Origin of the sequence: Candidatus Amarolinea dominans (assembly GCF_016704685.1) — a bacterium.
In the GTDB taxonomy this organism is placed as follows: Bacteria; Chloroflexota; Anaerolineae; order SSC4; family Amarolineaceae; genus Amarolinea; species Amarolinea dominans.
The window spans coordinates 1-56,824 of the sequence record NZ_JADIZS010000015.1; the positions used below are offsets into that span (position 1 = coordinate 1).

The window sequence follows — 56,824 nt, forward strand, 5'->3', positions numbered from 1 at the left end:
GCCACGAATTCTAATTGCAACGGGATCGCCCGCGCCATCGAGTCGCCCACAGGCGAGGATCGTTCGCAGCGCTGGCGCAAGTAGGCGATCTGTGCGGGCGTCGCGCCGGGGACGGAGATTCTCACCGTGTAGGAAATGCCGTCGTAGCCCGGACCCGGCGCGTCCTCCAGGCCGAGATACGAGCGGACGTTGAAATGGCCGGTCGCCTCCACCGCCAGGGATTCGATCTGCAAGCCGAGGAAGGAGGCGTGCATGGCCACCAGGTCCACGTCGCAGGCGGCGAGGGTGGCGAGGAACATCTGCATCGGGTTGAATTCGTCGTCGCCGCCGAGGTGGACGGTCATGCCTCTGAACTCGATCCGCGAACGCGAACCGCCCACCCAGTGCGCCACGAGGGTGGGGCTGCGGTCGGCCTTTTCGGGGTCTCGCGCGCACATGTTTCTGAACTCCACCAGTTCTCCGACCTGCACGCCGTTGATAGGGGTGTTTTCGTTCATAGTTCTTCTCCTTTCGTTGCTTGCAACCCATCTCGCAGTTGCCTTGACAGGTTGAACAAATCGTCCAACTCGGACTCATTCAAGCACGACCACGGCGCAAAGAAGAGACGTTCCGTCTCCGCTTCGACCTCCGCCCGAACCTGTTTGCCCGACGATGTAATTTGGATTACGCCCGAACTTTCCTCCGCCCACCCGCGCCCGACGAGTTCCCTCACATCCCCCGCGTGGACTTCCTCCGTCACGCCGCGACGGCTAAGTTTGCTATGCAGGTCGGCGAATGCCAGCGCGTCGTTCTGCGAAAGGACATCGAGTACTTCCCACGCGTGACCTTCCACGCCGTATGCGCTCCACGTGGCAAAATAACAATCGTCGCGGTGACCTTCCAACAGGAAGCAGTGGGCAATAAAACCTTCGAGCGTCGTGAACACCCCCGTCCGCTCGTAGAGGTCTCGTTTGGCTTTTATCAAAACATGCGGGGTGGTTCAGGCGAATGGAATGCAGCGCCTGAAATTTGGGCAAGCAGGTTGCCAAGCGTCCGCAACGACTCTTTTGGCATGGGAGTGAGAGCCGCCATCACTGCATTCCCCGCCTGGATGAGTCGAAGCGCAGTGGTTCTTCCCGACTCGGTGGCGCGATAATTCCCCTGACCATCCAAAGCCAAATATCCCTGCTGAACTGCAGAGGCAAGTCGCTCATCGTTCACCTGCGCAAGCCCGTATGGAAAGTATCGCATGAACTGGGCGATGGAAAACGGATTGGCGTCGAATGCCCAAATCGCCGTCACCCAATTGTAGAAATTAGGGGGCAGTGAAAGTTCCTCCGCAGCTTTGTCTGCGGCGGGGTAGGCATAATTATCGCCCAAAATTTCCGAACTTTCTTCAAGCACAGACCAGATGGATTTCAGGTTCATCACATGCTCCTTATTTGCCTTGTGGCAGTCACTCCACTCTATACCAGGGAACGGCAAACGATTTCGGGCGCGGGGGCGCTTTGTCTTCCACCAACGTGAAGGTCAATGTATTCCCATCGAGATTCCATCGGTACCTGCCCACCCCGTATTCAGGCACGGCATACGATCCTTCCACATCCTCTACTTCGAGGAGGTCGCCCGTCACCTGGTATTTGCTGATGACAATGATTTCGTTTTCAAGGGACAAGGTAATTTTCCCTCCCTCGTAAATGTCAACAACAGGCGAATACTCGCCAACGGTATAGGTGAACTTGCCAGTCGGAAAAACTTGATCGTTCATTGCATATCTCCTTTCGGTGTCACATCGCGTCGTGACAGAAAATCCGCTCGCCCAGCCCGTGCTCACGGCTGTTCTCGTTGGGATGCACCTCCTCTCACGCCCATAGCGATCTGAATTTCTCAATGACCGGTGCGCGCCAGCGGGAGAAATGCCCGGCCGGCGCGCCGTCGTTCAGCACTGAGGCCAATGTCACGCCCAATACCAGGGCGCCCTCGGCCATCACCATGCCGTCAACCACACGGGTCAGTGTAACTCGCACCGGGTGCGCAGGGGTCGTCCAGGGGCGCCACGCGGCCGGCGCCGGGCATAGCGAGGGACAGGAGAATGATACAAGTAACGAGCAGACTCGGTCGGCCATGAGTACCCCTTTCTTGCGCCTCTACGGTTTTTTTGCACTTCTGAACGGTGTTGCTGCGTGGTATCTGCCGCCCGCCGTCACTCCGGCCGCTGGCGGCCGCGCTGGTAATCCTGGTCCAGGCTTTTAGGTTGGCCATAACCCGCCGGATAAATGTAAGTGTCCGTGGTCTGATCCGGTTTGGCGACCTCGGTTCGATAACCGTGATCGCGCACCCAGGGGTCGTTGCGCACGGCCGTGACCTGCCACGAGACCTCCTGGTTGGGCCACCACCGGCGATCTGGAAGCGGTTGTCCTCGATCTTTTGGGCGACATGCGAATTGGGCATCGCTGCGCCAACGGAGGTCAACTGGTAGTTGAAATCGGTATTGATGGCCTCGAAGTAAGACGGCAGCGTCACCCAGGCTGCGCCGCTGCCGTCCAGCGTCGCCGTGCCGCGATAGAGGTTGAACGGCGCCGGCCCTTCCAGGCTGTAATGGTAGAGGTATTGATGGGCCGGGTCCAGGGGATGGTCAATCAGGAACGCCTTGGTACCACTGGCCGCAAGATCGCCTGCAAAATAACCAGCAAAACCGAGAGGGCTGTCGGCCCGACCGTACACCCCATAGGTGTACCAGCAATCGTCGCACGAGGCGTAACCATACACCCCGGTGCCATACTCACCAGCGGCGCGGCCGTACACCCCGTTCGTCCCAGCCCACGTCGCCGCGCTGGTAAACGTGGCGGAACCGTACACCCCGGTGCCATCGGGGCTGGCGGATGTCCCAACCACCCCGTTCGTGAAGCCGCTTTCGGCTGTCGCCTTACCGCCACACCGGTGCCGTCTGGTGCTGGCGGACTCACCTGCACACCCCAGGTCCAGCCGAATGTGGCGCTGGCAATGCCCTGTACACCGGTGCCGCTGGTGCTGAGTGCTTCGCCGACTACCCCGTAGGTTTCACTGCCCACGGCCGTGGCCACACCATACACCCCGCGGCCAGCGTAACTGGCGGACTGCCCAATCACGCCATAGGTTGTGCCGCTGGCGGCCGTGTGATCGAGGCGCAAGCCATGATCGCCCGTGGCGCCGGCCCACGTCTCGCCCCAGTGGGTGTGGCCGGAGGTGTAGACGCCGCTGGAACTCCAACGGCCGGCCGTGAGTTGAACATCGAAGATGTCAATATCGCTGTCCTGATCCACATCACAGCCCGGGGCATAGCCGACGCCTGCAGAACACGCGCCCACAGCGGGAGCATCCGGTATCTCCTGCGCGCTGGCAGAGCCAATCGCCAGCGCAACGACCAACAACACGACTGCCAGCGCAGTCACACGAAACACCGAAGCCATTTCCACACCTCCTACGCCAAACCCGGTGATGACTGCTCACCTTCTCGCAGGCGGGGTGTCTTCTCGGTCACAAACGGCAATGGTGAATGAGGAAGCGCTCCGTATCTCTGGCGGGCGATGTGAGATGGTTGTCTATGCCGAAATACAATGGCGCCGGAACGCAAAGGGATGATGTGGAGATTGACGTAGATTGCGGCCCTGGTGTGACGGCGCGCGTGGATGAATTCACAGGCCGGTGCAACAAACTCTACTCACCGCAAAGACGGGAAGAATCCGTGTCCATCCGCGTGAATCCGTGTACGAACAGTAACAGCCGCCAGGATCAGGCGCGGGTGGGACGGGGGCGCGGGGCCAGGTTTTCCTTGCCGTATTTGCGCACGAGGAAAATGGCAATGGCCCAGGGCAGGATGCCGTACAGCGTCTGCGCCGCGTAGTTGTTGGACGAAAGCACCAGGTAGGACTGCACCGCATTGCCCCAGCCGTGCAGCAGGATCATGATCCACACGCTCTCGGTGTTGTTGTAGAGCCAGGTGTTGACGATGGTCCAGCCGATGATGCCCATCGTCAGCCCCAGCAGCGAGGCGATCAGCGGCGCCGGGCCGGCGGCCAGGTTGTAGTGCCGGCGGGCGGGGGCGGGGGCGGCATGTGAATAAGAGTAGCAGCCTGCCGGAGTTCAGGCCAGCAGTCGAGGAATACTGAAAGTTGGTCTCATTGCTCAGGGACATCCCCTGGCCGGGCGCGAGGGCAATCGCGGCCAATTGCAGACTCCAGGTGATGGCGTAGGCCAGGACAAAGAACGACACGAGCGGGTGCTGCTTGATGAGTTTCACGGCAACTCTTTCGCGTTGGACACATTCTGGTCCTTCATAACCCAAGAACTGACGACTTCTGTGCCTATGACTGGGTTGAGATCGCATAACACCACATCTCCGCGCGTGATTGTCACCACTGGATCTCTCCGCGTGCCAGGCGACTCTCATAGTCTTCGAGATTGGACAAATAATCGGAAAGGCCTATCTCGGAGAGTTCAAGTGTCTCAGTGAACTGATTCCACAGCTGCCAGCGGGTGCTATCTTGTCTCATCAGCAAGAAGTCTATGAAATCGTTCACTTCTTGAACGAACGATTCGGGCAACTGAAGAACCTTAGTGATGGTCATGTCATAAACGCTCATTTTCTCGCTCGATTCTCAGCTAGACGATGCATCTACCGTCAACGCTGCTGAAACATCATTGTGCATCTACTTCTAAATCGTTTGGACAATCCCGCCAGGGGCGAAGCGTGCTACGGCTCTGTTATCGCTGGCAGTATACCCCTGCCCTCTACCCGTGTCAAACATCATTCGCCAGCCACCGGCGCTGTCTGTTGCGAATCTATTCGATCAAGGTACTCTGTTCGATATTGATCATGCGCGCATAGAGAATCTGCTCGTTCACCTCCAGATTGTTGATCAGGCTCAAACCGCGCACAATCCCGTGGCCAATCGCCTCTCCCACGATTTCGCCGTATTCCACCTCCATAATGACGTTGTCGGCGCGGGCGTCATTGGACACACTGTCGGGGTCCTGCCGGTACCGGCTGCGCTCATTTCCGTGGACGCTTTCATGAAATCCAGCGCCTCGGCCTTGAACGGGGGAGGGAGTGGGTCTGGGGCTCTCGACGGCGGCCCTCCGGCGGCTCTTCCCCGATCAATCGCCGCCCTGCCGGCGCGCCAGGAGACCCTGGGAGTTGGGCCCGTCTAGGGTCACGGCAGTCGGTGGCGGCCGCCTTGACCTCCTGTAGCTGCTTGCGATCCATCTCCTGCAAGCTGTGCGCGTCCAGGGCCAGGCGGATGATCTGGTCAATCACCCCTGTCCGGGGGGGCGGTCTTCCTCGAATGCGGCAAGGTCTTTGGCCGAGTTAGTGGTCATGGTGTCATACTCCTCATAATGGGTTTACCATGCGTTCGGCATCAGAAGACATAGCCGTGCATTGCGATCTCTGGCGCAAATGCCTTGTCTATGATCTCTCTCTGGCGGCTCGTGAAGACTTCCTGGTACGGCCTTCTGTCTGTGCGATGTTCTGATTTGGCCCTGACCCCCAGCGATCCCTCGAACGGGATGCCCAGTTGGCCGAACACCTGGGACAATTCCTGCATCAGTGATTCGTACTTGAGAACCCGATCCACCAGGATTGACCCACGCGAGTCGGTGTATTTCGGATAGTTGATGCAGAACCAGCGCCTGTCAAAATACTCGTCCAGCGTGAGGCCGCCGTCCTTGCGATCGTTGATCATGGCATAGTGAGACAGCGTCTTGTCCCATGGGTTTCTTTCCACGCAGAACTTGAAATAGGTTTCCCACACTTCCCGCGATGTTCTCGCCCGTATGATCGTTGCCGGGAGGTGACGAACGTATCTGTGCCTGCGCCAGAGGTGTCTCCATGTCATTTTTAGGGTCGTTTTCAGGTCGCGCCCTCTGCTTTCGATGATTTCCGGTAGGGGATTCCAAAGACCCTGGTAATTCCTGGCGCGATGCGGTTCCACATGCGGCCAGATGGGCGTGACCACATCATCCTCTCCACAAAACTGAGACAGATAGACCTCGATACTCGTGCCTGCCGTCTTCTTGGTCTTGATGAAGATGAATTTGTACTTGTGCGAGATGATCAAGATGCGCTCCGAACGACGATTGATGCCTGAACTGCAGCAGTATACATCCATCCCTTGACTGCGTCAAACGATATTTACTGCCTCCGGCAAATCCGAATTTTGCCCCCATTCGACATTCGCCCCCCTCCCCCCCAACTTCGGGGGAAGCCCAGTTCCCCTCAGGCTCCAGGTGCGTGAAAGAGGATCGCCCGGTACGGCTGCTCGATGCTGCCACCGGCCGCCTGAATCACGGCGTCAATCTCCCGGTTCAGCGCCAGCCGCAAACCCTCGTCCATGCCGTGCAGACCAGAACGAGTGCGCAGGAGCTTGACGTACCTGTCCGCGCCCAGGGTCTCCATCCAATCGTAGGTCTTGACCGCCACATTCTCGATGCCGCAATAGTCGCGAAAGTTGCCCTCGATGACGGCCCGCACCCAGGCGGCGTCCATCGGCTCGTTGGGCCGCTCGACCTGCGGCGCGCGCTGGCGAAACACTTCGTCAATGGCCCGCGACCAGTCGGTTTGCGGGTCAACCGTAAGTTGCCAGAAAAAGGCAAAGGAGCCTGTCGCCTTGAGCGCGGTCATTACTTTGGCGTAACCGGTTTCGGGGCGAATCCAGTGGAAGGCGTCCGCAGAAACGGCCAGGTCGAAGCCATACCTCGGCAGGTCGCAGGACTCGAACTCGGCCTGGACGATGGTCACGTTGGGGTAAGCCCGGCAGTTCTGGGCTGCGTACGCGGCCAGGCGCTCGCCCAGCTCGATTGCCAGCAGGCGATAGCCCCGCCGGGCGAACGAGACAGTCGCATTGCCCGGCCCGCAGCCGATCTCCAGGATGCGTCCGTCCGCGGGCAGCGCGGCCAGGCGGATGATGTCCTCGATCAGCGCATCGAGATAGCGGGTGCGCGTTTCATTATAGAGGTCCGCGATCTCTTCGAAAGTGATGCGGCGTGAACGGTCAATACTCATCGGCTAAACCAGGTTCGATCTCTGTGATCGTTCAGGGCGCCAGCTTCTTCCCAATCTGAACCACGAGGCCAAAGAACGTGGCGAGCCAGGCCGCGATGGCAAGATAGACGAAATAGCGAGGGATGGCAAGCAAAAAGTCAACCTCAAGCGCCCTGGCGAGTTGAAAGGTGCAGACGGTGTACATGCCGAGCGGGAAGACCAGGCCCCAATACAGCGGATGATAGGTCAGCATCTGGTGCTTGTAGAGGTGACGCCATCCGCCGAAGACGAGCAGGAGCGGAATCCACCACGTTCCTATCGCCCAGAAGAAGAGGGTGAAGCCCTCGATGAACGACATCATGTCAGCGAGGAAGGGATAGTTGCCGCTGAGGATGATGTTGGCGCCCGCCAGGGTGGTGATGGCGACGGCGCCCATGTTGATCCAATAGGGAGGCGTCAGCTCCTGCGGGTTGAGCTTGAAGAACATGAAGCGGTAGAAAATGAGCGAGATGACGAGGATGTAGAACATGCATCCGAGCAGGAAGAAGCAGAGCATGGCGAAGAGGAAAATCTCTTGCCAGGCGCCGAAGCGGGGGGCGATCAGCGTTCCCAGCACGGCGACGGACTGCGTGGAGACCACCGTCAACAGCCAGGCGCCGTTGATGCCCCCTTCCAGCGGCGGTTTCTGTTCTTTGATGGTCATCAGCGCGAAGAAGGCGTAGATCAAGACGATCCAGAGAACCAGGCCGACAATCCAAAGCGCCAGCGCCGTTGGCTGGTCCGCTTCCAGGATGACGAATTGACTGCCCAGCACGTTCGTCCCGGCGACGAGGGTGAGAAAGCCCGCGCTCAGGTTGTGGCTGGTGAGGTCGGCGAGGAGGCGCGGGAGATGACGAAAGAGCCGGCCCAACGTGAGCAGCCAGAGCGCGGCGTAGAAAAGCTGATTCAGGTAGAACAGGGGAAGGGCGAGGAGATCCATGCCCAAGAGATGGCAGGCAATGGAAACGATGCCCGTGGCCATGACGAGAGCGAAGTAGGCGGGATGCAGATCTGCGCTCTCACGATCGAGAATGGCCCAGAGAGAGGCCCTGGTTTCGTTGGCGGTTCGATTCATGGGTCTATCGCAGCGTCAGTTGTCGTTCCAGGTAGATTCCCAATGCTCAACCGGTGTCGGGAACCCCTCGTAGCTCTGAACCAGCTTCGATGTCCACGGCAAGGTGAGGGTTGTGACGCCGGCCAGGCGGGTTTCGACATAGTACGCCTGGCCGGCACAGGCGCGACAGAGAATTCTCGCGTCCCGTGTCACCTCGCGCTGGTTGATGATTTCCTCGCCGCAGGCCTCGCAGTTCACGCGCACACCCGCGTGTCCGATCAGGCCGGCGATGTTGATCCGCATCGTCACCCATCGGGAATCGAGCAGGTCATCGTCGGGCATGCGCTGGTAGCCGAGTAGTTGCGCTTCCCAACGGCTGCGCGCCTCAGGCGCAAAACGCCGCGCCAGCTCGCGCACGTCGAGCCGCGGCGCAATGCGAACGGCCCGCTGGCTGCGCGTGTCCACAAAGACGGCGGCAACTTTACCGAAATCTTCCACACGCAGCGTGCGCCGACCCACGTAGCAGCCCGTTGCTGCGCTGACGCCATCCACGAAGCAGCCGTCGGTCTCGGTGATGGCGAGCAGGCGCTTGTCCGTTTGCGGCAGGTCGAGGGCCAGGAGGGAGGCGGCCAACATGCCCACGCGTGCGCCCAGCACCTGCCGCGGGCACAGGCGGTGATGGTGCGTCACGCAGTCGCGTAAGAGTTCATCCAGGTGTTTCATGAGCATTCTTTGCCACGAATTTCACGAATTTCCACGAATGGGGTGCAGTTCCAGGCGCCGTTACTTTTGCACCGGCCTGGCGCGATTCCAGATGACCACCTGCAGCGGCCGCCAGAGGTAGGTAATCGGGTAGGTGACCACATGCACCAGCCGCGTGAAGGGGAAGATGCAGATGATGACGAAGCCCCACAGGTGATGCCATTTGACCACCAGGGGCAGCGCCGAGACATATTCGATATTCGGCTGGAAGACCACCAGGGAGAGCAGCCACGGCTGCGCGGTGCGCAGGAACCAGTCGGACCCCCAGCGGTAGAAGAAGGAGACCCAGAAGCCCAGGATGACCTGCACGAGCAGGGCAAGGATGAGCAGCCAGTCAGCCCAGGTGGTGACGACGCGCACGCGGTCATCGGACATGCGGCGCAGGACGAGCAGGCTGATCCCAACGATGGAGACCAGCGCCAGCGCCATGCCGGTCACCTCGATGATGTAGAGCCGCGTCGGGTTAGCGGTCAGCGCGGCCCATGCGCCCGGGAAGAAGAAGGCAAACAGGTGGACGCTCAGAATGGTGACAATGCCGTAGTGCCAGGGCACGGACCCCCAGAACAGGCGGCGGCTTTCCAGGAACTGCGAGGAGAAGCTGGAAAAGGAGAAGCGATCGGAATAGTAGCGGTAGATGCCGACTACTGTCGCCAAAATGACCGCGACGTAAGGAAAGGCAATGAAGAGAACGGTATCAAGCATGGTGTCCTCCAACAAGAACTTGAACTAATCCATTGCGTCGTATGCCAGGGGCATTTCGTCGAAGGCCTCGCATTGCGCCTGGGCGTGGTCTTCCTCCCAGGGCGCGGCCTTGATGAGCGGCTCGCCGACCGTAGTCACCAGCACATCGTACAGGGCTTGCAGCACGGCCAGGTAGAGCGGCAGCGCGGAATGATCGTTCTCGTCGCGCATGCGAGCCGCATGAAGCACCTTGTCCAGCGCCGGCAGGATGGCGTATTGGGTGAGCTCGCAAAACTCCTCCTCATCCTGCAGCACGTTCAAGTAGCGCAGGATGCAGACCAGGTGGTCCGAGAGTTCGCCTCCTTCGCTCAATCCATACGCATGGTAGCGGTTCTTCAGTTCGAGCATGAAGATGCTGCGCTTGTAGGTTTCACCGAGCAGTTGATAGCCGATGTAGGGATACGCGCCGCCCAGGTCGAAGGTGCTGGCGTAGGCCTCCTCCTGCAAGCCGTAGGCCATCGGCTCGACCTCGCGCGCAAACGCGGACAAGAGCGCGTCGGGCGACAGTTGGCGTGAATCTACCGCGAGGAACGGCAGCGCCATGCGGGCCACAGTCTGCGCGCACAGGCGAGATTTCTCGGCCAGGCCGGGCTGGGGATAGTCCAGCACGTCGGCGAATTGGGCCAGGGTGGTTGGGAGCATGGGATGAAGTGTCATGGCTAGAACCTGCGCCCGGGCTGCCGGCGGAAGCCGAAGCCTGTTTCTTGTTTGTTGGTGAGGGGCGGGATGTTTGCTTCGATGGCAACTTCGCGATTCATGGCCGGTACGACGAAGCGTTCATCGTAGGTCGGCAGCGCGGTCAGGCGGAAGATCGCGTCGGCTTCCTGCGGGTCGGTTCCACCGGTGGTGTAGGCCTTGTCGAGTTCCGCCGGCGACACATCCTTGACCGTTTCACTGCGGCGATGAATGCGGACAGCGATCAGTTTGCGATAGACCGCTTCGATCACGTCGGTGTTGCCCGCCGAGAACAGCCGCGCCATGAACTTGATGGGGACGCGCGCCTTTTCCAACGCGCTCAGCAGGGGAGAGAGACCGTCCGCGCCGCTTTGATCCACTTCGTAGTTGCCGTCTTTGGTCTTTGCCAGCACAGGCAACATGGGCGGGACGTAGAAGAGCATGGGCACGGTGCGGAATTCGGCATGAAGCGGCAGGGCGATACCCCACTGCTTGACGAACTTGTAGACGGGCGATTTCTGCGCCGAGTCAATCATGTTGTCGGGAATGCCGTTGGCTTTGGCCGCGGCGATCACGGTCGGATCGAACGGGTCCATGATCATGCTGCGCTGCGCGTCAACCAGGCTGGATTCTGCGGCCGAGGCAATTTTCTCGATCTGATCGGCGTCGTAAAGCAGAACGCCGAGATAGCGGATGCGTCCCACGCAGGAATGGAAGCAGGCGGGCGGTTGTCCGCTTTCGATGCGGGGATAGCACAGGATACATTTTTCGGATTTGCCCGTTGACCAGTTGAAGTAGGTCTTCTTGTAGGGGCAGCCGGAGATGCACATGCGCCAGGCGCGGCATTTTTCCTGCGAGAGGAGGACGATGCCGTCCTCGCCGCGTTTGTAGATGGCGCCCGCGGGGCAAGCCGCCACGCAGCCAGGGTTGAGGCAGTGGTTGCAGATGCGCGGCAGGTAGAAGAAGGTCATACGTTCGACTTCGTTGAGCTGCTCGCGCTCCTCTTGGGTCAGTTCATCGAGATTCTTGTCGTTCTCCGCGTAGACGGGCGAGCCGCCCAGGTCGTCATCCCAGTTCGGGCCGGCCTCGATCGTGTCAATCGGCTTGCCGGTGACGAGCGAGATGGCGCGGGCAGTGGGCTGGTCATCGCCATCGGGGGCGTCGAACAGATGCTGATAGTCGTACGTCCACGGCTCGTAGTAATCGTCCATGTTGGGCAGGTTGGGATTGAAGAAGATGTTGCCCAGCGCGCCCAACCGTCCCTGCAGCTTCAGCCTGAGTTTGCCATCCTTCTCCTCGAAGCCGCCTTTGTATCTCTCCTGGTCTTCCCAGCGCGTGGGGTAGCCCGTGCCAGGCTTGGTTTCCACGTTGTTCCACCACATGTACTCGGTGCCTTTGCGATCCGTCCAGATGTTCTTGCAGGCGATGCTGCACGTGTGGCAGCCGATACATTTGTCGAGATGGAAGACCATTGAAACTTGTGCGCGAATGTCCATGTTCTGCTCCTTGGTATCCCTCACCCCCGTCCCCTCTCCCAAAATGGGGAGAGGAGACGGGGGTGAGGGCTTCTTCTACCACTCCAACTTCTCCATCTTCCTGACCACGCAGTACGTGTCGCGGGTGAAGATGCCGATGGGGCCCCAGTAATTAAAGCCGTAGGTGAACTGGGCGTAGCCGCCCGCCAGCAGCAGCGGGTTGATGCGCGTGCGCGTCAGGCTGTTGTGACCGCCCGCGCGGCGCTTGCCGCGGATCTGCGACTTGGGGATGTAGATCGTGCGCTCGACCGCGTGATAGTACAGGCACATGCCAGGCTGCACGCGCGAACTGACATTGACGCGTGTCACGACCACGCCGTTGTCGTTGTACATCTCCACCCAGTCGTTGTCCACGAGACCAACTTTTTCCGCGTCCTTGTCGTTGATCCAGACGGGATCCATGCCGCGCGAGAGCGTCAACATGCGATGGTTGTCCTTGTACGTGGAGTGAATGTTCCACTTACCGTGCGGCGTGATGTAGTTCAGCACCAGGCACTTGTCGTCCACGGGGCTGTTGACGATGTCGCCTGTGGCGCGCGGGTTCAGTTTCGGCTTGAAGGTCGGCAGGTGTTCGCCGAAGTCCAGGTACCACGGATGGTCAACATAGAAGTGCTGACGTCCTGTCAACGTGCGCCAGGGGATGAGGCGCTCGACGTTGATACACCAGGCGGCGTAGGCGCGCCCATCGTTGACCATGCCCGTCCAGCAGGGGCTGATGAGCGTGCGGCGCACTTGCCGCGTCAGGTCGTGGAAGGTCATGTTGACGCCGCGCACACCTTCGGCGAGGTCCGCCAGCGGGAGTCCGACGCGTTCCTCTTCGTGCTTGAACGCCGCGTACGAAACTTCGCCGTTGGTTTCGGGCGCGAGATAGAGCAACACGTTGGCGGTATCCAGCGCGTCTTCGAGGCTGGGATATTTCTTTCCGCCCCACTCCACACAGCGCGTGCGGCGCGAGTCGGGCGTGCCGCCGACAGGCTGTTCCATCAAATCATCGTAAAACTTCTCGATGGGAATCTGCACGCCGTTGCCGTTGATGCCGTCCGCGCGGATGTTCGGTCCGAGCGAGATGAAGCGGTTGTACAGATTGATGTAATCGCGCTCGACCACGCGCAGGTGCGGCATGGTCTTGCCAGGGATGGCTTCGCACTCGCCCGCGCGCCAATCCTTCACGTCGGTCTGACCGAGTTCGTCGGGCGTGTCGTGCATGAGCGGGAACGCCACGATGTCGCGCACGGGTTCGGGGAAGACCTCGGGCGCCATCTCGCTGACTCGGAGCGCCAGCAGTTTGAAGATTTCCCAGTCGGTCTTGGATTCCCAAACAGGGGGAACCGCCTGTCCGAGCGGATGCACGTACGAGTGCAGGTCGGTGGTGTTGAGATCGTTCTTTTCGTACCAGAACGCGGAGGGCAGGACGATGTCGGAATACAGCGCCGAAGAGTCCATGCGGAAGTTCAGGTCAACCACCAGGTCCATCTTGCCGCGCGGCACAGGCTCGCGGAAGGTGACGGTCTTGACCTTACCTTTGGCGTGCTCCTCGGCCGCGATGTTGTCGTGGGTGCCCAGGTAGTGGCGCTGGAAGAACTCGGCGCCCTTGGCGCTGGAGGCCAGCGCGTTGCCGCGCCACATTATCCAGATGCGCGGCCAGTTCTGCTCCGCGTCCGGGTCGTCAATGGCGAATCTGGTCGTTCCATCTTTGAGTTGATCCACCACCCGTTTGATGACATCATCGTTGGACTTTGCGCCTGCCGCGTCCGCGTTCTTGACGACATCAAAAGGATTCTCGTCGAACTGCGGATACGAAGGCATCCAGCCCATGCGAACCGCCATCGTCGCCAGGTCGGCGGCGTGGCCCTTAGCCCATTTGGTCTTCTCAGGGATGGGCGCATAGTCGGTGAAATCGCCCTCGTAGCGCCACTGGTCGCTGTTGATGTAATGCCAGGTGGGAGTCTGCTGGCGGCGCGGAGGTTTGACCCAGTCCAGCGCGAACGCCATCGCCGACCACGGCGCGACCAGCGTCAGTTTTTCCTGTCCCACGTAGTGGTTCATGCCGCCGCCGTTGACTCCGCAGCAGCCGCACAACATCAACGCGGTAATCGGCGCGCGGTACATCAGGCTGTTGTTGTACCAGTGGTTGATGCTGGCGCCGACGATGACCATGGACTTGCCGTTGGTCACTTCCGCGTTGTGCGCAAACTCGCGCGCCAGGCGGGTGACGGTGTCGCGACCGATGCCCGTGTACTGTTCCTGCCAGGCGGGCGTGTACGGGCCGATTTCATCGTAGGATTTCGGGTAATCGCCAGGCAGTCCGCGGCTGACGCCAAATTGCGCCACTAGCAGATCGAAGGCGGTCGTCACGGGGACGCGTCCGCGATCGGTTTCCACGTAGCGGATGGGGATGCCGCGCAGGGCAACTTTCGCCTCGGCGAATTCGTGGTAGGCGACGTTCACAATTTCGTCGTGTTCGTCGAGGAAGGTCAGTTCGGGATCGAGCGGGGTGTCATCCTGCCCGTCCTCCATCTTGAGATTCCACTTGCCTTTTTCCTTGCTCCAGCGGTAGCCGACCGTGCCTTTGGGCATGCGCGGCTGATTGCTGGTTTTATCGAAGACCAGCAGTTTCCAGTCGCCGTTCTCCTCGTTCGTGTAACGCTTGACGCGGTTGGCGCGCAGGAGGCGTCCCGCCTTGTACGAGTCACCATCCTTTTCCAGTTCCACCAGGAACGTGCTGTCGGTGTATTGTTTGAGATAGTTGATGAAATACGGAACCTGGCGTTCTTCGAAGAATTCCTTCAAGATGACGTGATTGACCGCCATCCACAGCGCCGCGTCGGTGCCGGGCTTAACGGGGATCCACCAGTCGGAATACTTGGAGACCTGGCTGAAGTCGGGCGCGATCGAGACGTACTTGGTGCCGTTGTGCCGCGCCTCGGCGATGAAGTGTACATCGGGCGTGCGCGTCATGCTCATGTTCGCGCCGTACGAGACGATGTACTTGCTGTTGTACCAGTCGGCGGATTCGCACACGTCGGTCTGGTCGCCCCAGACTTCGGGGAAGGCGTTGGGCAGGTCCGCGTACCAGTCGTAGAAACTCATGTTGACGCCGCCGAACAATTGCAGGAAGCGCGAGCCGCCCGCGTACGAAAGGTACGACATGGCGGGGATGGGCGAAAAGCCGAAGATGCGGTCGGGTCCGTATTTCCTGGCGGTGTGGAGCATGCCCGCGACGACGATCTCCGTCACTTCGTCCCACGAGGTGCGGCGGAAACCGCCCTTGCCGCGCGCCTTCTGGATGCGCGTCCGCTTCGTCTCATCTCCCATGATGGAGGCGTACGCGTCCACGGGACTTTTGCCCGCCGACCGTTCTTCGCGCCAGAAATCCAGCAGGACGCCGCGCGCGTACGGATACTTGACGCGGATCGGGCTGTAGACGTACCACGACGCCGAGATGCCGCGCTGACAACCGCGCGGTTCGTAGGGCGGAAGATCCTTTTCGAGAAGCGGATAATCCGTCTGCTGCATTTCCCAGGTGATGATGCCGTCCTTGACGTACACCTGCCACGAACAGCCGCCTGTGCAGTTTACGCCGTGCGTACTGCGGACGATGTTATCGTGCTGCCAGCGGTTGCGGTAGAACTCCTCCCACTTGCGTGATTTCGGGTTGACCAAGTCTTGGATCCAAGCCATTGCTGCTCCTCCAAACAATCAGATTTCACCCTCACCCTAACCCTCTCCCGCAGGGGGGGGGGGGGGGGGGCCCCCCCTGGGGGGAGAGGGCTGGGGATGAGGGGGAATTGTTTTACTTCTTTGCGTTGGCGCGCGCGACCATGGGTCTGCGGACGCCCATCAGTCGTTTTCGCCACCAGACCTGCGCCGAGGCGAGCAAGACCACGCCGCCCGCGCCAGACAACCCCGCCAGCGTCCACAAGGTGGAAGCAGTCCGCAGCGGCGTGGTCGTTGTTTCGAAAAACGCCACCAGGTCTGCGCGCTCCTGGTCGGTCATGGGCTGGTTGGCCCAAATGGCGTTCATGGTGATGGTGGCCGGGCTGCCGAGGAAGGCGGTCAACCCTGCCTGGCCGCCGTAGCGGTTGAACACGTCAGTCAGGTCAGGCCCCAGCGCGCCGCCGCCCAACGCGCCAATGCCGGTCACGCTGTGACAGACCATGCAGGCCGGCCCGCCGTTGGCAAGTCGAGCCGTGCCCAGGAACAGCGCCTTGCCGCGCTCTAAGTCGCCGGCAGGGAGCGCAGGCGCGGCCGGAGCCGGCGCGGGCGCCCCACCCGTATCAATGCTCACAAGATAAGCGATCAGCGCGGCCACCTCGCCGTCGGTCAGCCCCAGGTTGGTCATGGGAATCTTGTTGTACTCTTCGTACAACTGCGTGGCGATCGCGTCACCCTCGGCCAGCACCTTGTCCGGCTCCTTGATCCAGCGCGTCAGCCAGGCCCTGTCGCGGCGCGTGGTCACGCCGAGCAGATCAGGCCCGACTAGTTTTCCGCCCCCGATCGTGTGGCAAGCCTTGCATCCTTTGCTGGTAAAGAGTTTTTCGCCTTCGGATGCATCCTGCGCGCCGGCGCGCGTCGGAATCGCAACCAGGGCCAGGATCAACAAACCAAGCGGGATCAGGCAGAAGGCCCGGCAGAGAGGCGCAGGTTTTCCGATCATTCGCATCATTGACTCATCCTCCTCAAGATTTAGGTTTAGGTTGGAAGCCGGGCTGCGCTGCCTCCCAGGGATTGCTGGGCGGCAGGTTCAGAATGGCTTCCACAAAGTCCGAGCTGCGTGCGGGGAGCGTGTGGGCAGAGAAAACACGAAAGATGTTCTGTTCCAGCCCTGCACTGATAACGGGCAGGCTGGGGAACTGCTGCAGGATGGCGGAGGTGAGCGAGGAGACGTTCATCCTATTCTCGCCTTCATCCACGACAATGACCGCGTCGGGGCGCAATTCGAACAGGCGCGCATGGATGTTCTCCTGCGAAAGCTCCATGGGGCCGAGCAACTCCATGTCGTCCACCCGACGCAGAATGGTCTCCAGGCTTTCGCCAAACAAGTGGTGTGAACAGATGAGCAGGACACGACGTTTTACACGTTGCATAAAGTTTGACTCGAACCGACTTCAACAGACAGATGCTTGTTCGCCCAGGAATGAGAATTAAATAAGTGCCCGCTTTGGTGCTGTCTGTATGCTCAAAATTTGCTCGGAACTGGACAGTTAAAAAACTCTCATTCCCCCTGCCCGCACCAGGAAGCAGTGGATGCTTTCGACGCGGGTCAAGATAGGTCAAAAGGGGAAATGAAAAAATCCTCCGTTCGCCCATTCAAGAATGAGAAAAGAAGGATATTTCGGTTGCGCTGAATGCGAAGAACTAGTTCTTGCCTACAGCAGGCCCTTGCTCTTGGCGACGCGTGCGGCCTGGCGTCGTGTGTTCACGTGCAGTTTGGACAAAATGGTGCGCATGTGACTCTTGACGGTGTGAATGCTGATGCACAGTTCTTCCGCAATTTCCTTGTCTGATACGCCCCGCGCCGCGATGGTCAGCGTTTCCAGTTCACGCCTGGTCAGTTCTACCAGTTCGTCGTCATCGGCCGCGGAAAATACGGGCACACGCGAACCGAGGCGGCGAAACTCCTTCAATACTCGCCCGGCCATGCGCGGGCTGAGCGCAGCTTCCCCGCGCAGTGCGCCGCGCAGCATGGCGAGCATATCCTTCGAATGGATGTCCTTGAGCAAATAGCCCTGGGCGCCGCTCTTCAGCGCCTCGAACAGCTTTTCATCATCATCGCGCACGGTCAGCATCACGATGGTAGCATGCGCCACCATTTCTTTGATCTGGCGCGCGGCCTCGATCCCGTCGAGCGTGGGCATCTGCACATCCATCAGCACCAGGTCTGGCTTGAGTTCCTGCGCCATGACTACCGCCTCCAGCCCATCGCTGGCTTCGCCAACGACGTCCATGTCCGGCTGCGATGTGATGATCCCTGCCAGCCCCTCGCGAAACAGCGCATGGTCGTCAGCCAGCAGCACACGATAGCGGCTCATGATCGCCCCTCCCCATGGGGAAACAACAGGGTCACGCTGGTTCCGGCGCCGGGCGCCGATTCAATCAACAGCTTCCCGCCGATGTGTGCAGCGCGCGCCGTCATGACCCGTAAACCAAAGTGCCCGGCCGGCTGCACCGCCGGATCGAAGCCGCGGCCGTCGTCCTCGATCCTGACGAAGCCATGCCCGTTTTCCCGGCCAAAGCGAACACAAATGAATTGGGCGGCCGCGTGACGGCAGGCGTTTTCCAACATCTCGCGCGTCACGTTGAGAATCTGCTCCGTCACGGCGCGCGGAATCGCCGCCGTAAGAACACCCTCCTCCGCCTGCCAGTCAATCTTTGCCTGGTATTTGCCCTCGATCTCACGCACGGTTTCCTGCAAACGATCGCGCAGCTTACGCTCTCGCGGTGCGCCATCCATCAACTGCTGAATGGACGCGCGCACCTGGTGGGTGGCCTGATTGATCGTCCTGCGCATGCGCTCCAGGTTGGCGAGCGCCTTCGCATCTTCGCTCGCCGCCAGCAGGTCGACTGTTTGATCTGTCACAAGGCCCAAATAGCTCAGCATCTGCCCCAGTCCGTCATGCATGTCGGCCGCGATGCGGTTGCGTTCTTCCAGCGTGGCGATCTTCTCTGCCTGCGCAAATAACTGAGCATTCTGCAGCGCCACCGCGGCCGTATTGGCGAGCTTGGTCGCCACGTCCGCAGCCTCCGCGGAGAAATGATTGGGCTGCGAACTGCTCACGCACAAAGCCCCAATCACCTCATCGCCAATGCGCAGGGGAGCCACCACGTGGCTGGCCGCGTGCGCCTCATCCAGCAGACCGCATCCCCCCACGCAGCCTGCACGGCTGCAGACCAGCGCCCGTTGGCTGGCGAGCACCGCGCTGGCGCGGTTGATCGCAGACCTGCGCTCGACCGTTTCGCCGGTCTGCGCGCCGCAGGACGCCTTCAGCGTCAGATACTGATCCTCATCCTCCAGCAGGCACAGCCTGGCGGACTCCGCGTCCAGCAAGGTGCGCGCTTTCTCAGTGACAGAAGTCAACACATGACTGACATCGAGCTGCGAGCTGATCTCATGGCTCACCTCGCTGAGCGCGTTCAGTTCACGTGTGCGCTGCGCGACGCGCGCTTCCAGGGTGGTGGTCAGATCGAGCAGTTCCAGCCGCGACGCGGCCAGGTTCTTGCGCATGGCATCGAACGACTCGGACAGGCTGCGTATCTCGCGCGGGCCTGTCACCTGGATCGGTGACTCAAGATCGTTGCCGCCCAACCGGTCCACCGCGGCAGATAGGTCCTTCAGCGGCGTCAGCGCGGACCGGTGCGTCACCCACGCGCCCACGCCCAGCAGGACCAACGCTCCCACCAGAAAACTCATCTGCATGGCGCGCAGGCGATTGATCTTGGCCGTCGCGTCCGCTTCCAGCAAACGCACCACCGCATCCGCAGCCTCCACCAGGGTGGCCGCTTCATCTTCGAACGTCTGGCGCGTCAGCCAGAAGATGGGATTGCTGCGTGACGCCCACTGCAATTTGTAGAGCTGCGTGCGGAAGTCGCTCCAGGTCTGAGCCACCTGATCGAGCGCGGAAAGAATGCGAGGGTCGGTCGGTCTCTGCAGCGTCACTGATGCGTCAGGCGGATAAGGCGCCGCGCCGCCTTCGCGCAGGGCGTACAGGGTGCGATCGAAGACTGCTTCGGCCTCCAGCAGCGCGGCATCCACCGCGCTCTTGCGGCTGTCTGCTTCGAGCGCCAGTCGCGTCATCTGCTGCGCCAACATCCGCTGCCGTCCCGCCAGGTTGATGACCAAAGCGTCCTGGCGCTGCGTTTCGCTCCCCCAAATCATCGCGCCGACGGAGACAACGACGAGCAGAACGAAGGCGACAAACAAAAAAATCAAACGCGCTTGCAAACTTTGGAACATCTGAACCCCTCACGTCTACTATAGCACAGGTGGGCGCAGATCAAAAACGCAGGTGAACTGGGTGGCCGGCCAGTCAGCCGCGTCTACACCAGTCATACCGGGCGTTCGTATGCGTACCGTATCAAGACCGCTGGGCCATCCCAACGCCCGGGCCGGGGGACGGATAACAACGAAAAAAAACGAGCATCCCGGCGTATCGTCCGCATGAATAAACCGTCATGTGTGCCGAGCCGGGTGTTCATGTCGCTCTCATGCAGACGATGCACAATGGAATGAGAATTAAATAAGTGTCCGCTTTGGTGCTGTCTGTATGCTCAGAATTTGCTCGGAACTGGACAGTTAAAAAATTCTCATTCTAATCAATGCGCTGAACACCTTGCGTAGTACCCATTCTGCAACCCCTTGCACCTGAGCAAGGATTGGCCCCGCCATCCGGCCCCAGCAGGTGAGTCTGTTTCCCTGCCGCGACCGTGGCGCTCCAACAGAGCAATGACCATCCGGTCATTGACCCTGTCTCTGAAGGGAGATTCGTCATGTTACGTAAGTCGCTTCTCGTCTGTTGTGTTGTGTTCCTGGTCGTCCTATTGACTGCGTGCAGCAACCCGCTCGCACCACCCGCCACGGCAACCCCGCTGCCGCCCACCGCCACCCCCATTCCGCCGACCGCCACTCCCGTTCCACCCACGGTCACGCCGACCCCCGTTCCACCCACTGCAACCCCCGTTCCGCCCACCGATACGCCCACACCGGTTCCGCCCACGCCTACCCCAGTGCCGCCCACCGCCACGCCGACGCCTGTGCCGCCGCAAGCCGTGATTGGCGCCAAAGGCCTGAATCTGCGCGGCGGACCAGGCACGACCTACCCGATCCTGGCGGCGGCGAAAGGCGGCGAGAAGTTCGAGATTGTCGGCAAGACGGCCGACGACGCCTGGTGGCAGATCTGCTGCGTGGGTGACAAGAAGGAGAAGGCCTGGGTGCAGGCTAAATCGGTCACGACCGAGGGTGAAGTAACCGCCATCACGGTGGTCAAGGACATTCCGCCCCCGCCGCCCACCGCCACGCCGAATCCAGCCGCGGCCGCCGGCGGATCGCCCAGCGGTGTCCTGCTCTACTCCGTCGCCAACATGAGCGCCGGACGCTGGGAGCTGTGGGAATACAACTTTGGCAACGCCACGGCGCGCAAGCTGTTCGACTGGCGCACCGAGGTGGCCTACTCCGCAAATTACAAACAGATCGCCTATTACCTGTGGCCGCCCATCGGCGGCGTAACCGGGACAGGCATTTGGGTGATGAACGCCGACTACACAGGCGAGCACCTCGTCATCCTCGGCGGCGCCTACCCGTCCTGGTCACCTGATGGCAGTCGCCTGAGCGCCGGCGATGGCCGCGATGTCTACATCCTCAACGCCGATGGCAGCGGGCTGCGTCGCCTGGTCAACGGCGAGTATCCGGCCTGGTCGCCCAAGAACAACTCGATTGCCCATCGCGCCTGCAACGGCGGCGACTGCGGCATCTACCTGACCGACGCAGACACCGGCGCGCAGCAGCGCGTGACCAGCGGCGGCAGCGACGGTCAGCCAGCCTGGAGTCCTGACGGCAAGCGGCTGGCCTACATCTCCAAGGACGACGGTAACTTCGAAATCTATGTCGTCAACACAGATGGCAGCAACAAAGTGCGGCTGACCGAGAATCTGACAAGCGACGGCCTGCCCATCTGGTCGCCCGATGGCGGCTGGATTGCCTTCCGCTCGGATCGCGAGGGCAAGTGGGCCGTCTACGCGGTGCGCCCCACCGGCGCCAACCTGCGCAAGGTCACCGATGCCGATGTGCTGCCTGTGTGGTTTTTCGAAAAGATGGGTTGGCGCCGCTGATCCGATCAACAGGGGGCAGGGCGGCGCCGCGCCTCAGGCGGCGTCCTGCTCCAGAATCTGGCCGGTCAGCTCATAGCCATGCGCAATGCTTTGATTGATCTTGACCGGATCGAAATCGAGCGAGCCGTGGAAAGGGTCGAACGTCGGTTCGATCACGGTGAGCCTGACCGGCCGGCGGTTGAGGAGCGGCCGCTCTTGCAGCATCCGCACCCCGCGGCTGACCGGGTCATCGGCCCCGCGCTTGAGCGGCATCGCTTCTTCGATCTCGCGGCCCAGCGCGGCCAGGCGGTTGACTTCCTGCTGAAAGTAGATGTCGTTGCGCACGATCTCGCTGGTAAAAATGTCAACCGTGCGCATCGTGATCGGGAAGATACCCTTGACCGGCCCTGACAGCGCGGTCTTCAACGAGCCGGCCAGGATCATATAAACGTGCTCGGCGCCCAGGTCCACCGCAGCCTGCAGCGGCGAAATCTCCCGCACGCCGCCATCGTAAACCTGATGATCGGGCGCCGTAGTCAGGGGATGGTGTGCTTCCATGAACACCGGCTGCACGCTGGAGGCCAGGATGGCTTCCACAATGTCGGGATGATGCTGATCCATCAATACCAGCTCGCCGGTCTGAAAATCCACCCCGGTCACGCGCAGCTCGATGCCGGAGGTGGCCACCTTGCTGGGGTCCAGGTGCTGCAAAATTTTGGCTTTGAGAGGAGCGGAGACAAAGAGGGATTCGCCGCCAATAGCCCCGGCCAACGCCTGCACCACATCCACCACATGACGGCGCACGCCCCAGAGCTGCAAGGCCTGCAGCAGCGCGCCGAAGACGCCCGGCGCCGCCACCGCAGTGCCAAGAAAGACTGCCAGGCGCCGCACCAACGCCTGCTCCAGCCCGCCCTGCAAGGCTTCGAGATCGTCCAGGTCGTTGATCTCCTGGCCGGACAGGCGACCCAGCGCGGCAAACAACTGCTGGAATTCCGGACTCCAGGCCATCACATCGGAGTTCTTCTGCAGCGAACGCCACAGCCCCTCCATCTCCTCGATCACCGTGGGTGTGCCTTCGGCCAGCTTGGCCCCGTTCAAAGCGCCCACCGAGGTGCCGCAGACGATCTGCGGACGAATGCCGGCCTCATACAGCCGTTTGAGCGCGCCCACCTGAAACGCGCCCTTCGATCCCCCTCCACTCATCACAATGGCGATTCGTTCACTCATGGTTTGGCTCCTTCCTTCTCATGTCAATCTCATGTCAATCTCATGTCAACCGGGCTAACCGGGCTAAACAGCCGAAAACGACGTCGTGTGGCTTCGATCAGTTGTTGCTTTGCGCAGCGGCCACCCCGTCAATCCATTCAACGCGGGCGGCTGCAGCGGATTGAGGTTCAAACGTTCCCCGCGTGCCGGCAGCCAGGCCTGCGGGATTGAGTTTGCTGCTATTATGTCTACAGATATTGGGCGTCCATCTCCATGAAAGACGGAGACAATCAGAACCTCTCCATCTTCCGCGATCTCAAAAGCATCATGAAGGTCCAGCAGGCCTGCACGAATTTGTGAGAGGCGCCGATCTGTGAGTGGCACATACAACCACGTTTCGTTCGTATCGTTCTCATCAGCCAGGACAGCTATGAACAAGATGCCTTGCTTATTACGGCAGGCAAAAAGTAGCGGCCTGTCATAGAACTCGTATGTCTCAAGCAACTCAATTTGATCAAGATCAATCGTTGGTATACTGGTTATCATGGTGATCTATCCTCGATGGTCACTACTCGAAACCATCGCCAGGGTTTCATGTCCTCATCCTCAGGTTGCCACCATGTATGATGAGATTGATAGATTGCGTTTGTCAAAACAAACGATGCGTGAGGTTACTCTGTCGAATTCTAGCAGAGCAAATGATCGTTGTCAATAGCGGGAGGGGATGGGGGATGAGCTGACCCTGGTCAACGGCGGCGGTCACCTGATCCTGTTGGCCGAAAACGATCGTGGCTATGCGAACCTAAGTCAGCTCACCGCCCTCTCCGGCTGCCGCCAAACTGTTGCTGGATTTCGCCAAGGGGGACGCCATCGAGCGCCGCCGCTGGACGAACCAGACCGAACTCGCGGCTCGCCTCGGCACTGTCCCAGACGTGTTGAGCCGTGTCATTCGCGAGTTGACGAAGGCGGGGCTGATCGAGATGGACAGGCAATCCATCCGCATCCTGGATCGCGCTGCCCTCTCCGCGCGGGCGATGATTCAGGGCGAGTAAATTCGGTACACGGATTACGCGGAACATAGGGATTTCGCGGATTATTTTAAAAAATCCGTGTCCATCCGTCCAACCCGTGAAATCCGTGTACAAAGATGTTCTTCAAAACCCGGCAAAAGTCGGGGCGCGAAACGGGGGTAAGGAGTAAAGTAGGGGCATAACAAGCTGTACGGAATCGGCTTCGCGCTCTATGCGCTGGCAATGATCTATCCCGTGAAGGAACTGTTCGAGATCGCGCGGGATGGGTTGAAGAAAATCGAAACGAATTGACAACTGGCGGGCCGCGCTGGCAAAGTAGGCTGGCGCGGCCGGTTCACAGAAGGAGTGCATCATGGAAATTACAAAAGACACACGTGTCTCAGACATCCTGCTGGAATACGGCGACATCGCCGATGTGATGGAAATCTTCGGCGTCAAACGCGTGGGGAAATACTCCTTGCGGATGTTCCTCGCCAAAGCGCTCACAGTGGAATGGGCGGCGCGCATCCATAAAGTGCCGCTGGACGAATTTCTCGAAATTCTCAATCAGGCCGTCGCAAAGAAATAAGGAGGCTGACATGCCTCACCCATACTTCCTTATGTCATTGCTTTACCTGTCCCTGGTCGCGTTGGCCGCACTGGCTTCGATCCTGACGGGGTTGGAGATCATTCCATTATTTGGCAGCTTGAAATGGCTGAGAGTGCACCTGGTTACGCTTGGCGCGTTAACTGAAATTATATTTGGACTTGCTCCAATCCTCGTGGCAACCGCGCGCCGATTGCCGCGCCCGAAGATCCGCTGGGATACGTGGCTATTCCTGAACGCGGGACTGGTGCTTCTGCTAATCGGTATCCCGACCATTACGCGCTCGCTCATCGTCACTGGCGGAACACTGATAGGTATTGCCGTGATTCTGCTCATCAAGCAACTGATTGACCTGCGCCCCGCGCAAGCCTCCTCAAAAAATGCCGGCCTCGAAGGGCGCAAGTTCTACATCACCGGGCTGAGTTACCTGATACTTGGAGGTTTGGTCGGCACAGGGCTTTGGCTGGGATGGAGCGAAGTCTTGCACATCGCCTCCCCCATCGAAGTCCACGTCCACACCAACCTGTGGGGCTTCGCCGCCATCATCCTGGCCGGGCTGCTGGTGGACTTGTACCCCTCGTTCGCAAATCGTCCGTTGGCCTGGCCGCGTAGTATTCCGTGGATCTATTGGTCAATGGCGCTGGGCGCATTGGGGTTGATCTCCGGGCCGTGGCTGAACGTCAGTATATTTACCGTCGTTGGTTTGATCCTGCACACACTCGGAAGCATCCTGTTGCTCGTCATCGTGGTCAAGCCCGTGCTCGGCGACCGCCGCGTCTGGACGCCCGGCATGTGGCATTTGCTCACATCCTATATCTGGTTCTTCATCCCGGTCGTGGTCGCGCCGCTGATCGTTGCCCGCGCCACCGATTTCCCCGTGCAGGAAATCTCCGGCAGTGGCGGGCCGATCCTGATCTTTGGCTGGATCCTGCAATTTGGCTATGCCCTGGTTCCGTATCTGTTCACACGCTTCTTCGAGCCAAACAAGCCCGCGCGCTTGGGCGGGACGTGGTTGAGTCTCGTCACCGTGCATCTCGGAGGGATTCTATTCTGGGTCAGTCTGTTCTTCCCGAATGTCGAGCCGGTCTCGCGGGCGCTGGCGTATGGATTCTGGATTGTCTCCGGGCTCCCGATTTTGATCTCGCTGTGGGGAAGCCTGCGTTCCGGGTTGCAAAAAGTAGAGGAATCCCAGGCTGTGAGTTTGGAAGAATGAACGCCATAAGGAAAATTACAATGACCAACAAACTGATTTTGACGCTCATGGCATTCCTGCTCGCCTCGTGCGGCATGATGTCGGCTCCGTCGGTGGAACAGCCGACGCCCATTCCAACCTTCGCCTCCGCTGATTCAACCGCGCAGGATCCTGCCACGAATCAAGTCCCTGCGTTGGGTGGGAAACAAAGCGGCGATCTGCTGGTGTGGATCTTCAGCGATCCCAACCCACCCTCCCGCGGCGATAACATCCTCGAAGCGCTCGTCACTGATTCCAATGGCCAGCCGATCACCGATGCAACGATTTCCTTCGACATTGACATGACCAATATGAGTCACGGCCGGAATGTAACCACCGCTTCATCATTGGGCGAAGGGCGTTATAGCGCTGAAATCCATTTCCTCTTGCCACGAAAAGGCCCTGGAATTCGTGCAAATTAGTGAAATTCGTGGCAGAGAAAGCTGGGCGGATTCTTGCCACGAGGGCAGAAGCTCGATTCGTGCAAATTAGTGAAATTCGTGGCAGAGAGGGCCGCAGCGATCGAAGCAACAAAAGAAGCCCGGTTCCTGCAAGGAACTGGGCTTCTTTCGTTCAAGGAGGAGAGGAGGAGAGGATAGTTGCATTGTGAGATGCACTGCGCGAAAATGGGGTGTGCGCAGGAAGATTTGCAGGGAGGTTCAAGATGAAAACGCAACACCTACCGTGGCTGGTCTGCTTCTCCGTACTACTTTTTGCCGGTGCGTCGGCCGCGCCCCCCCCATCGTATCAAGACCACGCGTTGTTCCTGCCACAGATGTTCCAGCGCTTCAGCCGCAACCCGCAGTTCGTCGGTCACCTGGGCGGCGAGATGAACACGGTGGCAATCAGCGGGACGCTGGCCTTCATGGGCATGGGCGCGTACCTGACGGTGATTGATGTGTCCATCCCGCTCAGCCCCACTCAAATCGGGCATATCATGCCTTCTTCAGGTCTCGTCCAGGATATTGCATTGGTGGGAGAATATGCCTACGTGGCGAGCGCCGGGGCAGGTCTTTACGTCATCTCGATCTCCGATGCAACCGCGCCGGTCGTGGTTGGCCATGCGCCGGGCGGCGCTGTAAACGTGACAGTCGTGGGAGACTACGCCTACGTGGCGGCTGGCGGTGACGGCCTGCGCGTGATCTCAGTTGCCAACCCGACCGCGCCCGTGGAGGTTGGGTTCTATGACACGCCCGGCAATGCCAACGGCGTGGCCGTGGCGGGGCAGTACGCTTATGTGACGGCCGAACGGGAGGGATTCCGCATACTCTCCATTGCTGACCCGACCGCGCCGCTGGAGATTGGTTCGATGTTTCCGCGGGGGGATGCCCACGGCGTGGCGGTGGCAGGAGAATACGCCTACGTGGCAAGCGGGTATGGCGGCTTGAGCATCATTTCGATTGCCAACCCGGCCGCGCCGTATCAGGTGGGGTTTTGCGACACGCCAAGATTTGCGTGGAGCGTGGCTTTGGCGGGAGAGTACGCCTATGTGGCCGACTCGTTTAGCATGTTGCGCGTGATCTCGATTGCCAATCCGACCGCGCCCGTCGAGGTGGGTTCTGTCGTCACGCCGGACGGAACCAAGGATGTCGTGATGGCGGGAGCGTATGCCTATGTGGCAAGCAGGCATGGCGGCCTGAGCGTGGTTTCGACTGCCGATCCAGCGGCTCCTGCGGAAATCGGGTTCCTCAGGGCGCCGGAGATGGCTCAAGACCTGGTCGTGGCAGGGCCGAATCTTTACGTCGCCACCGGATGGTTGAGCAACCTCAAGGTGATCTCTGTCGCTCACCCGGCGGCGCCACGGGAAATCGGGGCTATCTCCATACGGGCCGTGGGTGTGGCGTTGGCGGAACCCTATCTCTACGCAACGACTGGCGATTTGGAGGTCATTGCCATCGCCAATCCGGCCATACCGGAAGGAATCGGAGTCTACAATACGCCAGGAGACACCACCAACGTCGCCGTAGCCGGCGATCTGGTCTTTCTGGCCGACGGCTTCAATGGCCTGGAAATCGTACGGTTCCCAGGCGACTCGACAGGACAAGATTCAAGCGATTCGAACCTGTTGAGCCTCGCTGCAGCCGATCTGAAAGCTGCCGTGGCGACAAAAGCGGCAGATACCGCCCAGGAACCTGGGTCGCGCCTGTTCATGCCAGCCATCAGCCAGCGCTTCACACGTAACCCTCAGTTCGTGGGCCACCTGGGAGATAACATTGACACCGTGACCATCAGTCATACCCTGGCCTACGTCAACATGGGACGACACCTGGCGGTGTTGGACGTCTCGAATCCGGTCAACCCCGTTCTGGTGGGGCAAACCGCCCCCTTTCCAGACAATGTACAAGATGTAGCAGTGGCAGGGGAGTACGCTTACGTCCTGTTGAATCACCTGTATCAAAATGGCAGTCTTCGTGTGATCTCCGTGGCCGATCCTACCTCTCCGGTCGAGATCGCATCCTACGATATACCCACAGGCGTCTTTGCCGTAGTAGTGGCGGGACAATACGCCTATGTAGCGACTGACGACCTGTACGTGATCTCGATCGCCGACCCAAGCACGCCGACTGGGATCGGATTCGTCGCCCTGCGTTATGCTGAAGACGTAGCAGTGGGCGGATCGTATGCTTACGTGACAGACCGCGACGGCCTCCATATATTCTCTATTGTCAATCCCTCTGCGCCGACCCAGGTTGGATTCTACGCCACACGCGGGGGAGCGAGCAGCGTGGCCATCGCAGGAACATATGCCTACGTCACGGATGTCGGCGCTTACTCCGCCCTGCGAGTGATCTCTATTGCTGACCCGACTCGACCGGTGCAAATCGGGTACTGTGACGCTTTCTGGTACACTACTCGCCTCACCCTGACGGAAGGTTATGCGTACGTGGCAGAGCCGTTCCACGGCGTGCGCGTTTTTTCGATCTCGAATCCTGCCGCGCCCACCGAAGTGTGGTTTTATTACACACCAGGCTATTCCAGGAATGTGACGGTGGCGGGGGAATATGTCTACGTGGGCGATGGCCCTGAAGGCTTGCGCATAGCCTCCCTGGCAAACCCGGCTTTACCGGTTGAGGTTGGCGTTTATGATCCATTTTCCTATGCCACTGATGTAGTCGTAGTGGGAGAGTACGCCTATGTCGTTGGTGATGGCATGCACGTCATCTCGATCGCCAACCCGAGGACGCCCGTGGAAGTCGGATCGTACAGCGCGGTGCGGAGTGTCTCTGCTGTTGCAATTGCCGGACAGTATGCCTACCTGACAACTTTGTGGCCGACCGGCCTGAGCGTCATCTCGATCGCCGATCCGGCCGCGCCAGTCGCAGTTGGATTCTGCGAGACGCCGATCTATGGTAGTGACGTGGCAGTAGCAGGAGACTATGTCTTTGTGGCAGATGGGACATACGGCGTGCGTGTCATCTCAGTTGCCAACCCGACCGCGCCCGTGGAAGTCGGATTCTACGACACCTATGCGGCCGTGAATGTCGCCGTAGAGGGCAATCTGATCTTCGTCGCCGACGAGAAGAATGGGCTGCTCGTCCTGCGCTTCGATGGCGATTGGAATGCGGAGTGATCGGAAGTCCGATCCTGCACGCGCCGATTCTCTTGCCCCTTGAACTTCCGCCTTGCCCGCTCCTATGCTATACTCAAGGAAAGTCAGCCATTTCAACGTTGATTCGATTGATTCAAAGGAGATTCAAGACTAATGAAGTCAGTAAAGTCAGTAGAGGCATTACTGGAAAAGCTCAATATCCAGGAGACCAATTTCGGCGCGTGCTCCGGTCCGGACGGCTGGATCGAAGATCGCGGCGGGCGCGAACTGGTATCGTACAACCCCACCAACGGCCAGGCGCTGGCGCGGATCATTCAGGCCACGCCGGCCGCGTACCAAACCCTGATGACGCGGGCCAATCGCGCCTTCGAGACCTGGCGCCTGCTGCCGGCCCCGCGCCGCGGCCAGGTGATCCGCGACCTGGGCTACGCACTGCGCGAGATGAAAGAGCCGCTGGGCGAGCTGGTCAGCCTGGAGATGGGCAAAATTCGGGTCGAGGGCCTGGGCGAAGTGCAGGAGATGATTGACATCTGCGAATTCGCCACCGGTCTGGCGCGCCAGCTCTACGGCCTGGTGATCGCCTCAGAGCGGCCGCTGCACCGCATGATGGAGCAGTGGCACCCGCTCGGCATCGTCGGCGTCATCAGCGCCTTCAACTTCCCGGTCGCGGTCTGGAGTTGGAACACCGCCATCGCGGCCGTGGCCGGCGACTGCGTCGTTTGGAAACCCTCCTCGGACGTGCCGCTGTGCGCGGTGGCCGTGCAGCACATCACCAACCGCGTGGCCGCGGACTACGGCCTGGACGGCGTCTTCAACCTGCTCATCGGCCGTGGCTCCGAGGTGGGCGAGCTGATGCTCAACGACCCGGCCATGCGGCTGATTTCATTCACCGGTTCCACCAGCATGGGGCGCCATGTTTCTGAGGCGATTGCCCGGCGCTTTGGCCGCAGCATCCTGGAACTGGGCGGCAACAACGCCATCATCGTCACCCCCAGCGCCGACCTGGACATGGCGACACGCGCCATCCTCTTCGGCGCCGTCGGCACCGCCGGCCAACGCTGCACCTCCACCCGCCGCATCATCGCCCATCGCAGCGTGGCCGCGGCGCTGAGCGATCGCCTGGTCAGGGCCTATCAGCAGGTGCGCATCGGCGACCCGCTGGACGCGGGCACGCTGATGGGGCCGTTGGTCAACCAGGGCGGCGTGGATGAGATGATGGCCGCGCTGGAGCGCGTGCGGGCCGAGGGCGGCGTCATCCTCACCGGCGGCAATCGCCTGCCGGACAAGGGCGCCCTGTTCGTGGAGCCAACCATCGTCAAGATGCCGGCGCAGACGCCCATCGTCCAGGAAGAGACCTTTGCGCCGATTCTCTACATCCTGGAGTACGACACCCTGGCAGAGGCGATTGCCCTGCATAACGGGGTGCCGCAGGGCCTGTCGAGCAGCATCTTCTCCACCAACATGCTGGAGATCGAAACGTTCCTGTCCGCGGCCGGTTCGGACTGCGGCATTGCCAATGTCAACATCGGCACGTCAGGCGCGGAGATTGGCGGCGCCTTCGGCGGTGAAAAGGAAACCGGCGGCGGCCGCGAATCTGGCTCCGACGTCTGGAAGTATTACATGCGCCGCCAGACCAACACCATCAATTACTCGTCCGAGCTGCCCCTGGCGCAGGGGATCAAGTTCGGGGAATAAGGAGATTGCGCTATGGCCGGTTTGGGGATTCGCGACATAGACACGAAAACCATCATACGAATATGCCGGGAGCATGATGTCAGCAGAATCGGCGTCTTTGGCTCATTGGCGCGCGGAGAGGCCAGTGAGGCCAGTGATATTGACTTACTGATTAAATTCTCTAAACGAAAGAGCCTGTTGGCGATGATCGCTCTGGAGCGCCAATTGTCAGTCACACTGGGACGAAAGATTGACCTGTTGACCGAAGCGGCCATCAGCCCATACCTTCGTGATCGTATCAAACAAGAAACTCGGACGATTTATGAAGCACGATGACATGATCTATTTGGGCACGATGAGACACACCAGCACGAGGATTGATCTTGACGAATACTCCTGATCTCGTTGCCAGACCTGACGACTTGTGGCGAGTCGTCAGGGGCGCGATAGTTCAATTACAGACAGAAATAACCTGGAAGCCGGGAAAAGCAGTCGAGCATATTCGAACTAGAATTCGATATGGACATCTGTCATCGAATGCGACTCTGGCCGACTATGAGACAATCATTACGGCCGTCGTTCGAGATGCGAATGCGCTAGTATATGTCTATCATTGGCGCCATGATATCTACCCCGCTGTCGCCGGTGTCATTCAAAAACAAACATGGCTTGTGATGTTCAATCCTCGAGGTGTCATGGAGACTGCTTTTCCACCCGAGGATGCAGACCAATACCTGTCTGATCGCCGGTTCCAGTTTCTGGGAGTCTTGGGAGAGTTGTTCCATGAATAGGCTATTGCAGCGATATTTGATTGCGGTTGAATCATCAGAAGTGAGCGGTTTCGAGCATCTTGATATGCTGATGCTGCGAGATAAACTGGCAGAGCAGAACCAACAGCTTACCGCCCGTGAGCGTACGCTGCTCGTGGCGGCGGATCGCCGCCTGTTCGAACAAGCGAGTATGTTCGATGCTGCACTCAGCCAGATCACCAGTCTGGCATATGAACGCTCACAGCGAAATCCGCCGCCGTCACATTGGTGGTGGTATCTTGATGTGGTGGCGGGTGTGCCGAAAACCGTACAGCGCGCCGCTCGGCGGATTTCACCGGCAGCGAGCCTTGAGCTTGCCAGATAGGAGAGACCAGTCATGAGTGGTGACCCACGGCCCTGGATTCGCCAGGTTCCGGTTGACGAAGCGACCGGCCTGTTGAAGCGCCTCTTCGAGGAGACGCTGAAACGCGCGGGTCGCGTCTGGCGCATCGTCCACATCATGAGCATCAACCCGCGCGCCATGCAGGCCAGCATCGGCTTCTACAGCGTCATCATGCATGGCGAATCGCCCCTCAGCCGCGTGCAGCGCGAAATGCTGGCGACGGTTGTGGCCGCGGAGGTGGGCTGTCACTACTGAACGCAGGCCCACGCACACGATCTCCGTGTCGAGATCGGTCATGTCAACACCGATGCCAACGCGGCCGACGCGTTCGTGCATGCCATCGTCCGTGACTGGCGCCAGGCCCCGCTGACGCCGGTGGATCGCGCCCTGTGTGAATTTGCCGCCCGGCTGACCCATCAGCAGCGCAGCATGGGGCCGGCCAACCTGGATGCGCTGCGGACGATGGGCCTCGATGATCGCGCCATTCACGACGCCGTCCAGGTCATCGCCTACTTCAACTACATCACCCGTATCGCCGATGCCCTGGGCGTCGAACCGGAGAGCTTCATCCCGCCCTGGGGAGAGCCAGACCAGGCGCCCAAGCATCACCATGATCGAACTTAGCGACCTCCTCGACGCCACGCACGGTCGCCTGCTCGGCCCGGCGGCGGCCACACGCTTCAGCGACTTTGCCTTCGACACCCGCACCCTGAACGGCCAGGCCGCCGATCCTGGCCCCCTCTTCGTCGCCATCAAGACCGAGACCGGCGACGGTCACGATTACCTGGAACAGGCGCAGCAGGCCGGGGCAACCGGCATCCTGTGCGAGCAGCCGCCGTCCCACCCCTTGCCCATCACCTGCATCCTGACGCCCGACACCCGCCAGGCCTTGCTGGCCTACGCCGGCGCCATCTGCCGCCTGCGGCCGCTGGAAGTGATCGCGGTGACCGGCTCCAGCGGCAAAACCACGGCCAAAGAACTGATCGCCGCCAGCCTGACCGGCGCCACGGCAGACGCCGCTGACGGCCCGGTCTTCCGCAACCCTCACAGCTTCAACGGCCGCTTTGGTCTGCCGATCGCGCTGGGCCGCCTGCAGCCCTGGCAGCGGCGGGCCGTGCTCGAACTGGCCGCGGATGAGTTTGGCGAGATCGCGCTGCTGGCCCAGGTGACGCGGCCGACCGTGGGCCTGATCACCGCCGTGCATGAAAGCCACCTCGATGTTTTTGGCAGCCTGGACGCCATCGCCCGGGAGAAAGGCGCCCTCCTGACCGCGCTGCCCGCGACCGGCCTGGCTCTGCTCAACGCCGATGATCCGCGTGTGCTGGCCCTGGCGCCTCTCAGCGCCGCGCCGGTGCTGACCGTCGGCCTGAGCGCGGCCGCGGACGTGCGCGGCGTGGTGCGCATCCCCGCGCCCATCGTCGCAGCAGCCGACGCGCAAGACCAGCCGGCCGGCGAAATCGAAGTGACCTTCAGCCCGGCTGCGCAGGCGCGCCTGCCCCTGCCGGCGGCCGCCGTGCGCCTGCCCATGCGCCTGCTGGGCGACCATCAAGCGCCCCTGCTGCTGGCAGCCCTGGCGGTGGGGCTTTTCTACGGCCAGCCGCTGGACGCCATCCTCGCAGGGTTGGCGGCTTGTCGGCCGCTGCCCGGCCGCCTGCGGCCGCTGCCCGGGCTGGCGGGCGCGGTGCTGCTGGACGATTCGGCCAACGCCAACCCCGCCTCCATGCAGGCGGCGCTGACCACCCTGGCCGCCGCGGGCCGGCCGGCCTGGGCCATCCTGGGCGACATCGGCGACCTGGGCGCGCACGAGGTCGAGGCGCATCGCCGGCTGGGCAGCCAGGCCGCGGACGTGGTCGGTCAGCTCATTGCCATCGGCGACCGCAGCCGGCGCCTGGCCGAGGCTGCGGCCGCGGCCGGCCTGCCCGCGGAGCGCATTTTCCACACCTACAGCAAGGCCGAAGCGGTCCGCCATGTGCAGGAGATGTTGGCCGCGGTCAGCGCCGATCCGGACGCCCAGCCGCCGGTCATCCTCATCAAGGGCGGCCGCGCCCTGCGCCTGGAGGAGGTGGTGGCCGGCCTGCTGGCGCCGGCGGCCGCGGCCCAGGCGTCAGCCCTGCTGGTGCGCCAGGATGCGGGCTGGCGCCAGGTGCGCCTGGCGCGGCCCGACCGCCCCACCTGGCTGGAGGTGGATCTGGAGGCGATTGCGGACAATCTGCGCATCCTGCAGCAGGTCGTGGGGCCAGGCGTGGGCATCTGCGCGGTGCTGAAGGCGGACGGCTACGGGCATGGCGCGGTGCGCGTGGCGCGCACGGTGTTGAACAACGGCGCGCGGCGGCTGGCCGTGGCCTGCCTGGCCGAGGCGATCACCCTGCGCCGCGCGGGCATCGCCGCGCCCATCCTGATCCTGGGCTACACCCCGCCCTGGCAGGCGCGTGACGTGGTGCTCAACCGGGTCACGCCAACCGTCTTCGATCTCGATTTTGCCCAGGCCCTGCAGCGGGCGGTCAGCGCGCTGGACGCCGGCCAGCCGGGCCGCAGTCTGCGCACTGCGGCCGGCTTTGCCCTGCACGTCAAGGTGGATACCGGCATGGCGCGGCTGGGCCTGGAGCCGGACGCGGTCATGCCGTTCATCCAGGCCCTGCACGAACTGCCCGATCTGTTCGTCGAAGGGATTTTCACGCACTTTGCCACGGCCGACAGCGCGGACCAGACCTACCTGCGCTGGCAGTTGGGCCGCTTCCAGGCGGTGTTGGAGCAACTGACGGCCCAGGGCCTGCGCCCACCCTGCGTCCACGCGGCCAACTCCGCGGCCACGCTGACCCTGCCGGCCAGTCATTTCGACCTGGTGCGGACGGGCATCGCGCTGTACGGTCTGCAGCCAGGGCCGGAGACGCCCCTGCCGCCGGGGATGCGGCCCGCCCTGCGCTGGAAGAGCACCGTGGCCCAGGTCAAACGGCTGCCGGCCGGCGCGTTCGTCAGCTACGGCGCCGCTTACCGCACTGAGTGCGAGCAAACGATTGCCGTGGCGCCGGTGGGTTATGCGGACGGTTTTCGCCGGACGCCCTTGACCTGGCCGCCGGTGCTGGTGCGCGGACAGCGCGCGCCCATCGTCGGCCGGGTCACGATGGATCAGACGATGTTGGACGTGACGCACATTCCCGGCGTGCGCGCCGGCGACGAGGTGGTGTTGATCGGCCGCCAGGGCGCGCAAGAGGTGACGGTGGATGACGTGGCCGCGGCGCTGGGCACTATCAACTATGAAGTGGTGAGTGAAATCCTGGCCCGCGTCCCGCGCGTGGTATAATGTATGATGCATCTTGATGATGCAAGCGAGAGCGCCTGCCCTGTGGGCCGCGATGAAACCGATGAAACCGATGAAACCGATGAAAGGCAAGCATGGCGATCATACTCCTGGTGGTGACAAAGCGTGCCGATTTTCCGCGTGCCGATTGGCGCGCGCTGGCCGAACATCAGATTGAAGTGATTCATGCCAGCTCACAAGCCAGGGCTTGGGAGGCCATCGCGCAGGCTCAGCCCGATTTCGTGCTGCTCGCGGCCGCGGCCACACGCCTGGTGACGCGTCCATTCATCGAAAAGGTGCGCCAACTGGCGCCTGAAGCCGGCCTGATGGGATTGGCCGACGCGGAATGGCCGCTGGCGCCGCTGCTGGATCATCTGCTGCCCCCATCTGCCACGGACTCGGACCTCTTGCGGGCCATGCCGGCCGTCAAACGGATGCGCAGTAACCACATCCTCATCGTCAGTCCCATCAAGCTCGACACGCAGCAGCGCCGGCTGTGGATCGGGCAAGATGAACATCACCTGACGCCCAAGCAGTGTTGTTTGCTCGGACTGCTGATGCGCCGCCCTAATGAAATTATCACGCGCCGCGAGTTGATGGAACAGGTGTGGCAAACCGCCTACCTGGGCGATACCCGCACGCTCGATGTGCATATGCACTGGCTGCGCAAGAAGATCGAAGTGGACCCGAAAGCGCCCAAGATCCTGGTCACAGTGCGAGGGCAGGGGTTCAGCCTGCGCGGCCCGGCGTAGGAGGGGATGGCTAGGAGACCGGAGATTGGGGATCGGAGATTGGGGATCGGAGATTGGAGATTGGAGATTGGAGATTGGAGATTGGAGAGGGGGACGCAAAAAGCCCATTTCACGCTGCGATGGGCGTGAAATGGGCTTTGCTGTCGAATGAATCGGCGCTAAATCAGGCCGCCGGGCGAGCCGCAAATGTCCGGTTGTACGCCAACATGAGGCGAGACTTGCGCCGGGCCGCGTTGTTGGGGTGGATGACGCCTTTACCTGCCGCCTGATCCAGGGCACTGACAGCCATGCGCAGGGCTTCCTGTGCTTCGGTTTCGTTTTTGCCGGTCAATTTCACCCGCGCACCCTTGAGATAGGTGCGCATGGAAGTCAGGACCAGGCGATTATGCTGATGTGCCCGCTCATTGCGGCGAATGCGCTTCAACGCAGACTTATGGTTAGCCACGAACTCTCCTCCAGAATCTTCTAGTTACCGCTTAGTGATAGCAGGTTAGTATAGTCGAACACCCTGGTTCTGTCCAATTTACGAGGCTACAGCGTCGAGGCTTTGCAACGCGTCGGCCATGGCGTCTTGAATGTTGGGGTAGGCCAGCCACGCCGACGCCAGGCCAAAGAGGGCGCCGGTGGCCGTGCGTAGAAGATAATTGCTCTCGCGCCAGCCAAAAAGCTGCGTCAAACCATCCACAGCAATCGGCGCCAGGAAGATCAGATAGGTCTTGATGGTCAGGCGCGGCAAAACGACACGGCCGCGCAGGAGACCAAAGACCCAACCCCCCAGCAGCACTGAGCCATAGATTGCCAGGTCACGCTGGCAGAGCGCGATCTTGTAGCCAAATTGCATGTCGCCCAGATAGAGCGGCCGCTCCAGGATGCTCGGGCCTGGCAGCACGCCAGCCGCGGTCAGCTCGGACAAGGAGTAGAGGGGCTGCGGGCCGAACAGAAAATAGGAGCGTTCGGGCAGCTCATGGCACAGGAGCCGGTAGAAGGCGTAGATCAAGCGGGCCGAACGTTCATGACCGCTTTGCATGAGGATGGGCGCGGCGACGGGGACAGCCAGGTAGAGAATCAGCAGGACGCTGAAGAGCAGCAGCCAATGGCGCGCAATCCAGGCCACCATCCCATTGACGGCGCGCGTCAAGCGGTCCGGCGGCGCGGGGACGCGATCAGCCAGCGGGCCAGGTGTAGACATCTCAGGCAACCTCCTCAAGCTCTTGCAGCAGTTCTTCCATGTCAATTGGCGCGAAAAAGGCGCGGGTAGGGGTCTCGATCACCGGGATCAGGTAGCGAAAACGCTGCCAGAGCGCCGGATCGGCCGTGATGTCCACCTCCTGCACGCGGATGCCGAGGCGGGCGGTGTGGGGGCGCAATTCCCAGAGCACTTGCTCGCACAGGTGACAGCCGTCCCTGTGATACAGGATGATCGTGGGCATGGCGGGCGCTACAGGATGGGCGCCAGGTTCTTCTCGATCAGCGACGGCGTGAGCACGCCCAGCCAGCGCGCGCTGACCTTGCCGTCGCGGTCAATGAAGAACGAACTGGGCATCACGCGCACCTGGTAGGCCCGCGCGGCCGTGCCATCATCCATGACGATGGGCAGCGCCATGCCGAACTCCTCGGCAAACGGGGTGATTTTTGCGGCGCTCTCTTCCAGGTTGACGGCGATGACCACAAAACCGGCCTCCTTGTGCTTCTCATAGGCCGCCACGATGTCGGGCATCTCCAGGCGGCACGGCCCGCACCAGGTGGCCCAGAAATTGATCAGGATCGGCCGGCCGCGCAGGTCGCTCAGGCGCACCTCCGCGCCGTCGGCATAGCGCATGGCAAAATCGGGCGCCGGAGAGTTGGCCGTGGGCTGCGCCTGATCGTTGTTGATGTCATCGGGCATCGCGGCCGTTGCCAGGTCGTCGGCCGGCTGGGCGGGCACACGCAAGGTGCGTTCACCGCCGGCCGCGGGCGCGGGCGCGGGCGCGGCGCAGGCACTGAGCGTCAACAGCAGCAGGCCGCTGAGCAGCAGGCGCAGGCCATGACCCCGGCTGCGGTTCCAGGCGAACAGGGGGCGTTGGACGCGGTGCAGGTTAGCCATTGCGAGTTGTGAACTCCGTCAGCCAGGGGAGAAGCTCTTGCAGCCGCGCGCCGAGCGCGCCGAGCTGATAGGTGAAGAGCAGGTAACCGATGTAGACCAGGAAAAGGCCGCTGATGAACGAAATGACGCCCAGGTAGGCCCGCGCCCGGCGCAGCGCGCCGGTCATGGATTCGAGCAGCAGGCCGGTGAGCAGGAAGGGGATGCCCAGGCCCAGGGAATAGGCGGTGAGCACGACGATGCCGCGGGTGACTGAATTGGCAGAGGAAGCGGTCAGAAGAATCGTGCCCAGGATCGGCCCCACGCACGGCGTCCAACCGGCAGCGAAGAAGATGCCGACCAGGAAGGAGGAGAAGAACCCCAGGCCGGGCCGGGTCTGCACATGCACGCGGCGTTCGGTGTAGAGCAGCGAGTTGAACCAGCCCAGGACCGGCAGCGCAACCTGGCCCACGGCGCTGTCGCGCCAGGCCGGTCGCGCTTGAATGGCCCGTTCCAGCGCCGTGAACAGCCCCATCATGTGCAGGCCGAACAGGATGACGATGACGCCGCCGACCCGCTGAATGGCGTACACCTGTTGATTGAGCAACTGTCCGAGGGCGCTGGCAGTGGCGCCCAGCAGGACGAAGATGGCGGTGAAGCCCAGGACGAAGAAGATCGCGTGCAAGAAAGTGACGTAGCTGTTGCGCTCCGTCGTCCCCACGGTGGTCGCAGCGGTCCCGCCCAGGTAGCCGATGTAGGCCGGCACCAGGGGCAGCACGCAGGGAGAAACAAACGAGATGAGGCCGGCCACAAACGCCGGCACGATGCCGATGTCCATGTCGGGGCTATTCCTCCGCGCCGCCGTGCAGCGCCTGCCATTCACGATCGGCCGCCTGGAAGCGGCGCAGCAGGCTGACGACGACGAAGGCCACGATGGTAAGTGCCAACAAGTAAGCGGCAATCAGATATGACATAGGTTTTTCCTGGTTCTCCTGGTTATCATGACGCGCTCTGCTGTTCGCGCAGCGCGGCCACGCGGTCGCGCAACTGCTCCAGCCGCACGCGATGAATCATCAGGGTGATGAAGAGAAGCGTATAGACGATCATGCCCGCGATCATCGCCAGGCGAATGCTCGGCCCCATGGCGAAGCTGCCCTCCGCGGCCGCGTTGTCGCCCCCCATGACCATCGGGTGGATCGTGCGCCACCAGCGGATCGAAAAATAGGTGAGCGGCACGCCCATGAAGGCAAAAATGCCATACACGGAGGCGAAGCGCGCACGCTGTTCTGGATTCTCCACCGCGCCGCGCAGCATCAGATAGGCGATGTACAGGAGCCAGACGATGGCCGACGTGGTCAGGCGGGGATCCCAAGTCCAGTAGGTGTTCCAGGTTGGTTTGGCCCAGATCGAACCGGTGATGAGGGTGCCGGTGGCAAAGGCGATGCCCAGTTCCACGCCGGACAGGCCGATCGTGTCCCAGATCTTGCGGCGCGTGATCAAATAAAGGATGCCGGCCACAAAAGTCGCCAGGAAGGCCAGGCCAGCCGCCGCGTTGTTGCCCATATGAATGTAGAAGATGCGCTGGGCCGCCTGCTCTGCACCCTGCAAATTGGCCGCGGGCGGCGCCCAGATCAGCGCCATATAAAGGAAGATGACCAGGGCCACGCCGGTGATGATATTCAGAATGGTGAGGGGAAGACTGCGCTGTGCGGTCATGTACGGTTTCTCTCCTCTCTCTGTGATTCTCGCTCTTTCTCGCTATTCTTCGACAATGAAATCAAACGTCATGAACGACGCCGCCAGGTACATGATGTCGAACACCAACAGCACCTGGAGCCAATTGCTCAGCTCAGCCAGGGTGTCGCCGTCCAACAGACCGCCGGTGGCGCGCACCCCCGCGATGATGACCGGCACCATGACCGGCAGCAGCAGGATGGGCAGGAGCACCTCGCGCGCACGGGTGTTGACCGCTAACGCGGCGAAGATGGTGCCCACCGCGGCAAAGCCAATCGTGCCCAGCAGGACGATCAGCAGCACGGCCGGCGCCCACAGCGCCACGTTGAAAAGCACGCTGCACAGGGGAATCAAGAAGGCTTCGACCACCAGTATGAAGACCAGGTTCGCCAACATCTTGCCAAAATAGATCGCGCTGCGATCCACCGGCGTCAGCAACAGGCCTTCCAGACTGCCCTTGTCCTTCTCCAGAGCGAAGGAGCGATTCAGGCCCAGCACGCCGGAGAAGCTGATGGCGACCCACAGGACTCCCGGTACAACCTGGACGGCGTTATCCACGCGCAGATCGAAGGCGAACTGGAAAATGATCACCGACAGCAGCGCGAAGACGAACATGGCGCTGAAGATGTCCTTCGTGCGCAGCTCGGCGGTGACATCCTTCCAGAACACCGCGGCGATTTTTCTCAGATAACGCATGCCTGCCCCATCCTGCTGCGCCTGTTCAGGCCGCCGCGGTGTGTGTTCGATAGATTTGCTGAAAATCGGCCGCGCTGAGCGCAGTGGACAGCCCTTCGTAGCGAATTTTGCCGCCGTTGAGAATGACCGCCCGGTCGGCCCAGGCCAACCCTCGCTCCAGGTTGTGGGTGGTCAGCAGCACGGTGCGACCGCTGCCCCCCACCTCTGCCAGCACCTGGCGCAGCATGTCGGCCGCGGCCTGATCCAGCCCGGTGTCCGGCTCGTCCAGCAGCAGAATGGGCGGGTCGTGCAGGATGGCCCGGCCGATCGCCAGGCGCTGCACCATGCCGCGCGAAAAGGTGCGCACCGTCTCCAGCCGCCGCGGCCACAGGCCCACGCGGCGCAGGACCTCTTCGGCCCGGCCGGCCAGGTTGGGCACATCGTACATGGCGCCGTAGAAGGCCAGGTTCTCCCAGGCCGTCAGGTTGTCGTAAAGCAGGGGGGCATGGGTGACGACGCCCAGGTAGCGCCGAATCTCATCGCCGGCCTTGCGCACATCCACGCCGCCCAGAAGCACATCCCCGGCGCTGGCCTTGCTCAGCGTGGCGATGATGCGCATGAGGGTGGTTTTGCCGGCCCCGTTCGGCCCCAACAGCGCCACCCGCTCGCCTTCGACCAGGGTCAGGTCAACGCCGCGCAGAACCTGCTGCGCGCCAAAGGTCTTGCGCACCTGACGGACTTCGATCATGGGTGCAGGACCGCTCATGCCGCGCCAGCCTGGGCCGCGGCTTCAAGATCGCGCAGCATCTGTGCCACGGCCAGCAGATCGGCCTTCAGGCGGCCGCGCTGCGCCGCATAGTCCGTCTCAGGGATGTTGCCGCTGGCGTGGCGATCATCCAGCCGGGCAATCGCCAGGATCAGGCCCTGGCGGCGGCGCTGCAGGGCGGCGACATCGGCCCCGGCGGCAGCAGGGATCTTTTTGTCCTCGTCTTCATCGCCCTCAGCCTCGGCGATGCGCTGGCGCTGGCGCACGGCGTAGTAGAGCACGCCGAGCAGGCCCAACGCAGCAAATACCGCAACGCCGACAGCCAGCCAGGGTGAATTGGCCTGCGTCGCGGCGGCCGTTTCCGGTGACCGATTGAAGGGAAGATTGGTCAACTTCAACTCAATCGTCTTGCCGGCCGGCACTTCTGCGGCGGTGAAGTTGAAATAGGTGGCCTGCTCCACCTGACGCGCCGGGCCTTCCTGCAGATCCGGGCTGCTGACCTGCGCGCCCACATCGGCCACCAGCACGTTCAGGCTGCGCAAAGGGACGGCCACCGGGTGCTGCAGATCGAGAGTAAGGGAGGTGAACGGGATGACGTAGCGCAGCAGGGTCTGGCGCACGCCTTGTCCAGGCGGCAGCGGCAGGGTGTCGGCCGCGCCGTCTGGCGTGAGCTGGTAGCGGCGGCCAAGATCGCCATCGTCGAAGCTCAGGTTCTGGAAATCAGGGGGCAGCGCAAACGGCAGCACGCTGCGCCCGGCGTCATCGTCCTCCGACACGGCGCCGACGTAGACGCGATCGCTGTTGTTGCTCCAAATGTAAAGCTCCGCCATCAGCAGATTGGACTGGTCGAACTCCAGGAACCAATGCGCCCGCTCCACCGCCAGCACGCTGCTGTCGTTGGTCGGCTCGTAGACGGTAACGGAGCCATCCTGCACAGGCGCTTCGGCCGTGAACGTCATCACACCGGTGCTGTAGGGCACATCCTTGAAAGAGAGGTTCGCCACGTACAGCCAGCCCGGGTCGGTGTTCAGGCTATCGAAGCGGTAGAGGCCGGTGACGGAGGTGGTGCTGCTGATTTGGGTTGCCAGATCGAAGTCGTCGAACACGCTGAGGGTCACGGTCAGGCCGGCGGTGACATCGCCCTGCGGCGTGTCGTTGGTCACCACGCCGCTGATGGCGCCGTTGCCCGGCGCAAACGTGCGCGCCTGCAGCGGCGGCAGCGTCCAGGTGCGCACAAACTCCAGGCTGGCCCAGCGCTCCGCGTCGCTGAGATCGGCGACGCGGCTGTGCGCGGACGACTGCAAGGAGTCGAACCAGTCGCGCTGGCTGCGGTTGGCCGTGGCATCCAGGCTGGTCAGGTCGAGCAGGTCGGCGCCGGCGTCCGGGCCATCGCCCTTGCCGGCAGCGCCATGACAGCCGGCGCACGCCGCCTGGTAGACCGCTTCGCCCTGCTGCAGCTCGGCGGGGTCGAGGTGCAGCGACCAGACGTAAGCCAACACATTCCAGAGGTTCTGATCACTGGTGCTTTGAGCGAAGGGCGGCATGAATCTTTCGATGCGGCCATTCTTGGTCACCGCAAAGAGATCGGCCGGCGTCCTCCCCCACATCGCTGCGGTGTCAGCAAACTGCGCGGGCGGGAATTGCAGTTGTGCGGCCTGAGGCCCGTTGCCCATCCCAGTTTCGCCGTGACAGGGCGCGCACTTCTCCAGGTAGATGGGCAGGCCGGCGCGGGCATCCGCGGGCAACGGGGGCGTTTCCTGGGCCGGGGGCGCTGCGGCCGCGGGCGTGGAGAGCAGCAGCCAGGACGCCAGCGCCAGGAGCAGGCCGGCCGTCGTCAGGAGCGCCAACCAGGGGCGCAGATCGAACAGGCGACGGCCCGCTGCGCCTGGCGTCCCATCCCGGCCCGTGTTTCGGTTCAACGCGTCACACCGCCGTTCGTTCAACTGATCTTCTTGACTTCTTGGGGCGCTTCTTCATAGCGCGAAGGGCACTTGAGCAGCAAGGTGTCAGCATCGAGGACGCCGTCGGGCCGCAGGCGACCTTCGACGATGGCAACCGAGCCTTCACGCGTCATGTTGTCCGGCTGCACGCCATGGAAATGGACTGGCAGCTTTTCGCCCGTGCCCCGCTGATCGAGGATGGTAAAATCGAGGTTGAAATTGGTGGGGTCCCAGCTCACCGTGGTGATCTCCACCAGGCCGCTGACGCGCACCTTGCGGTCCATCAACGCCGCCTGCTGCGCCTGCACCTCACCGACTTCCTTGTAATAGGCGCCTTCGCTGCCGATGACGGAGATGATCAGGTAGAGAATGACCGCGGCAATGAGCACGCCGCCGAAGATGAACTTGAGCTGCTTGTTCGCGGTGCGACTGCCGCTCTGGATGCGAGAAATGGCAGAAGATTCAGCCATGTAAGCTACCTCTTTTCAGTATAGGTTCGATCGTACGGGAATTATAGCATCTTATCATTGGCCTGTCAACGACAAAAATCACCGCCTGGCGTCGAAGGCCTTGAGGCGCAGGGAGTTCGTCACCACGAAGATGCTGCTGAAAGCCATCGCGCCGGCGGCCAGCACCGGGTGCAGGCGCAGACCGAACAGTGGATACAGGGCGCCGGCTGCAACCGGAATCAGGATGACGTTGTAGAAGAAGGCCCAGAACAGATTCTGCTTGATGACCCGCATCGTGCCGCGGCTCAGGGCCAGCGCACGGGGCACGCCACGCAAATCACCGCTCATCAGGGTAACGCCGGCCGTCTCCATCGCCACATCCGCGCCGGTGCCGATCGCAATGCCCACGTCGGCCTGCGCGAGGGCAGGCGCATCGTTGATGCCATCGCCCACCATCGCCACCAGGCGCCCCTCTTGCTGCAGGGCCTTGACCTGCGCTGCCTTGTCGCCCGGCAGCACCTCCGCCAGCACCCGCTCGATGCCCACCTGGCGGGCAACGGCCTCGGCCGTGCGCCGGTTGTCGCCGGTAATCATCACCACCTGCAGGCCCAGCTCGTGCATGCGGGCAATGGCCGGCGCCGATCCCTCTTTGACCGTGTCCGCCACCGCGAACACCGCGGCCGGCCGACCGTCCAGCGCCGCCAGCATGGCCGTCTTGCCCGCGGCCTGCAACTGCGTGACTGTCGCAGCTATTTCACTTATGTCAATCTTCTCCTGCTCGAACAGACGCACGTTGCCCACCAGGATCGCCTTGCCCTGGACGCTGGCACGCACCCCCATCCCGGCCAACGCCTCGAAACGATCGGGCGAGACCAGCCGCATCCCCTCCGCCTCGGCCGCCCTGACAATGGCCTGACCCAACGGGTGCTCGGAGCCTTTTTCCGCCGATGCCACCAGGAACAAAACCTCTGCCCTGGAATCCTGATACGGCCCGGCAAGCACCAGATCGGTCATGGCGGGCTTGCCGTGGGTGATCGTGCCGGTTTTATCCAGCACCACGGTCGTCAGCTTGTGGCTGCGCTCCAGCGCCTCGCTGCTCCTGAACAGAATCCCACTCTCCGCACCTTTGCCGGCGCCCACCATGATCGCGGTGGGCGTGGCCAGGCCCAGCGCGCAAGGGCAGGCGATCACCAGTACCGCGATCATGTAGACCAGCGCCTGCGTGAAGCCGACCTGGCCGAGGAAATACCAGCCCAAGAACGTCAGCGCCGCGAGCGCCAGCACTGCGGGCACGAAAATGGCGGAAACCTGATCGGCCAGGCGCTGGATCGGGGCTTTGGAGCCTTGCGCTTCCTGCACCAGGCGGATAATCTGCGCCAGCGCGGTCTCGCGTCCCACCTTCGTCGCCTCGAACTTGAGCATACCCTGGCTGTTCAGTGTAGCGCCAATCACCAGGTCGCCCGGTTTCTTGTCCACTGGCAGGCTTTCGCCGGTCAACATGGACTCATCCACGGCCGAACGGCCTTCGACCACGATGCCATCCACCGGAATCTTCTCGCCGGGCCGCACGATGACGTAGTCGCCGCTGCGCACCTGCTCGACCAGGATTTCGATCTCTTGACCGTCGCGCACAACGTGTGCGGTGCGCGCGCGCAACCCCATCAGCGCCTTGATCGCGGCTGAAGTGCGCCCCTTGGCGCGCGCCTCCAGCAGCTTACCAAGCTTGATCAGCGTGATGATGACGGCCGCGGTCTCGAAATACACGTGATCGCCCAGGCCATGCCAGCCGAACAGGCTGCCGATCAGGATCGCCAGGCTGTAGAAGTACGCAGCCGAAGACCCCATCGCCACCAGCACATCCATGTTGGCCGAGCCGTTGCGGATGGACTTCCAACCGCCGACGATAGTAGTCGCCGCCGACGTAGAACTGCACCGGCGTCGCCAGCGCCAGCATCAGCCAATGCACCCACTCGCCGTGCGCCCACATGCCGAGCAGATTGAGGTCGCGCGCCATGCTGAAGAGGAAGAGGGGCGCGGCAAATGTCACGCCCACCCAAAACTTACGCGTCTGGTCCGCGATTTCCGCCTCGCGCGCGGCCGCTTCAGCGTCTTCCAGCGCCTCATCGCCCGTCGTCTGCACCACGCCATAGCCCGCCTTTTCCACGGCCTGGATCAAATCCTGACGGTTGGCGACGCCAGGAATGTAGACCACGCTGGCCTTCTCACTGGCGTAATTGACATTGGCCTCGACGACGCCCGTCACCTTGCGCAAGGCGCGCTGCACCGTGTTCGCGCAGTTGGTGCAGGTCATACCGGTGATGGGCAGGTCAACCGCAGCCTGGGGCACATCATAGCCCGCGTCGCGAATGCGCTGCACCAGTTGATCTTCCTTGAGCAGGCCGGGGTCGAAAGTAATCACCGCGCGCTCGCTGGCATAGTTCACCAGCGCGTCGGTCACACCCGCGGTCCGCTTCAAGGTGCGCGTGATCGTATTGGCGCAGTTGACGCACGTCATGCCGATGACCGGCAGACTCAGTTCTTTGGTTGACATGGCCCGTTTCCTGTAATTTACTTCTCAGCCGGGTAGCCGATTTCCACCAGGGTGGCTTCCACCGCGGCCAGGCGGCTGGCATCCACCACCTCGACCATGACGGCCTTACTGCTGACATTGCCTTTGACCGAGGTGACGCCGGCCACATCCTTCAGCTCGCGCTCGATGGTGTTGACACAGTGATGGCACGAAATGTTCGGTACTGAATAGGTCTTGACTGTCATTGTTGGAATCCTTTCGACGATCTTGCTTGTTACAGTTTACTGCCGGTCTCGAAAACGTGCAGGAGTTCGCCCAGGACGCGCTCCCGCTCCTGCGAATCATCGCTGCGCACCGCAGTAATCACGCAGGAGTTGAGATGGTTGTCAAGCAGCAGGCTATTGACCCGATCGAGCGCCTTCTGCACGGCCTGCACCTGACTAATGACATCAATGCAGTAGTTATCATCAGTCACCATACGCTGAATACCGCGCACATGGCCTTCGATGCTCTTCAACCGGCTCAGGACCTGCTCTTTAGTCTGCGCGTTCATGGTTTGCTCCTGCTCTAACCCCCACCCCCCACCGGGGGGGGGCATAGGTTCATTGTAACACCATTCGCGAGGGATGTCAACCAGGGATTCCAAATGTGAACAGAATGGCTGCCCGCAAATGGGCCTGCGCTCCTCATTCGGGCGGTTTTGGCCCAAAATCCCCGAGATAGGTGGGCAGCAAGAGGGATTGTGGGCGTTGGAGAGCTATATTTGGAAATGCGGCGCCCCGTAGGGGCGCCTTGAGGCTTGAGCGGCGATGCCCCCACACCCGTCGTCTCGTAGGGACGATTGAATGAGGCCGCCCCGAGCGCAATCCGTCGCTAAGGTCAGGTGTCCCTACGGGACGGATACGGCTCGTGCGATGATGGATGGCTAAGGTCAGGTGTCCCTACGGGGCGGATGCGGCTCGTGCGATGATGGATGGCTAAGTCAGGTGTCCCTACGGCGGATACGGCTCGTGCGATGATGGATGGCTAGGTGGCGCGGCTCGTGCGATGATGGATGGCTAAGGTCAGGTGTCCCTACGGGACGGATACGGCTCGTGCGATGATGGATGGCTAAGGTCAGGTGTCCCTACGGGACGGATACGGCTCGTGCGATGATGGATGGCTAAGGTCAGGTGTCCCTACGGGACGGATGCGGCTCGTGCGATGATGGATGGCTAAGGTCAGGTGTCCCTACGGGACGGATGCGGCTCGTGCGATGATGGATGGCTAAGGTCAGGTGTCCCTACGGGACGGATACGGCTCGTGCGATGATGGATGGCTAAGGTCAGGTGTCCCTACGGGGCGTCGCGCCCACCAGGACGGCCTGGCGCTGGCCAGTCACATGGATGGCTACATTTGGAACTGCTGGGGCGCGGGATATTTGCCACGCTGGGCCATGTGTGCTAAACTGGCTCCATTCTATCTGAAAGGGGGCGCCGTCAGGCATGACAAATCAAGAGTTCTCCTCACCTCTCTGCTTCGATGCGTGCGCCCTGTGTCTGCGGGAGTCCTAACGGCTTCTGTTCACAGTTTCAGCCTGACCTCTCACGGCCACGGGTGCATATTCGACCCGTGGCCGTTTTGTTTTCCTGCTCCAGCCACAGCCTGCGCCTGCGCCCCGACGCACCTGCTGGCCCGAACTGCGCCAGGCACAGACATCGGCATCCGCTAAAGAATCTGCGCGGCCACGGGATTTGATTCCTGTGGCCGCTTTTTTTTGCTGACCGCCGCAGGGCGATGCCACAGCAGTCTGTCCACAGAGGTTTGGCCACGGCACGACCTCTGCCTTGATCTGACCTCTTGTGTCGCTGACACAAGAGGAAACATGAACACCGACCATACGATGGAGCATCAGAACGATGGATTTACGTTCTTACGAAGACAATGAGGGATTCATCCCCTACCTCGTGCCCGACCGACGCGCACACCGGGCAGAGAAAGGGCAACGCGAAGCGCGTCCGCCGCAACGGCTGCCCGTGGTCATCCCTGAGACCGCGGTCATGATCAGTGACGAGAATGAGATGGTCATGACCTTCGGCGCGGGCGCCAGTGAGGAAACATTGCTGCAGACTGCGCTGGGCGGTTTCTACCGCGACCATGTGATTACCGATGTGCTGGCGCGCGTCAAAGGCGGCAAGGAGGCCAACGTCTACTGCTGCCAGGCGCATCCGGGCACCGGACTGTCGCTGATTGCGGCCAAAATCTACCGGCCGCAGGCGCATCGCACCATGCGCAACGACGCCATCTACAGGGAGGGGCGTTTGATGTTGGACGACGAGGGTAAGGGCATCATGCGCGGCGCGCGGCTCAAGCGCGCCATCGCCAAGAAGACCGATTTCGGCCGCGAGGTGATGACCTTCTCCTGGATCGAGCACGAGTATGACATGCTGCAACTGCTGCACGCGGCGGGCGCGGACGTGCCCCGGCCCATCGGCCATGTGAGCAATGCCATCCTGATGGAGTACCTGGGCGATGTCAACGACCCCGCGCCCAACCTGAACAGCGTGGTCTTGAGTCGGACCGCCGCGCGGGTCATGTTCAAGCGCCTGCTGTGGCATGTGGAGCTGATGCTGAAGCACAACCGCATCCACAGCGACCTGTCAGCCTACAACATCCTGTACTGGGAGAGCAAGGCCGTGGTGATTGACTTCCCGCAGGCCGTCGTGGCGCTCACGAATCCCCACGCGTTCGACCTGCTGCAGCGCGACATCGAGCGCCTGTGTCAATACTTTGCGCGCTACGGCATCCAAGCCAACGCCCCCGCCCTGGCCGCCCGCCTGTGGCAAGACTTCATGGAAGCCAGGCTGTAAGACAGCCACGGCCCGCACATTATCCTCCCCTTGCGCAGGCTGGCTGCACCACAAATCTCATGACAATGCTTGCACCAAAACAGCCAACTGCAGTCGCCTAATGTTGCACCACCGGCAGGAACACCTGCAGCGGCGTCAGTTCATCCTCCGGCAGCACGGTCACTTGCACGGCTGCCGAGGCGGACGCGCCCTGTTCATCGGAGGCCGTGACGGTGATGGTGTGGCTGCCGACGCTCAGTCCGGCGACCGTAAGCTGCGCGCCGCTCCCCAACGGGCCGCCGAGGCTCGATTCCCACCGCACCTGGTCATCGTCCAGGTTACCGGTGTCAGCGTCGTAGGCATCCGCCACCAGGGTCAACGTCTGCCCGGCCATGATGACCACAGCGCCCTCCGGCTGCACGATGGCGACGGTCGGCGCCAGGTTGGGCACGACGAACGTGCCATCGGACATGTCGCTGGCGCTGTGAATGCCATCGCTGACCCACACCCGGAAGCGCGCCGCCGTGCCCGCGCTCAGGTTGGCGCGGGGAATCTGCGCGCTGGTCCCGGTGATACTCTGCGTGACCATCTGCCAGGTAACGCCATCGTCGGGCGTGAATTGCACGGCAAAGGTCAGCGGGTCACCGTCCGCGTCGGAGGCGCTCCAGGTGACCGTTACAGGGCCGTCGCCGGGCGTTTCGCCGCGGTTGGGGGAAAGCACCGTCACGGTCGGTGAATTCGCGCCGGCCGTGACGGTGCTCAACACGTCGCCGTCCGGCCCCTCGATGTCAACCCGCACCGTGCCCGCCACGTAGGGCACCAGTTCGCTGATGCTCAGCATCTCAACCTCCCGCGGGTCGGATGATTGCAGGAGCGGGCCGCCCTCCATCTCGGTGGGGGTGAAGGGGTAGCGCGCCAGCTCGCCGTCGTCAGTATCGCGCAACACGATGGCATAGGGGCCGGGGATAGGCGGCGTGATCTCCGCCGCGTTCGGGATGACGTACAACGACTCCAGGGCCACGGCAGCCGTCGCCGGGTCAATGCTGCCGCTCACCAACAGCCGATCGGTGGCCGTCGCAGCAGTCAGCAGGCCCCTTCTGCTCTGGAACCGGTCCAGCAGCGCCTCGAAGGTGAAATCGCTGATCCATTCGTTGGCGCAGTAGGTCATCACGTCGGTCCAGGTTGGTCCGTAAACCGCCTGGGGGCCGGCGTCGAAACCGTAAAGCGCAGTTGGCCCCGTCAGCACCGGGCTGATCCGGCCGCCTGGGTAGGGGTAGCCGGGGCCGCCCACTGCGCCACAGAAGTTGGCATGGCGCCGGCCAAAGGAGTGCGCCAACTCGTGCCCGCCGTACCAGTCGCCGTAGCTGCCATCGGTATCCCAGCCCCCCGCGCCGCTGCCGGTGGGGCCAGAAGCGACCTTGCCAGGAATGGGCGCGCACCCGCGCATGAACGCGATGGTATCATCCACCATGCCGTAGTAACGCGTGGATGATGATATCTTGCCGGTGAGATAATCGAAGTCCCACAGCAGTTTCAGTTTGAAGTTGACCCCGTTGCACGTGGGAGAAGTGGACTGCCAACTTCCCTGCCCCGTGTTGGGGTTGACGACCCATTGCCGCGTCATCGTGCCCCAGTACAGATCCCTGGCGATGAACTCGATTTTCGGGGTGGGATAGGCCCGCCGTAGCCAACTCATCAATTGGGTCACATGGTTCTGCGCCGGGTAATAGGTGGTTCCCTGAAACGTGTAGCCGATGCGGAAGATGACGATGCTCAGGCCAGGGGCGGTCTCATAGCTGACCTGCGCCGAGGCGAAGTTGTTGGCCGGGGTGGAGTCGGCCACGCCGGCCAACGTCTTGACCTGCGCATTCAGGCTCACCGTGCCATAGCGGAAGGTCTCCGGCAGCTCGAACAGGAACGCTTGCCCCACGGCCCCGCGGTTGGGCGAGGGTGAAACCAAAATCTTGCCCAGGACGCCGTTGATGGGCGTCAGCACGGCCACGGCGTCCCCGCGCTGGACGGTGAGCTTGGCGGTACCCCAGGGCGACCCGCTCATGCCGGAACGCACGTGGAAGCGCACGAAGGTGCGTTTGCCGGCGACCAGGCGCACGCTGTTGTTCAGGTCTTGCACCGCCTGCGTCACTTCCAGGCCGGTGGCAATCAGGTCGGCAAACTGGAGCGGCGGGGCCGTGGGCGTGCGGGTTGGGGTGCGCGTGGGTGTAGGCGTGCGGGTGGGTGTGCGGGTCGGCGTGGCGGTCAGGGCCATCGTCGCGGTGGGTGTCGCGGTGGGCGCGTTCAGATGATACTCGACATAGAGCAGCGGTTCCTGGCCGCTGAATTCACGCGCGGAGAAGTCGCGCAAGCCGGGGGCGGCGCCATCGCCGCGCAGCAGGAAGCCTTCGTTGGGCGCCAGGCCAGTCAGCCAACGGTCCACGATGCGCAGCACATCCCAACGCTTGAGGCCGGTCGCCTGATCGAGCGCCATGGGCGGGTCGTCTCGATAGGTTGCCGGCGGCCCTGTGCGCCAGGTGGTCGCCATTTCATCCCAGGGCGCGTTGACCTCGTCCACGTAAATGACAAAGCTGGCCGACTCACCGGCCGCGCGCTGATAGAGGCGCAGCTCGGCCCGGTCCAGGATGGCGCCGGCCGGGATGCCAGCAAGATCGAAACGCACCAGGAGGTGGGTCTCCGTGGGCACGCGGCTGTCAGTGCGACCGACCGACAAGGTGCGGCTATCGCCGAAGTTGGCCGCGGGGTCGGCTTCATCCAGGTAGGTGTCGCTGACCGCAATGAGCGTTGCCTCGGTCAGCGGCGCAGGGGACCGGCGGTCCTGGGCCTGGATCGGCGATGAGACGGCCAGCGCCGCCGTGACTATCAGCAGCGCAATCAGCAGGACAAGGAGCAGTCTACGCCATGTGATCATATCGCCCTTCTCCTCAAGAACAGGCCTGCCTCAGGGCAGACGCGGAGGGTTCGCCAGCGGTTGAAGAAATCATTCAACCCCATCCCTGAGCCTAGAAGGCGCTTAGATAGTGGTGGCGTGTTGCCTCGGCCCGCAAGGTGCTCTCGGCGAAGCGGCGGCGCCCGCGCGCGGGGGCCGGGGTGGCGCCGCCCCCCGGGGGGGGCCCCGCCGAGAGAGGGCGGGGGGGGGGGGGGGGGGGGTGGGGGGGGGCGGGGCGGGGGGGCGGGCGCCGGGGGGCCCGGGGGGGGGCCGGGTGGTGGGGGGGGGGGGTGGGGCGGGCCGAGCTTCGGCGGGGGTCGGGGGCCCCCGCCGGGGGGGGGGGGGGGGGGCGGGCGGGCCGGGAAGGCGCGGCCGCCCCGGGGACCCCGGTCGGGGGGGCGGGGCCGGGGGGGGCAAAAAAGGGCGGGGGGCGGGGGGGGGGGGGGGGGGGGGGGGGGGGGGGGGGGGGGGGGGGGGGGGGGGGGGGGGGGTCTTTGGTGTAACGCGGCTCGGCGTACTGAATCAGCGCATAGCCGCCGATGACCAGATACTTAACCTGGTTGGTGTTGAAAAGCCTCAACAGATCGCTGAAGTCGGAGTTGACGAACATCGCCGCCTTTAACCTTGTTCGCGTGGACGATCAGTTCCCAGGTGGCGTCGAAACGCGCCTGGGCTGGTTGGTCTTGCCAGAACTCGAGGTCGAATGACCGGTCAAGTTTGGTCAGTTTGCCGTATCGCTCGACGAATCCTGTTCTCATCGTTCGCTCTCTGCTGGCGTGGGGGAAGTGCGTTGATTCATGGCATTCTCGCCTAGCATTATACTTCAACGGCGAGTCATGCGCCATTTTGCCGGTTGTCCACTGTGTTACATTGGCCGCCCAACGTTCCGCTTCACCCGCTTGCGTAGCGCAGCGAAGCGGAACCGAGTGAAGCGAATCAGGTGCAAGCCGGGGTTATTGAGCGGCGTTCTCCGCCCCGTTTCGCAATTCATCTAAGCAGAAAAAAGGTAATGACGAAAGGGGCGGCCGCGGCGCCTAAGCCCAAGAGGGAGACTGCTATTCCGGTTGCCGACCTGGCTAAGGTGTGGCTACCGCCAGGCACAGATCCGGCGCGACAGGGTTATCCCGCGCTGTCGTAGGCTTGTCTGATCCAGGTCATGAGCTCTTCATCAACTTCCTTTGCATCGGTGACGTCAACTTTGTACTGACACATACCGCCCGCTGGCAGCGCGACTAATCGCGCTGTGGGCTCAACGCCCTTCATGTTCAATCCGACTTCGACGCGCGTCTTGGTGGCCGGACCGATCATGGCGAACTGTTTTTTGCGACGCAGGCTGACGTATGTTTTCTTCGGCGCAATCTCAAATGGCCCGAGCCTGGCAATGGCTGCCATCAGCGTCTCATGAATTGGCAGCAGGTCGGCTTTGGCGCCAGCATAGAGCGCGTTCACGGCATCATCGGTCGTTGCCACCGCAGCTTGTGCGGCGCGTTCACCATCGGATTGCAGAAAGGTGAGGGCGAGCCTGTTAGCGTCACCATGCCCCATACCAAGGTCGCGCTTGAGCAACTCCAGGATCTCACCATGCTTGGTCAGGCCGCTCTTCCGAATGAGGGCGTATAGCTCGTCGAGCGTTTTCCCGGTTTTCGTCTGAATGTTCTCGAGTTGAGTCTCAATAGCTTTGTCAACACTGTTCATTTGTCGTCTCCTTTGGGGATATTCAAGCCTTCTATCAGGGCGAATCCCACCGGTTGGGTGTACGCTGCGTTGGGCGGCGGTGTTGCCCAAGCATGTGCCATGATTTTACAATTGTGGCGTTCTGTACTCAAGTCCTTGTGGAGATGGCTTGCCATAACGCGTTGTAAGCCAAAGCAAAAGGATATAAACCAACGGCCAGATAAAGTCCATGTAAAGCGTAAGCCCTGCGTTGCCCGTCGCCAGGTTTTGATGTTGGACGAGGTCAATTACATGGGTTATACCAGCGATCCAAAGGAAAGCAGTTTTGGCAATTACATAGGGAAGCCAGAAGTCGCGTCGCCAGAAACCCAAAAAGCCGAGCAATCCCACGGCGAGATTAGCTCCGGCAACCTCCTTCTGAAATGGACTGCCTGGTGGCCAACCTATCGAAATGGCCACCATGTCCGAAAAGAAGAAATGCGCGATGAACGATGTAATACTGGCAAAACCGCCAATTCCGAAAGTAACCATAGTAATGACTTCAAAGATCTTTCCACGTGTTCGCTCTTTGAGACCAGAAATGATCACCCACGAAGAAATGACGATGCCTAGTAAAGTTGAGCCAAAGCGGAATAAGTCTGATGTAAAGAACAAATCACTCATATTTCTCCTCCAAAGGCAAAAAGGCACGGCAGTACGAGCTTATGTCCCGTGTACCTATGATTGATACATGCCCCGCCTCCTTGGAAATAGATGCGTTGTTCACACTTGGTCGCCCTACGGGCCGAGATAATGCGCGTTACACTGCCTTCCTCCGCGTGTACACAGAGCTACTCGGCCAACAGCAGGCCAATCTTCTGCAGAACCTCGCGCGTTACTGCGTCTGGCAAGGCGCAGCTGAGCTCCACGGCACGGGCTTGCCAATCCAAACTCTTGACTTGATCCGCCAAAATGACGCCACTAATGGGTAAACCGTGCGGCAGGTTGACCTCGAACGGATACCCTTTGACGGCGCTGGTAGGCCGGTTCTGACCTTATTACCAGCTACTTTTTTGTTCAACGATTTTCCAACCTTGCCAGATCGGAAATTGAAGAAACACAAGCATCCAAATCCTTTAGAAACCCGTCTGAGATGGCATAAATCCAACCATGTATGGTTACCATTTGATTTCTTTGCCATGCTTCTTGAACAATTGTTGTGTTAGCAACATTCATTACTTGTTCAATCACATTCAACTCACAGAGCCGATTGATCCTTTCTTCTGCCGTAGAAAACCGAAAAAGTTCGCTGGTACTTCTTTGATAAATGTCACGAATGTGACGAAGCCAATTATCGATCAATCCATGAGGTTGACTTTCGAGCGCAGCCTTTACGCCGCCACAGCCATAATGACCACAAACAATAATGTGTTTGATTTTCAGAATATCTACGGCATATTGCAGCACGGAGAGACAATTCATATCTGTATGAATTACAAGGTTGGCGACATTACGATGAACAAAGAGTTCGCCGGGCAGGAGGCCGATGATTTCATTAGCTGGAACGCGACTATCCGAGCAACCAATCCAGAGAAACTCCGGGGTTTGCTGTTGAGCAAGCCTGGAGAAAAAGGAAGGATTAGTTTCGGAAATTTGAGCGGCCCATTTCCGGTTGTTCTCAAAAAGAAGGGAGAGAGTATTCATTGGAAAAACAAAGAGCACTTTTCACTATATGCAGAGGCCCAACAATTAACGTCACCTGCGCCTGCGGCCAGACTACTTTCGCGACCCACGATCCCCCCGCCGCAAGCGTCAGGTGGACGTGGTGTTAGGCCCTGTCCTGACTCACCCCGCAAAATAAGCCCCGCCCGCCGCCGATCACAAGATCAGGCAGGCTGCTCCAGAGATGCCGAATTTGCACCGATTCGACTATTGAATTCCATCTCCATCAGGATTTTTAGGATCACCGCCGCCGATTTCAATGTAAAATAGATCAACCAACATTGGAGCGCCATCGCCGCGGCTCCAATAAACAAGGCAATGAATAGAGCCAAGAGATCTCCTTGCGGATTCCCCACAAAGTACGATGCAATGCTCCGGTGAAGACTGAACAAGCTCGCAAGACTCGAAACAATGGTGGCTACAACGGCAAGTGGCGCGAACTTGTTTAGCCGCTGGACCAACCGAAGAACTTGGGTGGGCCGGTAAAAGGCCGCGGCACCTTTTGGATGTGCAGCTTTCTCAGCTAGTATCCCGACATCATAAGACCCATCCTCATCGGGTTCCAAGTGTTCAAGAACAGGTTCATTCTGCGCCGGCAGTTCGACACGGCGCTGTTCAAGTATGGACTTGATCACATCGAAAGCGACGTTCGACCAGTCTACGCGGTCATTGGTAACCCAAATCGCCAACAACTCGTCGGTTGTCTTGCGGCTGAGGTTGATTGCCATTTGGCTGCGGAGATCGTCACTCATGGTTCTCACCCTGCGCCTGGCTTCGATAATTGCAGTCCGTCTCGACGAGCATGTTGAGGCCCAACGCAACACCTTTGAGCAGTAGCCAGTCCACAATGCCGCTGAGGAGGCGGCCTATCACACTGATAGCCAGATTTAGGAAGCGCACCACCGATTCGCCTTGAGGCGTCTGCCAGGGTTGCAGGCGCGGTTGATAATAGACCCATAGCAAGGTGCTCAGGGCTTGGAAGGTATAGAATCCCAGGGCCACCCAAGCGAAGATACTCGCGGCGGTCGCCACTCTCTTGAGTTGGCGATGATGAGAAGTAAGGAATTCGTTGATCCGAAGCGGCATACTCAATTCCCTCACAAAAGGTCGTCATGGTCATTTTTCGGAGTCGTATTGGGTGTGTGGCGAGTCGTGCGGTCCTCCACCGGTCGCCCCACAGTGTCACATCGGGCGCCCAACGCCAACCGGTCTCCAATCTCTGGCAGGACAGCCTGACGGCCAGGTTCACCTGCGTCTGTGGCTTGCCTATCTTGCGCGACCCCAGACCTTACCGCCACGCCAAAGTGCGAGCTAACCTTGTTTCGTCTGCCAGATACGCAATTTGATCTCCCGATATGCTCGCCGGAAATATACACGCTCGAACACGCCGTGCAGGAGATAGATTCCAGCAAAAAGGATACACATGCCTACTGCGAC

Annotated in this window: 56 protein-coding genes and 2 pseudogenes (1 of these 58 cut by a window edge); 14 read left to right on the forward strand and 44 right to left on the reverse strand. The window is 61.4% G+C overall.

From position 1 onward, the window contains the following. The 20 genes from IPF85_RS10845 to IPF85_RS10940 all read right to left on the reverse strand — a co-directional run. Nucleotides 1-497: OsmC family protein (locus tag IPF85_RS10845; protein WP_343408104.1), on the reverse strand; the 497-nt coding region annotated here is incomplete at its 3' end. Next, nucleotides 494-925: a hypothetical protein gene (locus IPF85_RS10850; protein WP_343408105.1), complete on the reverse strand. Its 432-nt coding sequence runs from the start codon at nt 923-925 to the stop codon at nt 494-496. The genes IPF85_RS10850 and IPF85_RS10845, both read right to left, overlap by 4 nt. A 35-nt stretch (nt 926-960) precedes the next feature. Next, complete coding sequence (locus tag IPF85_RS10855; protein WP_343408106.1) at nt 961-1,407, reverse strand: hypothetical protein; 447 nt, start codon at nt 1,405-1,407, stop codon at nt 961-963. Between the two features lie 28 nt (nt 1,408-1,435). Further along, complete coding sequence (locus IPF85_RS10860; RefSeq protein ID WP_343408107.1) at nt 1,436-1,747, reverse strand: hypothetical protein; 312 nt, start codon at nt 1,745-1,747, stop codon at nt 1,436-1,438. Between the two features lie 871 nt (nt 1,748-2,618). Beyond that, on the reverse strand, nt 2,619-3,428 hold the full coding sequence (locus IPF85_RS10865) for a hypothetical protein (protein ID WP_343408108.1): 810 nt from the start codon (nt 3,426-3,428) through the stop codon (nt 2,619-2,621). A 322-nt stretch (nt 3,429-3,750) separates the two neighbouring features. After that, complete coding sequence (locus IPF85_RS10870) at nt 3,751-3,990, reverse strand: hypothetical protein (RefSeq protein WP_343408109.1); 240 nt, start codon at nt 3,988-3,990, stop codon at nt 3,751-3,753. A 380-nt stretch (nt 3,991-4,370) separates the two neighbouring features. Beyond that, nucleotides 4,371-4,601, reverse strand: a complete 231-nt coding sequence (locus tag IPF85_RS10875) for a hypothetical protein (RefSeq protein WP_343408110.1) — start codon at nt 4,599-4,601, stop codon at nt 4,371-4,373. Nucleotides 4,602-4,800: 199 nt separating this feature from the next. Continuing rightward, a complete protein-coding gene (locus IPF85_RS10880) occupies nt 4,801-4,980 on the reverse strand; it encodes a hypothetical protein (RefSeq protein ID WP_343408111.1) in 180 nt (59 codons plus the stop codon). A gap of 398 nt (nt 4,981-5,378) precedes the next feature. After that, the gene (locus IPF85_RS10885; protein WP_343408112.1) at nt 5,379-6,077 is read right to left on the reverse strand and encodes a sulfotransferase family 2 domain-containing protein; all 699 of its coding nucleotides are present in this window, start codon (nt 6,075-6,077) and stop codon (nt 5,379-5,381) included. A gap of 158 nt (nt 6,078-6,235) precedes the next feature. Further along, a complete protein-coding gene (locus IPF85_RS10890; protein ID WP_343408113.1) occupies nt 6,236-7,021 on the reverse strand; it encodes a methyltransferase domain-containing protein in 786 nt (261 codons plus the stop codon). Nucleotides 7,022-7,052: 31 nt separating this feature from the next. Then, nucleotides 7,053-8,114: a tellurite resistance/C4-dicarboxylate transporter family protein gene (locus IPF85_RS10895; RefSeq protein ID WP_343408114.1), complete on the reverse strand. Its 1,062-nt coding sequence runs from the start codon at nt 8,112-8,114 to the stop codon at nt 7,053-7,055. A gap of 15 nt (nt 8,115-8,129) precedes the next feature. Further along, a complete protein-coding gene (locus IPF85_RS10900) occupies nt 8,130-8,816 on the reverse strand; it encodes an FmdE family protein (protein ID WP_343408115.1) in 687 nt (228 codons plus the stop codon). A 60-nt stretch (nt 8,817-8,876) separates the two neighbouring features. Further along, nucleotides 8,877-9,557, reverse strand: a complete 681-nt coding sequence (gene narI / locus IPF85_RS10905) for a respiratory nitrate reductase subunit gamma (RefSeq protein WP_343408116.1) — start codon at nt 9,555-9,557, stop codon at nt 8,877-8,879. 24 nt (nt 9,558-9,581) lie between these two features. Next, nucleotides 9,582-10,253, reverse strand: a complete 672-nt coding sequence (locus tag IPF85_RS10910) for a hypothetical protein (RefSeq protein ID WP_343408117.1) — start codon at nt 10,251-10,253, stop codon at nt 9,582-9,584. A 2-nt stretch (nt 10,254-10,255) separates the two neighbouring features. Further along, entirely contained in the window at nt 10,256-11,767 is a 1,512-nt protein-coding gene (gene narH, locus IPF85_RS10915; RefSeq protein WP_343408118.1) for a nitrate reductase subunit beta, read from the reverse strand. A gap of 75 nt (nt 11,768-11,842) precedes the next feature. Continuing rightward, nucleotides 11,843-15,487, reverse strand: a complete 3,645-nt coding sequence (locus IPF85_RS10920) for a nitrate reductase subunit alpha (protein ID WP_343408119.1) — start codon at nt 15,485-15,487, stop codon at nt 11,843-11,845. A 112-nt stretch (nt 15,488-15,599) separates the two neighbouring features. Beyond that, nucleotides 15,600-16,472 (reverse strand): c-type cytochrome, encoded by an 873-nt coding sequence (locus tag IPF85_RS10925; RefSeq protein WP_343408120.1) that lies wholly within the window; start codon nt 16,470-16,472, stop codon nt 15,600-15,602. Nucleotides 16,473-16,485: 13 nt separating this feature from the next. Continuing rightward, the gene (locus tag IPF85_RS10930) at nt 16,486-16,893 is read right to left on the reverse strand and encodes a hypothetical protein (protein ID WP_343408121.1); all 408 of its coding nucleotides are present in this window, start codon (nt 16,891-16,893) and stop codon (nt 16,486-16,488) included. Between the two features lie 282 nt (nt 16,894-17,175). Continuing rightward, on the reverse strand, nt 17,176-17,838 hold the full coding sequence (locus IPF85_RS10935) for a response regulator transcription factor (RefSeq protein WP_343408122.1): 663 nt from the start codon (nt 17,836-17,838) through the stop codon (nt 17,176-17,178). Beyond that, nucleotides 17,835-19,736: a type IV pili methyl-accepting chemotaxis transducer N-terminal domain-containing protein gene (locus IPF85_RS10940; protein ID WP_343408123.1), complete on the reverse strand. Its 1,902-nt coding sequence runs from the start codon at nt 19,734-19,736 to the stop codon at nt 17,835-17,837. The genes IPF85_RS10935 and IPF85_RS10940 overlap by 4 nt, the downstream gene beginning before the upstream one ends. A gap of 557 nt (nt 19,737-20,293) precedes the next feature. Between IPF85_RS10940 and IPF85_RS10945 the strand changes: the two genes are divergently transcribed. Next, a complete protein-coding gene (locus IPF85_RS10945; protein ID WP_343408124.1) occupies nt 20,294-21,631 on the forward strand; it encodes an SH3 domain-containing protein in 1,338 nt (445 codons plus the stop codon). 33 nt (nt 21,632-21,664) lie between these two features. Here IPF85_RS10945 and IPF85_RS10950 read toward each other — a convergent pair whose 3' ends face one another. Then, nucleotides 21,665-22,837, reverse strand: a complete 1,173-nt coding sequence (locus IPF85_RS10950) for a patatin-like phospholipase family protein (protein WP_343408125.1) — start codon at nt 22,835-22,837, stop codon at nt 21,665-21,667. A 63-nt stretch (nt 22,838-22,900) separates the two neighbouring features. Next, nucleotides 22,901-23,362, reverse strand: a complete 462-nt coding sequence (locus IPF85_RS10955; RefSeq protein ID WP_343408126.1) for a DUF6575 domain-containing protein — start codon at nt 23,360-23,362, stop codon at nt 22,901-22,903. A gap of 296 nt (nt 23,363-23,658) precedes the next feature. Between IPF85_RS10955 and IPF85_RS10960 the strand changes: the two genes are divergently transcribed. The 12 genes from IPF85_RS10960 to IPF85_RS11015 all read left to right on the forward strand — a co-directional run bounded on the left by IPF85_RS10960 (nt 23,659) and on the right by IPF85_RS11015 (nt 36,090). Beyond that, complete coding sequence (locus tag IPF85_RS10960) at nt 23,659-23,868, forward strand: helix-turn-helix domain-containing protein (RefSeq protein ID WP_343408127.1); 210 nt, start codon at nt 23,659-23,661, stop codon at nt 23,866-23,868. Nucleotides 23,869-24,199: 331 nt separating this feature from the next. Continuing rightward, nucleotides 24,200-24,415, forward strand: coding sequence for a DUF1858 domain-containing protein (locus tag IPF85_RS10965; protein ID WP_343408128.1), 216 nt, complete (start codon nt 24,200-24,202; stop codon nt 24,413-24,415). Between the two features lie 10 nt (nt 24,416-24,425). Beyond that, complete coding sequence (locus tag IPF85_RS10970; RefSeq protein ID WP_343408129.1) at nt 24,426-25,646, forward strand: hypothetical protein; 1,221 nt, start codon at nt 24,426-24,428, stop codon at nt 25,644-25,646. Between the two features lie 20 nt (nt 25,647-25,666). Next, the gene (locus tag IPF85_RS10975; RefSeq protein ID WP_343408130.1) at nt 25,667-26,086 is read left to right on the forward strand and encodes a FixH family protein; all 420 of its coding nucleotides are present in this window, start codon (nt 25,667-25,669) and stop codon (nt 26,084-26,086) included. A 242-nt stretch (nt 26,087-26,328) separates the two neighbouring features. Continuing rightward, the gene (locus tag IPF85_RS10980) at nt 26,329-29,235 is read left to right on the forward strand and encodes a hypothetical protein (protein WP_343408131.1); all 2,907 of its coding nucleotides are present in this window, start codon (nt 26,329-26,331) and stop codon (nt 29,233-29,235) included. Between the two features lie 132 nt (nt 29,236-29,367). Beyond that, a complete protein-coding gene (locus tag IPF85_RS10985) occupies nt 29,368-30,909 on the forward strand; it encodes an aldehyde dehydrogenase family protein (protein WP_343408132.1) in 1,542 nt (513 codons plus the stop codon). A gap of 12 nt (nt 30,910-30,921) precedes the next feature. After that, on the forward strand, nt 30,922-31,224 hold the full coding sequence (locus IPF85_RS10990; RefSeq protein ID WP_343408133.1) for a nucleotidyltransferase family protein: 303 nt from the start codon (nt 30,922-30,924) through the stop codon (nt 31,222-31,224). A gap of 447 nt (nt 31,225-31,671) precedes the next feature. Continuing rightward, a complete protein-coding gene (locus tag IPF85_RS10995; protein ID WP_343408134.1) occupies nt 31,672-32,022 on the forward strand; it encodes a hypothetical protein in 351 nt (116 codons plus the stop codon). A gap of 12 nt (nt 32,023-32,034) precedes the next feature. Beyond that, nucleotides 32,035-32,295, forward strand: coding sequence for a hypothetical protein (locus IPF85_RS11000; RefSeq protein WP_343408135.1), 261 nt, complete (start codon nt 32,035-32,037; stop codon nt 32,293-32,295). Between the two features lie 75 nt (nt 32,296-32,370). Further along, on the forward strand, nt 32,371-32,664 hold the full coding sequence (locus IPF85_RS11005; protein ID WP_343408136.1) for a hypothetical protein: 294 nt from the start codon (nt 32,371-32,373) through the stop codon (nt 32,662-32,664). After that, nucleotides 32,651-35,341 carry an alanine racemase gene (alr, locus tag IPF85_RS11010; RefSeq protein ID WP_343408137.1) on the forward strand — a complete coding sequence of 897 codons (2,691 nt, stop codon included), beginning with the start codon at nt 32,651-32,653 and terminating at the stop codon, nt 35,339-35,341. Before IPF85_RS11005 ends, alr begins: the two co-directional genes overlap by 14 nt. Before the next feature lie 92 nt (nt 35,342-35,433). Further along, nucleotides 35,434-36,090: a winged helix-turn-helix domain-containing protein gene (locus IPF85_RS11015; protein WP_343408138.1), complete on the forward strand. Its 657-nt coding sequence runs from the start codon at nt 35,434-35,436 to the stop codon at nt 36,088-36,090. Nucleotides 36,091-36,253: 163 nt separating this feature from the next. On the opposite strand, the gene rpsT is transcribed toward IPF85_RS11015, so the two are convergent. The 14 genes and pseudogenes from rpsT to IPF85_RS11085 form a co-directional block, all read right to left on the reverse strand. Beyond that, on the reverse strand, nt 36,254-36,535 hold the full coding sequence (gene rpsT, locus IPF85_RS11020) for a 30S ribosomal protein S20 (RefSeq protein ID WP_343408139.1): 282 nt from the start codon (nt 36,533-36,535) through the stop codon (nt 36,254-36,256). Between the two features lie 78 nt (nt 36,536-36,613). Continuing rightward, nucleotides 36,614-37,279 carry a DUF2085 domain-containing protein gene (locus IPF85_RS11025; RefSeq protein ID WP_343408140.1) on the reverse strand — a complete coding sequence of 222 codons (666 nt, stop codon included), beginning with the start codon at nt 37,277-37,279 and terminating at the stop codon, nt 36,614-36,616. Between the two features lies 1 nt (nt 37,280). Continuing rightward, entirely contained in the window at nt 37,281-37,520 is a 240-nt protein-coding gene (locus tag IPF85_RS11030) for a glutaredoxin family protein (RefSeq protein ID WP_343408141.1), read from the reverse strand. 8 nt (nt 37,521-37,528) lie between these two features. Further along, a complete protein-coding gene (locus IPF85_RS11035) occupies nt 37,529-38,173 on the reverse strand; it encodes a TlpA disulfide reductase family protein (protein ID WP_343408142.1) in 645 nt (214 codons plus the stop codon). Next, a complete protein-coding gene (locus IPF85_RS11040; protein ID WP_343408143.1) occupies nt 38,166-38,987 on the reverse strand; it encodes a cytochrome c biogenesis protein CcdA in 822 nt (273 codons plus the stop codon). The genes IPF85_RS11035 and IPF85_RS11040 overlap by 8 nt, the downstream gene beginning before the upstream one ends. Nucleotides 38,988-38,994: 7 nt before the next feature. After that, entirely contained in the window at nt 38,995-39,123 is a 129-nt protein-coding gene (locus tag IPF85_RS11045; protein ID WP_343408144.1) for a hypothetical protein, read from the reverse strand. Between the two features lie 25 nt (nt 39,124-39,148). Beyond that, nucleotides 39,149-39,865: a cytochrome c biogenesis protein CcsA gene (ccsA, locus tag IPF85_RS11050; protein WP_343408145.1), complete on the reverse strand. Its 717-nt coding sequence runs from the start codon at nt 39,863-39,865 to the stop codon at nt 39,149-39,151. A 42-nt stretch (nt 39,866-39,907) separates the two neighbouring features. Further along, a complete protein-coding gene (locus IPF85_RS11055) occupies nt 39,908-40,579 on the reverse strand; it encodes a heme exporter protein CcmB (RefSeq protein WP_343408146.1) in 672 nt (223 codons plus the stop codon). A gap of 25 nt (nt 40,580-40,604) precedes the next feature. Beyond that, nucleotides 40,605-41,324, reverse strand: a complete 720-nt coding sequence (locus IPF85_RS11060; RefSeq protein WP_343408147.1) for an ABC transporter ATP-binding protein — start codon at nt 41,322-41,324, stop codon at nt 40,605-40,607. Further along, nucleotides 41,321-43,243, reverse strand: a complete 1,923-nt coding sequence (locus IPF85_RS11065) for a cytochrome c (protein ID WP_343408148.1) — start codon at nt 43,241-43,243, stop codon at nt 41,321-41,323. Before IPF85_RS11065 ends, IPF85_RS11060 begins: the two co-directional genes overlap by 4 nt. A 20-nt stretch (nt 43,244-43,263) precedes the next feature. Further along, nucleotides 43,264-43,734 (reverse strand): cytochrome c maturation protein CcmE, encoded by a 471-nt coding sequence (locus IPF85_RS11070; protein ID WP_343408149.1) that lies wholly within the window; start codon nt 43,732-43,734, stop codon nt 43,264-43,266. 78 nt (nt 43,735-43,812) lie between these two features. Next, nucleotides 43,813-46,264: pseudogene (locus IPF85_RS11075) on the reverse strand (heavy metal translocating P-type ATPase). A 17-nt stretch (nt 46,265-46,281) separates the two neighbouring features. After that, the gene (locus IPF85_RS11080; protein WP_343408150.1) at nt 46,282-46,488 is read right to left on the reverse strand and encodes a heavy-metal-associated domain-containing protein; all 207 of its coding nucleotides are present in this window, start codon (nt 46,486-46,488) and stop codon (nt 46,282-46,284) included. Between the two features lie 29 nt (nt 46,489-46,517). After that, a complete protein-coding gene (locus IPF85_RS11085; RefSeq protein ID WP_343408151.1) occupies nt 46,518-46,796 on the reverse strand; it encodes a metal-sensitive transcriptional regulator in 279 nt (92 codons plus the stop codon). 1,345 nt (nt 46,797-48,141) lie between these two features. Here IPF85_RS11085 and IPF85_RS11090 point away from each other — a divergent pair. Beyond that, nucleotides 48,142-49,092 carry an RIO1 family regulatory kinase/ATPase gene (locus IPF85_RS11090; RefSeq protein ID WP_343408152.1) on the forward strand — a complete coding sequence of 317 codons (951 nt, stop codon included), beginning with the start codon at nt 48,142-48,144 and terminating at the stop codon, nt 49,090-49,092. A gap of 97 nt (nt 49,093-49,189) precedes the next feature. Here IPF85_RS11090 and IPF85_RS11095 read toward each other — a convergent pair whose 3' ends face one another. From IPF85_RS11095 to IPF85_RS11130, 8 genes and pseudogenes are all read right to left on the reverse strand, one after another. Beyond that, nucleotides 49,190-51,994 carry a DNRLRE domain-containing protein gene (locus IPF85_RS11095; RefSeq protein WP_343408153.1) on the reverse strand — a complete coding sequence of 935 codons (2,805 nt, stop codon included), beginning with the start codon at nt 51,992-51,994 and terminating at the stop codon, nt 49,190-49,192. A gap of 1,137 nt (nt 51,995-53,131) precedes the next feature. Beyond that, a complete protein-coding gene (locus IPF85_RS11100; protein ID WP_343408154.1) occupies nt 53,132-53,707 on the reverse strand; it encodes a DUF5655 domain-containing protein in 576 nt (191 codons plus the stop codon). A 105-nt stretch (nt 53,708-53,812) separates the two neighbouring features. Beyond that, nucleotides 53,813-54,349: a DUF6790 family protein gene (locus IPF85_RS11105; protein ID WP_343408155.1), complete on the reverse strand. Its 537-nt coding sequence runs from the start codon at nt 54,347-54,349 to the stop codon at nt 53,813-53,815. A gap of 167 nt (nt 54,350-54,516) precedes the next feature. Then, nucleotides 54,517-54,687: pseudogene (locus tag IPF85_RS11110) on the reverse strand (type II toxin-antitoxin system PemK/MazF family toxin); the annotation flags it as partial. A gap of 55 nt (nt 54,688-54,742) precedes the next feature. Further along, nucleotides 54,743-55,369, reverse strand: coding sequence for a carbonate dehydratase (can, locus tag IPF85_RS11115; RefSeq protein WP_343408255.1), 627 nt, complete (start codon nt 55,367-55,369; stop codon nt 54,743-54,745). Between the two features lie 182 nt (nt 55,370-55,551). Further along, a complete protein-coding gene (locus IPF85_RS11120; RefSeq protein WP_343408156.1) occupies nt 55,552-56,139 on the reverse strand; it encodes a hypothetical protein in 588 nt (195 codons plus the stop codon). Next, on the reverse strand, nt 56,132-56,473 hold the full coding sequence (locus tag IPF85_RS11125; protein ID WP_343408157.1) for a hypothetical protein: 342 nt from the start codon (nt 56,471-56,473) through the stop codon (nt 56,132-56,134). The genes IPF85_RS11120 and IPF85_RS11125 overlap by 8 nt, the downstream gene beginning before the upstream one ends. 225 nt (nt 56,474-56,698) lie before the next feature. Beyond that, nucleotides 56,699-56,824, reverse strand: partial view of a hypothetical protein gene (locus tag IPF85_RS11130; protein WP_343408158.1) — the 3' portion only. 444 nt of this gene lie beyond the right edge of the window; the window shows 126 of its 570 coding nt (coding positions 445-570); the start codon falls outside the window, past its right edge; the stop codon is at nt 56,699-56,701.

Bases quoted from the DNA above. Each gene is read 5' to 3' on its own strand.
- alr (WP_343408137.1), top strand. From the start codon at position 32,651: ATGATCGAACTTAGCGACCTCCTCGACGCCACGCACGGTCGCCTGCTC.
- IPF85_RS10985 (WP_343408132.1), top strand. From the start codon at position 29,368: ATGAAGTCAGTAAAGTCAGTAGAGGCATTACTGGAAAAGCTCAATATC.
- can (WP_343408255.1), bottom strand. From the start codon at position 55,369: ATGAATACTCTCTCCCTTCTTTTTGAGAACAACCGGAAATGGGCCGCT.
- IPF85_RS10925 (WP_343408120.1), bottom strand. From the start codon at position 16,472: ATGATGCGAATGATCGGAAAACCTGCGCCTCTCTGCCGGGCCTTCTGC.
- IPF85_RS10870 (WP_343408109.1), bottom strand. From the start codon at position 3,990: ATGGGCATCATCGGCTGGACCATCGTCAACACCTGGCTCTACAACAAC.
- IPF85_RS11045 (WP_343408144.1), bottom strand. From the start codon at position 39,123: ATGTCATATCTGATTGCCGCTTACTTGTTGGCACTTACCATCGTGGCC.
- IPF85_RS11035 (WP_343408142.1), bottom strand. From the start codon at position 38,173: ATGGCTAACCTGCACCGCGTCCAACGCCCCCTGTTCGCCTGGAACCGC.
- IPF85_RS10980 (WP_343408131.1), top strand. From the start codon at position 26,329: ATGAAAACGCAACACCTACCGTGGCTGGTCTGCTTCTCCGTACTACTT.
- IPF85_RS10970 (WP_343408129.1), top strand. From the start codon at position 24,426: ATGCCTCACCCATACTTCCTTATGTCATTGCTTTACCTGTCCCTGGTC.
- IPF85_RS11030 (WP_343408141.1), bottom strand. From the start codon at position 37,520: ATGCCCACGATCATCCTGTATCACAGGGACGGCTGTCACCTGTGCGAG.
- IPF85_RS10955 (WP_343408126.1), bottom strand. From the start codon at position 23,362: ATGATAACCAGTATACCAACGATTGATCTTGATCAAATTGAGTTGCTT.
- IPF85_RS10910 (WP_343408117.1), bottom strand. From the start codon at position 10,253: ATGACACTTCATCCCATGCTCCCAACCACCCTGGCCCAATTCGCCGAC.
- IPF85_RS11085 (WP_343408151.1), bottom strand. From the start codon at position 46,796: ATGAACGCGCAGACTAAAGAGCAGGTCCTGAGCCGGTTGAAGAGCATC.
- IPF85_RS10975 (WP_343408130.1), top strand. From the start codon at position 25,667: ATGACCAACAAACTGATTTTGACGCTCATGGCATTCCTGCTCGCCTCG.
- narI (WP_343408116.1), bottom strand. From the start codon at position 9,557: ATGCTTGATACCGTTCTCTTCATTGCCTTTCCTTACGTCGCGGTCATT.
- IPF85_RS11000 (WP_343408135.1), top strand. From the start codon at position 32,035: ATGAGTGGTGACCCACGGCCCTGGATTCGCCAGGTTCCGGTTGACGAA.
- IPF85_RS10875 (WP_343408110.1), bottom strand. From the start codon at position 4,601: ATGAGCGTTTATGACATGACCATCACTAAGGTTCTTCAGTTGCCCGAA.
- IPF85_RS11120 (WP_343408156.1), bottom strand. From the start codon at position 56,139: ATGAGTGACGATCTCCGCAGCCAAATGGCAATCAACCTCAGCCGCAAG.
- ccsA (WP_343408145.1), bottom strand. From the start codon at position 39,865: ATGACCGCACAGCGCAGTCTTCCCCTCACCATTCTGAATATCATCACC.
- IPF85_RS10935 (WP_343408122.1), bottom strand. From the start codon at position 17,838: ATGAGCCGCTATCGTGTGCTGCTGGCTGACGACCATGCGCTGTTTCGC.
- IPF85_RS10865 (WP_343408108.1), bottom strand. From the start codon at position 3,428: ATGGCTTCGGTGTTTCGTGTGACTGCGCTGGCAGTCGTGTTGTTGGTC.
- IPF85_RS11090 (WP_343408152.1), top strand. From the start codon at position 48,142: ATGGATTTACGTTCTTACGAAGACAATGAGGGATTCATCCCCTACCTC.
- IPF85_RS11055 (WP_343408146.1), bottom strand. From the start codon at position 40,579: ATGCGTTATCTGAGAAAAATCGCCGCGGTGTTCTGGAAGGATGTCACC.
- IPF85_RS11040 (WP_343408143.1), bottom strand. From the start codon at position 38,987: ATGGACATCGGCATCGTGCCGGCGTTTGTGGCCGGCCTCATCTCGTTT.
- IPF85_RS10965 (WP_343408128.1), top strand. From the start codon at position 24,200: ATGGAAATTACAAAAGACACACGTGTCTCAGACATCCTGCTGGAATAC.
- IPF85_RS10855 (WP_343408106.1), bottom strand. From the start codon at position 1,407: ATGAACCTGAAATCCATCTGGTCTGTGCTTGAAGAAAGTTCGGAAATT.
- IPF85_RS10860 (WP_343408107.1), bottom strand. From the start codon at position 1,747: ATGAACGATCAAGTTTTTCCGACTGGCAAGTTCACCTATACCGTTGGC.
- IPF85_RS10920 (WP_343408119.1), bottom strand. From the start codon at position 15,487: ATGGCTTGGATCCAAGACTTGGTCAACCCGAAATCACGCAAGTGGGAG.
- IPF85_RS10930 (WP_343408121.1), bottom strand. From the start codon at position 16,893: ATGCAACGTGTAAAACGTCGTGTCCTGCTCATCTGTTCACACCACTTG.
- IPF85_RS11100 (WP_343408154.1), bottom strand. From the start codon at position 53,707: ATGAACAGTGTTGACAAAGCTATTGAGACTCAACTCGAGAACATTCAG.
- IPF85_RS11125 (WP_343408157.1), bottom strand. From the start codon at position 56,473: ATGCCGCTTCGGATCAACGAATTCCTTACTTCTCATCATCGCCAACTC.
- IPF85_RS10890 (WP_343408113.1), bottom strand. From the start codon at position 7,021: ATGAGTATTGACCGTTCACGCCGCATCACTTTCGAAGAGATCGCGGAC.
- IPF85_RS11060 (WP_343408147.1), bottom strand. From the start codon at position 41,324: ATGAGCGGTCCTGCACCCATGATCGAAGTCCGTCAGGTGCGCAAGACC.
- IPF85_RS11025 (WP_343408140.1), bottom strand. From the start codon at position 37,279: ATGTCTACACCTGGCCCGCTGGCTGATCGCGTCCCCGCGCCGCCGGAC.
- IPF85_RS10895 (WP_343408114.1), bottom strand. From the start codon at position 8,114: ATGAATCGAACCGCCAACGAAACCAGGGCCTCTCTCTGGGCCATTCTC.
- IPF85_RS10990 (WP_343408133.1), top strand. From the start codon at position 30,922: ATGGCCGGTTTGGGGATTCGCGACATAGACACGAAAACCATCATACGA.
- IPF85_RS10945 (WP_343408124.1), top strand. From the start codon at position 20,294: ATGTTACGTAAGTCGCTTCTCGTCTGTTGTGTTGTGTTCCTGGTCGTC.
- IPF85_RS11015 (WP_343408138.1), top strand. From the start codon at position 35,434: ATGGCGATCATACTCCTGGTGGTGACAAAGCGTGCCGATTTTCCGCGT.
- IPF85_RS10900 (WP_343408115.1), bottom strand. From the start codon at position 8,816: ATGAAACACCTGGATGAACTCTTACGCGACTGCGTGACGCACCATCAC.
- IPF85_RS10995 (WP_343408134.1), top strand. From the start codon at position 31,672: ATGAATAGGCTATTGCAGCGATATTTGATTGCGGTTGAATCATCAGAA.
- IPF85_RS11080 (WP_343408150.1), bottom strand. From the start codon at position 46,488: ATGACAGTCAAGACCTATTCAGTACCGAACATTTCGTGCCATCACTGT.
- narH (WP_343408118.1), bottom strand. From the start codon at position 11,767: ATGGACATTCGCGCACAAGTTTCAATGGTCTTCCATCTCGACAAATGT.
- IPF85_RS10950 (WP_343408125.1), bottom strand. From the start codon at position 22,837: ATGAGTGAACGAATCGCCATTGTGATGAGTGGAGGGGGATCGAAGGGC.
- IPF85_RS11095 (WP_343408153.1), bottom strand. From the start codon at position 51,994: ATGATCACATGGCGTAGACTGCTCCTTGTCCTGCTGATTGCGCTGCTG.
- IPF85_RS11070 (WP_343408149.1), bottom strand. From the start codon at position 43,734: ATGGCTGAATCTTCTGCCATTTCTCGCATCCAGAGCGGCAGTCGCACC.
- IPF85_RS11105 (WP_343408155.1), bottom strand. From the start codon at position 54,349: ATGAGTGATTTGTTCTTTACATCAGACTTATTCCGCTTTGGCTCAACT.